Here is a 42,729-nt window from a genome sequence, read left to right as displayed (position 1 = left end):
TTACGTCTGGGAGGCTCGCGCAGATGTCGTTGGAGAGCGAGGCTGGCTCTGCGCAGACGCGCGATTGTGGGCTGGGGAATGATGGCTTGGAGCAGGGAGGCGATGAGCTGACGGAGCAGGCGCCATGCTGCAGGTCTGGTTAGGCGGCTTCGGCCAAGCGGGGAGAGTCCTCGAGTTCGTCGACAAGCGGCTCGAGCAGAAGAATGATCAGCAGGTGAGCGAGGATATGGGGTCTGGCAGACCGCTCGTCAGTTCCTGGAGGTCCTTTCAAGCCAATCAGGCTCTTCAGCCGCTTGAAGCCGAGTTCGATCCGCCATCGCAGCCGGTAAAGGGCAAGCAGATCAGCGGTTGTGAAGTCCTCGGGCTTGAGCGAGGTCACCAGGATCACCCAATCCGCAGCATCAAGCGTTTGCCTGGAGAGACGATGGCCTCCCTTCTGAGCCGTCCTGCGTGCCTTGCGCCGTGCAGCCTGAGCCGCATCTGCAGGTTTCTTGACGGCAACCAAACGCACAGCAAGCGGTGCTCCACCAGACTTGCGTTTTACCCAGATCGGCCGGTCGATGATGCCGCGTGCCGCGGCCTTGCGCAGTTCGGCGACGAGATCGATCAGATTGCCTTTGCGATCCAGCCAACAAGCGCTCTTCCAGCCCGAGCGGATCACGAAGTCCGCACCGGCCTCGACCAGATACGCCATGCGCTCCGGCTGCAGATAGGCGCGGTCGGCAAGACGGATCTCGCCGGCAATCAGCGGGATCCGGTCCAGCGTCTCGCCCGCGCGTTCGTCGGTCAGCTCGAAGTGACCAAAACGTTCTTGCGGAAGATCGAACGCACTGTGGATGCGCCACACCGCATTCTTCTGCCTGCCGCCGGTTCCAGCTTTTGGGACCGTCGTGGCGTCAACGATGCGGATCAGTCGACCGCGGCTTGCCTTCGGCGCACCGCTCGCAAGTGCCCGGCCTATCAGCTGTGCAAGCCAATCCCCGGACTGACGCAGCCGGTATAACAGAGCCACGTTGGAGATATCGACAAGGCCCACCGAAGTCGCCCATGCCGCCGTCAACCGCAGACCTCTCGTGCCCAGGCAATACGCAAGGATCAGCCGCAGCAGATCGACTGCATTGCTGATCTCGCGCGGGCGAACAAACGCCTTCGTCTCCCGCGCGCCAGCCTCCAGAGCCTCAGCTCCGCCCAGCCGCGAAACAACACGCGCCCAGTCTTCGTTCACAAGCGATTCGTTTCTCATCTCTTCTTGGAATCACACGTAAATCCAACGCGCAAATCCTATTTTAGCGCCTATGGGCGCAGGCCGGGACCCATAACCACCGATACCAATTGTTGTGCCACGCCGGAACGACGAGTCCCATTCACAACACCCGCTGCGGAGTATGGGTCCCGGCCTTCGCCGGGACGACGGCGGTGTGTGCAGTAGCACCTTCGCTAACCGCTCACATCGCGCGCGCAAAGCGTCGGAACGATATGCCGTCAGCTCGAACTCGTGGTCGTCGTCCGCACCACGCGCTTGACCTTGTCGGCGGTGTAGGATTGACCGCCGATCGACAGCAACGGGGGCGAGGCCATCAGGTCGACGGAGTCGACCATGCCTTGCACCTCGGTGGAGATCGAGATGCTGTTGCCGCTGGAATCCTTGCCGGTGGCGGTCAGCGTGTAGGTGCCGGGCGGCCACTGGGAGCCGTCATTGCCCTTGCCGTCCCAGACGAAGCTGGCATTGCCCTGGTTCAAGGTGAAGTTGCCGGAATAGGCGGTCTGGCCGGTCGAATTGGTGATCGTGACCGCGGCGTTGGTGCCCTTTGCCGCGGTCAGGTTCCAGGTCGCGGATTTGTCGAACTGGGCCTTGCTGCCGTCGACCGCGACGGTGTTGCCGACATAGATCAGCGCCTGCGTCGACTGCGCGCTCTTTTCGATGTCGACCAGCGATTTGAGCTGGTCGTTCGATTTGAGCTGCTGCTCGACGCCGGCGAACTGCACGAGCTGCTGGGTGAACTGGTTGGTGTCGAGCGGATCGAGTGGATTCTGGTTCTTCAGCTGCGTCGTCAGCAGCGTCAGGAAGGTCTGGAAATTGTCCGCGATGCCTGTTGTCGCCGTCGACGCGCTGCTGCCGGAGCTCGATCCGGTGCCGGTTCCTGGCGCCGAGACAACCGGCGCCGGCATGGTTGCATCGACTGACATCGTGAACTCCCTACACTCTGATATCGACGCCGCCGAGTGCGCTGGCGGTGCGCCCGTAGGAGCGGCCAGCCGCGGCGGCGGGGGTGGCGTCTTCGTCGCTGACGATCAGTTGGTGGCCGTTCGGGTTGGACTGGCCGTTGTTGTTCTGGCCCGATTGCGACTGGTCGCGCAGGCTGAACTGCAATCCGCCATTGCTGGTCGACAGGCCGGCATTGTCGAGCGCGCGCTGCAGCTGATTGGCGTCCTGGCGCAGCATCGACAGCGTTTCAGGCCGCTCGACGGTGAGATGCGAGGTCACCTGGCCATTGCGATCGACATCGATGCGGACGTCGATGCGGCCAAGCTCCGCAGGATCCAGCCGGATTTCGAACCGGCTCTTGCCGCTCTTTGCGGAGGCCGCGATCTCGACTGCAAGGCTGCTCATCGGCACCGCGGCGCTTTGCGAGGCGGTGCTGGCGGTCAATTGCGCCGTCGCAATCGGTGTCGTGGTCGGCTGTTGCAGCGGAATCGCGTTCGCGGCCTGCGCGCTGAGGTCGGGCGTGGTGACCTGGGTCTGCGCGGTCGTGCCGGCATGGCCATTGGTCGCCGGTGCCGGTGTCGCATTGCCGTTGCCGTCGGCCTTGGCGGCATCGGCGACGTCGCTATCGGCCTTCACCTTGCCGGCGACGGCGTCGGGCTGGGTGACACCGGGCACGATGGTCGTCGGCGTGGCGGCGGCGCTCGATCCGGCGCTGCTGTCCTGATCGGCCGGGGTGGCTTTCGCAGTCGGCTGGGCGGCGGGCTGCGCGGTCGTCTTGCCGGCGGGTTTTGCCGTCGCGACCGTGGCGGCGAGCGCCATTCCGGCGGTCGCGCTGCTGGTTACGGTCGCGGCGCCTTGCGCCGTCGCCGCGTCGGTCGCGACCTGCGGTTCGGCTTTCGCGCCGGCCGCCTTGGCGACGTTGGCTGCGTTCGCGGTGGTGGTAACGGCGGTTGCGGTGTCGGTCCCGGCGGGAACGCCGGTGCCGGCGATGGCCGAGCTTGCAGCAATGGCCGCCGCCGCGATCGCCAGCGGAGCTGCGGGCTTGTCGGATGGGGCAGGCGGAGCCGGTGTATTGGTCGGCGCGGGAGCCGCGGCAATCACGGTGGCGACCGCGTTTGCCGCATTGGACGCGTCCTGCCTGGCGTCGGTCTGCGTGGCCGCCTGCGTCGTGTTGTCGGTGGATTGGCTTTTGTCTGCAGAGTTGGAGTCGTCGGATTTCGATTTCGACTTGGTCTTGCGCGAGCCGCTGCTGCTGTCGTCAACCGTGCTGTCGTCGGACGAAGCGCTGGTGTCGCGCGATGATGGGCCTGTCGTTGTCGACGAAGATGTCGACGATGAATCGTCGGTCGGGCGCGGGGGCGGGGGTGGCGTGTTTGACGGGGCGGATGGCCAATAGTCGGTGCTGGCCGTATTGTTGCTGTCGACCAATGCGGCAAAGCCGTCATTCCCCGCCTGCGACGCTTGGTCCTGCCGCGCCGAGCGCTGGGCTGCAGCCTGAAAGGACAGGGTTGCCAATGTTTCCGACGTGACGCTGACCACAGCCAACCCTCGCAATGAGATTTCCGTCCTACAGTCAGCAAGGACTGGGCCAATTGTGGCAAGAATAAAATATGTAATAATTTCAATTATTTATCAGAATGCGACGCTGGTCGAAACGGGTTCCCGGCGGTCTCATTTTTGCCCGGCGGCAAGATTTGCCGTCGCTTCCTCTGATTGCCTCCCCGGAATACGGCCTATATTAGAGTGCAGTCTCCCATGCGTCCCGAACCGACCGATCCGGCCTTGCAAGTGTTCTTGGATCGAGTGTTCTTGGATGCGTTCTTAGGCTCTCTGAATAAAGACGTTTTTCAAATCCCGTCGCGGAGCGCTAAAACCTCGCCGCGACAACGATCGATGACCCCATAAGATGCTCAACAATCTGGATCTCCAAGGCCGCCCTGAGGACACACGGATCGTGGTCGCCATGTCCGGCGGTGTCGATTCCTCTGTCACGGCCGCGCTGTTGAAGTCGCAGGGCTATGACGTGGTCGGGATCACGCTGCAGCTCTACGATCATGGCGCCGCCACCCATCGCAAGGGCGCCTGCTGCGCCGGCCGCGACATCCATGACGCGCGCAACGTCGCCGAGCGGATCGGCATCCCGCATTACGTGCTCGACTATGAAAGCCGCTTCAAGGAATCCGTGATCGACAATTTCGCCGACAGCTACGCGCTCGGCGAGACCCCGGTGCCGTGCATTGAATGCAACCGTTCGGTCAAGTTTCGCGACCTGCTCGCGACTGCGCGCGAGCTCGGCGCGCAGGCGCTCGCCACCGGCCACTACGTCGCGTCGCGTCGCCTTGCGGGCGGATCGCGCACGCTGGTCTGCGCGGCGGATGCCGATCGCGACCAGAGCTATTTCCTGTTCGCGACCACGCGCGAGCAGCTCGACTTCCTGCGCTTCCCGCTCGGCGACATGACCAAGCCGCAGACCCGCGAGCTGGCGCGGCGGTTCGATCTCGAGGTTGCCGACAAGCAGGACAGCCAGGACATCTGCTTCGTGCCGACCGGCCGCTACACCGACATCATCGGCCGCCTGAAGCCGAACGCGATCGCGCCCGGCGACATCGTCGATCTCAATGGCAACGTGATCGGCCTGCACCAGGGCATCGTTCATTTCACGGTCGGCCAGCGCAAGGGTCTCGGCATCGCGGCCAGCGCACCGCTCTATGTGATCAGGCTCGATGCGGCGACGCGCCGTGTCGTGGTCGGACCGCGCGAGGCGTTGCGCATGGATCGCATCGCGCTGCGCGACGTCAACTGGATCGGCGACGGGCCGCTGGATCGCGTGATCGGCGAGGGCATCGAGATGTATGTCCGCGTGCGCTCGACCCGCGCGCCGCAGCCGGCGTGGCTGCGCGCGGTGGCCGGCGGCTACGAGGTCGAACTCGTCGCCGGCGAGGAGGGCGTGTCGCCCGGCCAGGCCTGCGTGTTCTACGATGCGCCGACGGGGCAGGCGCGCGTGCTCGGCGGCGGCTTCATCAAGAGCGCGACCGCAAGCCGTTCGGCGCGAGCTATGACGCGAGACACGATGACGCCGCTCGCAGAAGCGGTTCGTAGCTAGAGGTTTCGGGGCAGGGAATGGCTGGGGACATCGACCGCGAGGGGGTCGAAAAGGCGTATGGCCGCTGGGCACCGATCTACGATCTGGTGTTCGGTAAGGTGTTCGATCAGGGCCGCCAGTCGACGATTGCCGAGGCCGACCGGATCGGCGGACGCGTGCTCGACGTTGGTGTCGGCACCGGACTGTCGCTGTCGGATTATTCGCGCACCACAAAACTCTGCGGCGTCGATATTTCCGAGCCGATGCTGCGGCGGGCGCAGCAGCGCGTGCGCGCGCTGGGCTTGAGCAATGTCGAGACGCTGGCGGTGATGGATGCCAAGAACCTCGCGTTCCCGGATTCGTTCTTCGATGCGGTGGTCGCGCAATATGTCATCACGGCGGTGCCGGACCCGGAGGCGACGCTGGACGATTTCATCCGCGTGTTGAAGCCCGGCGGCGAGCTGATCCTGGTCAATCACATCGGCGCCGAAAGCGGGCCGCGCCGGATCTTCGAACTCGCGTTTGCGCCGCTGGCACGGCGGCTTGGTTGGCGGCCGGAATTCCCGTGGGCGCGGTTGACCGATTGGGCCGCCCGGCACGGCGGTGTCAGCCTCGCGGAACGGCGGCCGATGCCGCCAATGGGCCATTTCTCGCTGATCCGGTTCCGCAAATCGTGAGGTGGCGACGATTTTGATAAGGAACATCGGCGCGCCGTCGCGGTTTTCCTGTCATGAGGATCAATCGAACACTCGCTTTGTCCTGCGCGCTGATAGCCGCGCCCGTCGTGGCCGCCGCGCAAGCGCCGCCTGAGCCGGCAACGCCGCCGGCCCAGACTGCGCCGCCGTCGCCATCGCGTGCCGTCAATTGCGCGCCGATGCAGCAGCCGGCGCATCCCGGCGTAGCGGCACCCGAGGGGACCACCACGGGGCAGCGCGCCGAGCCATTAGGTGACAAACTCGCCAGATCCGACGGTGTGCTGTGCCCACCTGCGGGCGTCGATCCCGAGATGCGTGCGCCGACCCCGGATAGCGGCAACACCCCGGTGATTCCGCCGCCCGGAAGCCCCGGCGGCGACCCGTCGGTCCGGCCGAAATAGCCTCTCTCTCCAATAAGTTGGAGGTCGGGTCCGGTTTGCTTGACAGGCGCGCGCCCCACTCTTTATATGCCGCGCGTTCGCGCCCGCGGCCTGTAGGCCGCCGATAGCGACGTTGTGGCGGGGTAGCTCAGCTGGTTAGAGCACGGGAATCATAATCCTGGGGTCGGGGGTTCGAGTCCCTCTCCCGCTACCACAAGCGCGCATGTCCGGCCCGGACACATCGGTAACAGGTCGTACCTAAGACATGGGTGACAACCTCGTGCCGAACGAGTTGTCGAGGGGTTGCAGGGTTTTCTGCTCCAAGTCGAAGTATCCCAGATCATAGTGCATGAAGCTGACGAGCCAAATGCCGTCGTCGACTTCCTTGATGCCGAGTTTCTGTCCGGCCAGGACGGTAGAGACGTTGATCCGCTTGCGATGCAGGCAGAGCCGTCCGCAGGCGGTGACGAGCACATCGCGGTCGTGGAAGGGATAGGTCAGTTCCGGCAGACCATCATAGGGGCGTATTGAGGCGGTGTAGAGTTCTGCCGGGCACTTCATGTCGAGCGCCTCATGCGGCCGTTCGGCATTGAACTCACGAACGAAGGCATCGAAGCGCTCCTGCTGCTGCAGGCTGTTGAAGCCCGGCGGCCGGGTTGCTTCCTTCTTGAGGGTGAGGTGCATGCGCTCATGCCGACCGTTCTGCTGCGGGTGGCCCGGCTTGATGCGCTCGATGGCGATGCCCAGCCTGAGCCACCAGACCGAGAGCTTTGAGAGATTGAACAGGGCGTTGGGACTAGCGAAGGGCACGCCGTTGTCGGAGCGGATGGCGAGCGGCAAACCGCGCTCACGGAATAGCCGCTCGAAGGCCGTCAAAGCCGTTTCTTCGCGAGTTGAATCCAGGGCTTCACACAGCAGCAGGAAGCGCGAGGCATGGTCGGTCGCGGTCAACGGGTAACAGTACCGCCCATTGCCAAGCTTGAACTCGCCCTTGAAGTCGGCGCACCAGAGGTCATTAGGGGCAGCGCCTTCCGAGAGCGGCGTGCCGCGCGCGCGGTGGCGCGGCCCGCCGCCGCGTCTGACCATGCCGTGGCGGTCGAGCACCGCGTGGATGGTGCTTTTGGCAGGAACCCGGATATCGCCGTCCAGCCGTCTGACCAGCAATTCCCGGATCTTGCGTGCACCCCAGTGCGGCTTCTCGGCCTTCAGCCGGACAATCAGGCCCTCGATCTGCTCCGGCAACTGGTTGGCATAGCGCACCGGCCGCCTCGAGCGATCGCTCAGGGCCTCAAGCCCGTGCTCCTTGTAACGGTCGAAAATCTTGTAGCCGGTCTTGCGGGATACCCCGAATTCCCGGCAGACGTCCGTCATCGCCTCCCCCTCCAGCAGGCGGGCGACAAAGCGCAGGCGCTCTTCCATGACCGAACTCGCTTTCCACGGCATCCACACCTCCCGCCTCGAAAAAAGCGAAAAGTGTAACCCATGTGTCCGGTACGGAATGTCACCTATGTCTCGGGCCGCTCACGCAAGGGTCTGAGTTCATCAAATAAACCTTAGCCACTGCCCGATGCCGGTCGCGCTCTGTCCAACTCGCACGCACGCAATCATGGCGACCGACGGAGTATCGCGCCGGACATTTGCATCGATCGTGTCGATGGTGGGATGCACGTGTGCGGACCTCGCGACGAGTGGTTGGCTTCATCAACTCGAACGCTTCGTTCGCACAAACGAGTCAATCGCAAGAGCTGCGATTTGTCGCCTGATGTAGCAGGCCGCTCGCCACATCTCCGGCAGCCATATCCCGCGCGGGTCAGGCTTCTGCTTGCACTCTGCGCCGCATCGATAACGTCTCGACGAACCGACCCGCGGCGCCGCTGTTGGCGCGATCGTCGAGACGTTATCGATGCGTCGACGTTCGGTGAGATCGAAAATCGTTTGTCCGTAATTGGTGTCCAGCTACGGGCCGCGGTAACCGCGTGCGATGGCGGTCAACGTCGCGGACAGCTGCACAAGGTCAACGCGCGGCGGATCGTGTTACCCACAGGCCTGCCAGTGAAGATGTGGCAATTCCGTCGCAGAGCCCGGCGATCCGCTCGCCCGACCGTACCGCATCGGATACGCGAGTCGGAGGCGTAGAAATCTCTCATGCCGTTGAAATACGGTCGGTTTTTATTGCTGAAGCTGAGTCGCCGAAGTGGGTTTTCGGCTATCGATTCCCGGCCCGCGGTTGGATAGCCCAGCTTTACCCACCGTTCCGCCCAATGCTGCCCAATTTTGAACCGGCCGACGGTAACGGAATTATTATTTAGCAATATCAATATGTTGCTGGGTGGTTTGACCTCACGCGCCCGTGATATTTGTGCAACATCTGCCCGAAAAGAGCCGCAACTGGCCCAAAACCAAGCTGTCTTTTGTTGCGTGATCGGGGGCCTTCTGTCTCTTATGGAACTGCGACGGAGGGGGGCATCCCAAGGTCGTCCCGTTAGGTGGTTCGCTTAAGTCCCTCGCGTTCATGCGGGTGTGTCCGAAGGCGCGAAGCGGCTAAGCGGGTTTAAGGGACAAAGGGAACCAACCTTAGGGTGTTTCACCCAGCGGATCCGGAACCTTCCCTGAGATAACGCAACTTGGAGGTTTAACATGAAGATGGTTAAGAGCCTTATCCTCGGCTCGGCGGCGGCTCTCGTCGCGGTCGGCGGAGCTCAGGCGGCCGATCTTCCCGTCAAGGCCAAAGCGGTCGAGTACGTGAAGGTTTGCTCCCTGTATGGTCCCGGCTTCTACTACATCCCGGGCACCGACACCTGCATCAAGCTGAGCGGCTACCTGCGTGCCGACGTTCTGGCGAACACCAACTCGGACTACTCTGGTCCGTTCGCTGGCGCCGGCGGCGCCCAGAACCGTTTCACCAACGGCTACACCTGGCGTTCTCGTGAAGACTTCGACATCGATACGCGCACGGCGACCGAATACGGCGTGGTCCGCACCTACTTCGATGCGACCTTCAGCTGGACGAACGACAGCTACGGCCCGGGCGCTACCGCGGGCGGCACCATTTACGCACCGCTCGGCACCTCCTCTGCGCCGGGCAACGCGAGCGGCGGTAACATCGCCGGCGGTTCGCTCGGCGTCTACCTGGCCTTCATCCAGTTCGCCGGTTTCACCATCGGTAAGGCGGTCTCGCAGTTCTCGGCTCCTTGGGTCAACTACCCGGGCAACAACTTCGACGGTCTCGTCGGCGGCTCGGGCTTCGTGACTGGCGTGAACCAGTTCAGCTACACCGCGCAGTTCGGCAACGGCGTGTCGCTGACTGTGTCGGCCCAGGATCAGACCCAGTACAGCCAGGGTGGCCTGCAGAACCTCGGCGCTCTCGGTGTCGGCGGTCTCGGCCCCTACGGCACGGGCGACTATGCCGGCTCGATGGCTCCGGACCTGATCGCCATGCTCCGCGTCGACCAGGCCTGGGGTCTGTTCCAGGCGTCGTTCGTGGCGCATGACAACCACGCGGCCTACTATGGCGCCACCGAGTTGACCGGTCATCCGGATGACAAGTGGGGCTGGGCCGGTGCGCTGGCCTTGTCGATCAAGAACATCCCGACCGGACCTGGCGACACCATCAACGTCCAGGGCGTCTACACCAACGGTGCAACCCGATACAACCTCAACGACCTGTCGCAAGCTGCTGCAACCCAGATGTTCGGCGGTACCAACTTGGCGGGCGCCTACCAGAGCGTTGGCATCGGCAGCGCTCCGGATAGCGTGTTCGTGACCGGTGGCTCGCAGCAGCTGGTCTCGACATGGGGTATGCGCGGTGCGTATGTCCACAACTGGAACCCCTACTGGAACACCAGCATCTACGGTGCCTACGCCCAGGTCATGTATAACAGCACGTCCAAGGGTTACATCTGCGGCCCGGGCGGTACTGGCGTGGGTGGTACGTTCGGCATTACCTTCGGTGCCGCCGGCCTGACCTCCTGCAACCCCGACTACGCCATCGCGCAGATCGGTACGCAGACCCAGTGGACCCCGGTCAAGAACCTGACCTTCACGGCAGACTTGATCTACCAGCGCCTGGACCAGAAGTACGCTGGCACGATCACCACCGCGGCCTTCGGCTCGGTCGGCAAGCCGCTTGCTACCTACCAGCTGAAGGATCAGGACGGCGTCAGCCTGCTGCTCCGCGCTCAGCGCAACTGGTAACACCGGTTGATCTGATCACGATCTAACAAAGCCCCCGGCGAGAAATCGCCGGGGGTCTTTTTTTGTCTATAATTGGAATTCCCGATCCAATCTCAGCATTTGTCAGCCAAGGATTTCTCTCGTCTACTTCCGTAAGGATCATCCGCGCGATGCAAGCCCACGTTTCCGGTGGCCCATCGGGCGCGGCAATCGCTTTCGCGGCTGCTGCGGAACATGCTAGATCAGGCGCGAAGCTGCGGCGGACCAGCGCGCCAACCAAAAGCGAGAACCGTGCCCGACCCCAACAAACCGATGAAGCTCAAATTCCGCTGCCCGGCCGAACTCGAGGGCAAGCTGCCGCCGCCGATACCGGCCTCGTTAGGCCTTCCCGGCTGGCTCAAGGCGATGCCGACCCAGGCCTTCAGCGCGCTCAACATGCGTGACGACAATACGGTCAAGCGCTGTCCTCCCTTCGTCGACGCCATGACCAGCGGCTTCCTGATTCCGCTCATGTGCGATCTCCGGTTCGAGAACGGCGAGATCACCTGGGACAACGATATCCCACCTGGCGGCGAACTCGATTTCCCGCGCTCACCAATCGGATTCCATGACTCGAGCCAGGTCACGGGCTCGCCGCTATTCGAGCCCGACCGGTTCGTGATCAAGTTTCACAATCTGTGGAGCATCGAGGCGCCGGAGGGGTATTCGCTGCTGTTCACGCATCCGCTCAACCGCTTCGATCTGCCGTTCACGACGCTGACCGGCCTGGTCGATTGCGACACTTATCGCGACACCTGGATTCATTTCCCGGCGCATTGGCACGATGTGAATTTCAGTGGCACGCTGCCGAAGGGCACGCCGGTTGCGCAATGCGTGCCGGTGAAGCGGGAAGACTGGATCGTAGAGACCGCGCCGTACAGCGCGGAGGAGACGCAACGGGTGCACGAACTGACCAAGACGATCAGCCGCGAAGCCGGAGTCTACCGGCGGCAATTCCGGGCTTAGGCCACCCTCGCCCGCAGGCAGAGGTGACGGGAGCATTGAGCCGTTTCCGTTCCGACGGAATTGGAACGAAACTCCAGACTCTTGCATTGACGCGTTTTCTTCACGCGAACCGGTATCCACTTCGCTCGACAACGCTCTGGCTCAGGCCTTGTCGCGCTGCAGGAATTTCGCAACCGCGCTCGGCCGGAAGAAGAACCGGCCATGCGATGAATTTGCGAGCGCGATGGTGGTTCGACCGAGCATCTGCGGCCCGCTGCTCAACGCCTTACGCAGCTCGGCTTCGCCGGCGTCACGCTCCCCCATTTCCAGAAGGCATGTGGCGAGATCGGCGCGCGTCATCGCATCGTCGGGATGCAGCCTCAGCAGCTGACGGAAGGCGTCGGCGGCGGCGGCATAGTCGCCGTCAAACAGCAGAATGCGCGCCAGCGCTGCCAGGATGTCGGGACGCCCGGGTGCTGCCTGGCTCGCCCGTGAAAGGATCACGCGCGCCGGGCCACGTGCGTTGCGGAGCAGGTGCATCCACGCCAGGTCCAGTTCGAGATCGAGGCTGCCGGGCGCCAACGCGAGCCCGCTTTCGAGGACGGCGATGGCCTCCTCGACGCGTCCGGCCGCGCCAAGCTGCCCGGCCAGTTCCTTGAAGGCCGGAATAAAGGCCGGGCGCCGCGCAACGGTCTGGCGCAATTGTTCGACCGCTTCCGCGTGGCGTCCGGCGCCGGCCAGCGCCGCGCCAAGCAGAGTTTCGATGCCCGCATCGCTACCGCGGCGCGCCGCCTTTTCGAGCGGCGCGATCGCCTCCGCGGCGCGGTTCTGCGCCAGCAGGGCGCGAGCCAGGATCTCGGCGGCGGCGGCGTCGGTGCGGCTCGCACGCAAGACCTCCCCGGCGAGCTGCTCGGCCTCGGCGAAATGCCCCATCCGCAGTGCCAGCGATGCGCGTTCGAGCAACTGGGCGGCACGGGAAGGCTGCGGCCCGCGGCCGGCAGAAGGATATGGATGCTTTGGCACGGGAGCTTGTTACCATATCTCCAGCGAGGCGATAACCACCACGGTGAAGGAAACCTCCAACACCTGTCGCGTCAAGAGCAGGGGCCCGCGGAGCGCACGCGTATGCCGTCGGCTGCGATGATACAGTTGGGAGGGGACCGTGAGGGCGTTCCCTGGAGTCTGACTCAAACAGCGTGCAGCAGTTTCAGGCCCTGGCGAAATGGCGATGGATCTCGTGGTGGTCCCATGCCTTGTCTGACGCCGCCGGAGTAATAGTATCCGGTCGAAACAGGTGCGTGAGGAGCTGGGATTGTTGCCGGGCGTCGAGGGCAAAGGCGAGTTCAACGTCCAGCGCGCAGCATTTGCCGCCACCATCGGCAACATGCTCGAATTCTATGATTTCATCACCTACAGCTTCTTCGCGGTCGAGATCGGGCGCACCTTCTTCCCGGCGCACAGCGCGTATGCCAGCCTGATGCTGTCGCTTGCGACCTTCGGCGCCGGATTCTTGACGCGGCCGATCGGCGGCATCGTGCTCGGCATCTATTCCGATCGCGTCGGCCGGCGGCCGGCCATGTTGCTCAGCTTCGCGCTGATGGGGGTTGCGATCCTCACCATCACGTTCACGCCATCCTATGACACGATCGGCCTGGCGGCCCCGATCATCGTGATCGCAGCAAGGATGGTGCAGGGATTTGCCCTCGGCGGCGAGGTCGGGCCGACCACGGCCTATCTCATCGAGATCGCTTCGCCGCAGCGTCGCGGCCTGGTGGTGGCGTGGCAGCCCGCCAGCCAGGAGATCGCGGCCACCGCAGGTGCCCTGGTCGGCGTCATGCTGAGCAGCACGATGACATCTGACATGCTCGACACCTATGGATGGCGCCTCGCATTCCTGATCGGCGCCGTCTGCCTGCCGTTCGGCCTATGGATGCGCCGAACACTGCCCGAAACGATCTCGCACGATGAGCGCGCGGCCGAAAGCGTCGAGAGCTCGAGCCATGTCATGCAGGCGCGCCGGCATATCCGCGTGATCGTGCTCGCGCTGATGATCCTGGCCAGCGGTACGATCTCGACCTATGTCACCCAGTACATGACGACCTATGCCAAGAACACCTTGCATGTGTCGCCGTCGCTGGCGTTCACCGTGTCGCTGGTCAGCAACGGGCTCCAGATCATAGGCGCGCTATTGGGTGGCTGGCTCGCTGACCGCTTCGGACGCAAGCCGATCATGATCTGGCCCCAACTGGTCGTGCTGGTCCTGACCTATCCGGCCTTCCTGTGGATCGTGCAAGCGCCCGGCGCGTGGTCGCTGCTGTTCGGCTTCGGCATCCTGTCGTTCATCGGATCCTTGCCGTTCACCGCCTTCTATGCGGCTTTCACCGAAGCCCTGCCGCAGAACACTCGCGGCGGCGTGTTCGCCACGATCTACGCGGTTGCGATCGCGACCTTTGGCGGCACCGCGCAGCTGGTGGTCACGTGGTTGCTTCACGTGACGGGCGATCCGCTGGCACCGTCGTGGTACCTTCTGATTGCGGCGACGGTCGGGCTGGTCGCCATGTGCCTGATGCCCGAGACCGCACCGGTCAAGATCGGCGAGACGTGACGCGCAGAAGCCCGCGTTCAATCCATGTCGCGAAAGGCGTGCCCGAACGTCTCCTCTCCATTCGCGTTTGACGGCACAAGCTGGCCGGGCGACCCGATGTCGTTTGCCGTCAGGCCGGCTTCTTCGCCTCCGGCGCGGCAAGCACCACGGAGGCCTCGCTTGTCAGCATCAGGAAGGTGATGGTTTCCTGGAAATAGAGCTGGACCGACTTCGCCGAATGGCTGAGATAGCCGATCGACAGGTCCTGACCGATGCTGAGCTGAAAGTCGCCGCCGCGGGTGGAGAGCACGACGCCGCCTGCTATGGCGGGCGCCCAGATGATCTTTCCATCGACCAGACGCTGGATATGCTGCAGCACCGGATAGCCGTCGTCGGTGGCGCCGCCGATCGCGGTATACGGATCGGTGCCGAGCAACAGCGCATAGGGGCCGTTGACACCCGCCAGCCGCAACTGGCTCACCGCCTGCGCGACCACACCGGGATAGCCTTTCACGTTTGTGGGGAGCGTCAGCACCGGGTTGCTGCTGCCCTGACGAATGCCCTGAATTCCTGCGGCGGCGTATCCATCGAAGACGGCGCGATCTTCGGCAAAGGCGATCTTGCGCGCGGCATCCTTCAGCGGGTCCCAGTCGGAATCGTTGGAGCCGCGCTCCACGTCGTCGATCGCCTGGCGCGTGAGCTCGAACGGAACGCGCAGTTCGACGAGCGCCTTGACGTCGCGTTGTGCGGCTTCGACACCGTCGCCCGGTGTCTGAATTTTCTGCTGATGCCCGGTGCCGACCGCGGAGAAATCCGTGCCTTTCGGGCCGTCGACATCGACCACACGGCGCGCCGCCAGATGGCGCTTCAGCGTGCGGGAGGCTTCCTCTTCGATCTGGGCCCACGCCGCGTCCGAGATGGGGGCTAATCCCCGATGAAGGTTATTCATGTCCAGCGTCTCCTTTGAGCGAGCCGATACCGAGCGAGCCATCGGACGGCGGCATTTTTGGTGTGGGCACAGCGTCGGTCTGATCTTCGTCATCCAGGGATGGCGCTGCGGGCGATGGCGCGGGTGCTTCGCTCGCGGCATCCTCCAGGAACGTCGCCGACGGTATGAAGAATAATGTGCCAGTCACCGCGTGGCTGAAGTCGAGCAGGCGGTCGTAGTTACCCGGAGGGCGGCCGACGAACATGTTCTCCAGCATCTGCTCGATGCGGTGCGGGGACTTGGCATAGCCGATGAAGTAGGTGCCGAACTCACCCTTGCTGATGTTGCCGAATGGCATGTTGTCGCGCACGATATCGAGTTCTTCGCCGTTCTCAACGATGGTGGTCAGGGCGTTGTGCGCGTAGCTCGGCTTCACCGCATCGTCCAGCTCGATGTCGGACAGCTTAGTCCGGCCGATGATCTTCTCCTGCATCTCCACGGGCAGCTCGTTCCACTTCTTCATGTCGTGGAGGTATTTTTGTACGATCACATAGCTGCCGCCGGCAAAGGCCGCATCCTCGTCGCCGATGATGGTGGCATCGCTGGCCGCCTGGTCCTCCGGATTCTCCGTCCCGTCGACAAAGCCGAGCAGGTCGCGCTCGTCGAAATATTTGAAGCCGTGCACCTCATCCGACGAGGCGACCGCATCGCCGAGCCGCGTCATGATTTGTGTCGCGAGCTCAAAGCACAGATCCATCGGCACGGCGCGGATATGAAACAGCAGATCGCCCGGCGTTGCGACGGCGTGATGAACGCCATGGATTTCGCGGAACGGGTGCAGATCCTTCGGCCTCGGCGCGCCAAACAGCCGGTCCCATGCGTCGGAGCCGATCCCCATCACGCAGGACAGCCGGCCCTCGAGATCGCGAAAACCCACGGCACGTACCAGCCCGGCCAGATCGCTGCACAGCGACCGCACCACCGCATCATAGTCCGGATCGGGCTTGATCGTGACGGCAAGGAAAATGGCAGCGCGCGTCAGCTTCGCAGCGACCGGTTGCGGAACGGCTGATGGCACGCATCTCTCCTTACTGAACTACGATTCCACGGCTGCAGAGAGCAAGGCAGAACGCCCAGTGGATGACCAAGTGACAGGGAGAGGAGCATGCAACCGTTATCTTGACAAGAGCGCGAATTGCTAAGCATCCGCGGAAGGATCGACCGGCTTTCCGGACCTCCTCGAGAATCACCGTGACAGCGGCGTCGGGCGATGCTGTCCGGCCTCACACCGATTCGAATTCGTCTGCTGAGGCGGCCTCCGGCCTCTTGCCGTTGAAGGTGAGGCCGGCCTTGGTCGCGGAGATCTTCACTTGCGAGCCGTCGCGCACGTCGCCGGCGAGGATCATTTCGGCGAGCGGATCCTGAACGCTGCGTTGGATCACCCGCTTCAACGGACGGGCGCCATAGGCGGGATCCCAGCCCTTGTCGGCCAACCAATCCCGCGCCTTCGCGTCGAGCGACAGTTCGATCTTGCGATCCTCCAGCAGTTTCTGCAAGCGCGTGAACTGGATCTCGACGATCCGGCCCATCTCGTTCTTCTGCAGCCGGTGGAACAGGATGATCTCGTCGACGCGGTTGAGGAACTCAGGACGGAAGTGGGCGCGCACCATGTTCATCACCGGATCGCGCACCGCGCTGGTGTTCTGGCCTTCCGGCTGGCTGACAAGATATTCCGCGCCGATGTTGGAGGTCATGATGATCAGCGTATTGCGGAAGTCGACGGTGCGGCCCTGGCCGTCGGTCAGGCGTCCGTCGTCGAGCACCTGCAGCAGGACGTTGAAGACGTCCGGGTGCGCCTTCTCGATCTCGTCGAACAGCACGACCTGATAGGGCCGCCGGCGCACCGCCTCGGTCAGCGAACCGCCCTCGTCGTAGCCGACATAGCCGGGAGGCGCGCCGATCAGCCGCGCCACCGAATGCTTCTCCATGTATTCGGACATATCCATGCGGATCATCGCGGTCTCGTCGTCGAACAGATATTCGGCCAGCGCTTTTGCCAATTCGGTCTTGCCGACGCCGGTCGGCCCCAGGAACATGAAGGAGCCGATCGGCCTGTTGGGGTCCTGCAGGCCGGCGCGTGCACGGCGCACCGCGGTCGACACTGCGCGGACGGCCGGCGCCTGGCCGACGACGCGCTTGCCGAGCATCTCCTCCATTTTCAGGAGCTTGTCCTTCTCGCCCTCGAGCATCCTGTCGACCGGCACACCGGTCCAGCGCGACACCACTTGTGCGATGTTGTCGGCGGTCACGGTTTCGCCGGTCGAGGAGGTCGCGCTGGCTTCGACCGCGGCAAGCTTCTTCTCGAGCTCGGGAATGCGGCCATAGGCGAGCTCGCCTGCCTTCTGGAATTCTCCCTTGCGTTGTGCATTGGCAAGCTCAGTGCGCAGCTGCTCGAGTTCGCCCTTCATCTTCTGCGCATCGGAGAGCTTGCCCTTTTCAGCCCGCCATTTCGACGTCATGTCCGCGGACTTCTTTTCGAGGTCGACAAGGTCCTTTTCGAGGGTCTCGAGCCGGCTCCTGGAGCCGCGATCGGTCTCCTTCTTGAGCGCTTCCTGCTCGATCTTGAGCCGGATGATCTCGCGGTCGAGCGAGTCGAGTTCTTCCGGCTTGGAGTCGACCTGCATCTTCAGCCGCGCCGCCGCCTCGTCCATCAGGTCGATCGCCTTGTCGGGCAGGAAGCGGTCGGTGATGTAGCGGTTCGACAGCGTGGCGGCCGCGACCAGCGCCGAGTCTGCGATGCGGACGCCGTGATGCTGCTCGTATTTGTCCTTGAGGCCGCGCAGGATCGAGATCGTATCCTCGACCGTCGGTTCCGACACGAACACCGGCTGGAAGCGCCGCGCCAGCGCGGCATCCTTTTCGACATGCTTGCGGTACTCGTCGAGCGTGGTCGCGCCGATGCAGTGCAGTTCGCCGCGGGCGAGCGCCGGCTTCAGGAGATTAGACGCGTCCATGGCGCCATCGGCCTTGCCGGCGCCGATCAGCGTGTGCATCTCGTCGATGAACAGGATGATGCCGCCTTCGGCTGATGTCACCTCCTGCAGCACCGCCTTGAGCCGTTCCTCAAACTCGCCGCGATACTTTGCGCCGGCAATCAGCGCGCCGAGGTCGAGCGCGAGCAGCGCCTTGTCCTGCAGGCTTTCCGGCACGTCGCCATTGATGATACGCAGCGCAAGCCCTTCGACGATCGCGGTCTTGCCGACGCCGGGCTCACCGATCAGCACGGGGTTGTTCTTGGTCCGGCGCGACAGCACCTGGATGGTGCGCCGGATTTCCTCGTCGCGACCGATCACGGGATCGAGCTTGCCGTCGCGTGCGGCTTGCGTGAGATCGCGGGAGTATTTCTTGAGCGCGTCATAGGCATTCTCGGCCGATGCGCTGTCGGCCGTGCGGCCCTTGCGCAGCGCGTTGATGGCCGCGTTCAGGTTCTGCGCGTTGACGCCGCCCTTGGCGAGCAGCTTGCCGGCCTCGCTGTCCTTGTCGGCTGCGAGCGCCTGCAGCAGGCGTTCGACGCTGACGAAGCTGTCGCCGGCCTTGTCCGCCGCCTGCTCCGCCGCGGTGAAGGCACGCGCGGTCTCAGGCGCAAGATAGATCTGTCCCGAGCCGGCGCCGCTGACCTTCGGCAGCTTCGCCAGCGCATCCTCGGTCGCCTTCAGGATCGCGCGCGAATTGCCGCCGGAGCGATCGATCAGGCCGCCGGCAAGACCTTCGCCGTCGTCGAGCAGAACTTTCAGGATGTGAAGCGGCGAGAATTGCTGATGCCCCTCCCGCATTGCGAGCGATTGAGCCGACTGGATGAAGCCCCGCAGGCGATCGGTGTATTTTTCTACGTTCATCGTGGCACCTCAAGGCAACACATGTTCGTCGAGGATCTTGCATGCCACGGCGTTCACGCCGGCGACAGATGGCAGAACGATGACAAACATCATGTGACGGTCAGACTATCGATAATACCGAACTCAACAATATCGCCAACAAGACGCCGATATGAAAATCGATGCGGCGGAACCAGATTGTGGCTTCGGCAGGGCTGCTCCGCGCAGCAGTGAGACCGGCGTCGCAGGCCGGGCGAATTCAGTCTGGTGTAAGGTCAAGGAGGTAGCGGTGACGCGCGCCGGTTGTTCGCTGGCGCGCCCGGGAACTTTTGTTCCGATTTGCCGTTCAACCCTTCCCAAGAGAAGAGGCTCCCTACAAATGACAATTCGTCTCCCTTCACCGGTGTCGCGTGCAACGATGGCAGCGGCGTTGATCAGCGCGGCCTGCGCGATATCAGTGCCCGCGGTCGCGCAGGACGCGGCTTGCGCGCCCGTCAACGCCGTCGAGACCGCGCCGCCGCCGCTGCCGACCTATGATCAGCCGCCGCTGCCTGGACCCGGCTATCTCTGGTCGCCGGGTAATTGGTCGTGGGACGAGGATCAGGGCGACTATTATTGGGTGCCGGGCACCTGGGTTCAGCCGCCGCGGGCCGGACTGTTGTGGACCCCAGGCTACTGGGGCGGGTTTGGCGGCGGCTATCTTTTCCATCCCGGCTATTGGGGTGAACGAGTCGGCTTCTATGGCGGCATCAATTACGGCTTCGGCTATGGCGGCGCGGGCTACGAGGGCGGGCGCTGGGACCACGGCAACTTCTTCTACAATCGCACCGTGAACAATTTGCAGGGCGCGCGGATCACCAACGTCTACGAGAAGAACGTCACCATCAATCAGACGGTCAACAACATCAGCTATAACGGCGGCAAGGGTGGCATCGAACTGCGGCCGACTGCTGGTGATCGGGCGATTGCCAAGGAGCAGCACTTCGCTCCCACGCCATTGCAGCGCAAGCAGGTCGAGGCGGCAAGCCAGGATCCGAGCCTGTTCAAGCGAACCAACAACGGCGTGCCGGCGATTGGCGCAACCGCGCGTCCCGGCGAGCTGAAGGGGCCGGGCGTGGTCCGCGCGCGGCCGGCCGTCGAGGTCTTGCCTGCGAATGGCGCAAGGCCGGTCGAGGAGCTGAAGCGGTCGGGGCCCGCACCTGCGGAGCAGTCCCACGCACTCCCGGTCCCGGGGAAGGAGCTTCCTGCGCCTGCTCAACCGAACAGACCCGCCATCGAGGAGAAGCGTGCGGCGCCTGCTCCCGAGACGAGGATTGAGCCGAGGCCGGCAGCCGAGCCGGCGCGGCCAGCCGTCCAGGAGAACAGGCCGGCGGTGGAAGAGAAGAGGCCTGCAGAGGTGCGTAGGGAGGAGCTGACGGCGCGGCCTGAGCCTGCGGCCAGGCCCGAAGCGCGACCCGAGCCCGCGGCACGGCCCGAAGCGCGGCCGGAGCAGATCGCCCGGCCCGAAGTGCGGCCCGCTGCGCCGGCGCCGAAAGTTCAGGCGGCTCCTCCGCGTCCGCCGGCTGGTCATCCGGCTGAAGAGAAGCGGCCCGAGCAACGCTAGCGTGATATCCGCGCTCCGCCGGCTTCCGGCGGGGCGCGGCATTTTCCGAACGGCCTGTTCGCAGGAGATCATCCACAGGAGGTTAGTGATGGCACAAAGTCACGGCGGCGACGGACAACTCGACGACGGAAAGCCGCGCTTGAGCGAAGACGACATGCAGCGAGCCTTGCTCGGTCCGAGAGGCGTGCCGGGCAAGCCGGACACCGCCAAAATGACGCCGCAGCAGGAAAAGAACATGCCGAAAAATCTGGACCCCGGACATACGGCATAGTGCGACCCGCGACGCGGGTGCTGGCAGTTGATGGGCAAAGCCGTGAGCGGTCTTGCAAATCGTCTGGTTTTGCGCCCTCATGATTTCGCGCGAACTCATTGTCTTGCGGGGTAGATCGTGAGAAATCCGTACGAGGTTCTCGGCGTTGACCCGACGACGTCGTCAGCCGAGATCCAGAAAGCCTACCGGAAGCTGGCGAAGAAGCTGCATCCGGATCTCAATCCCGGCGACAAGGCGGCCGAAGAGAAGTTCAAGGAAGTCGCCGGCGCGTATGATTTGCTCAGCGATGCCGACAAGCGCAAGCGCTTCGACGCCGGCGAGATCGATGCGAGTGGTGCCGAGCGACCGCAGCAGCATTTCTATCGGGATTTTGCCACGTCGGATGAAGGCCATCCCTATGCCGACAGTTCCGGCTACGCCGACTACATGGATTCGGACGATGCATTCGCCGAGCTGCTGAGGCGGAGCGAGCAGGCGCGCGCGAACCGGCGTGGACGCGATCTGCATTACAGCCTGGCGATCGATTTTGCCGAATCGATCACCGGTGCAGGCAAGCGTCTGACATTGCCCGACGGCGGCACGCTCGATGTGACAATCCCGCCGGGCCTCGTCGACGGGCAGATGATCCGTCTGCGCGGCAAGGGCGCACCCGGCACCGGCAAGGGCGGCGCCGGCGACGCGCTGATCGAGGTCGAGGTCCGCCCCGATCCGCGCTTCACCCGCGAGGGTGACGACATCGCGCTCGAATTGCCGATCTCGTTGTCCGAAGCGGTGCTCGGCGGAAAAATTCGCGTTCCGACGCCGACCGGCGATGTGACCATGACGGTCCCGAAGGGATCGAACACCGGCACGACGATGCGGCTGAGAGGCAAGGGTGCGCCCCGTCACGGCGGCGGCCATGGGGACGAATTCGTCAAGCTCAAGGTGGTCTTGCCCAAAGGGGCGGATCCCGAACTCGAGGCGTTCGTTTCGAACTGGGGTGGAAAAGGATTCAACCCGCGCGAGGATGGCGCATCATGATCTTGACCAAGCAGCAATTCCTTTCAAATGCGGGTCTCGAGGTGCACACCCTGGAGGTCTGGATCGAGCAGCAGTGGCTCATTCCGGATCGGACCTCTGAAGAAGTGACCTTTTCCGACACCGACGTGGCGCGGGCCCATCTGATCCGGGACCTGAAAAGAGATTTCGGGGTCAACGACGAGGGCGTCGACGTTATCCTGCATCTCGTCGATCAGCTTCATGGCCTGCGCCGCGCATTCGAGCAATTGCACGATGACATCAAGCGACCCGCCGGCGAATAACGAGGCTCAACGATCCGGGAGACGATCATGGTCGAAAAGGCGATGCCGCTTGCACATGGCGAAATCGATGTTCTCATTCTGCAGGCCCTGGTGCGCAAGCTTGTTGCGAAGGGCGTACTCACGCCGGACGACGTCCGGGCACTGCTGTTTGAAGCAGCAAAAGGTCTCGATCCGGTTGGTGGCGAGCTGACGTCGGAAGCAGCCCAGATCATCGTGCAGGAAGACCTGGCGCCGGCATTTCTTGGTGGTTGATGCCGACCTCAGCGGTTGGCGGTGAGCTGCTGCCGGTAATGCTCGGCATCCCAGTTCAGCAGCGCCTGCTCGCTGACTTGCGACAGATAGATGATGTCGGCGGCGAGCGGAATGCGGCCGGTCACCAAAGCAAGGCAGCTCAACATGGCTTCGGCACCGGCGCTGACACCGTTGCGGATCACGGCGCCTGTGCCGGGTACCAGATACGCGACCGGTGGCGGCAAGCCGCCGGCCGTGATGCGTGCGGTTTCGGCCGCCAGATTTGCATTTTCAGTCAAGACCGGCATCGCGGGGCCGAGAAAGACAACGTGATCCGGATAGAGCGAACCCCGTGTTGCGATCGAGAAGCTGTGCGGGTCGGTGGCAGTGCTATGGCTGAGCGGATCGTTGGGTAAGCGATAGTCAGTACCAGCGCAGGTTCGCTGAAGCGCATCCTGATCCGCGATGGCAGCATTGCGCGGCGCCAACGCCAGGCGCCTCTCCACGTCGGCGACCAGTGCTTCCGCCTCGGCACAGGTCGCAGCACCGACGACGAGGCCGTGATTGCCGAGGATCAGCACGTCGAAATTACCTTGCGCGATCGCCTTGTGCACGGCCTGCGCCAGCGGCAGGCCCGGATGATGATAGCCGAGGCGGCACCACGACAATCCCTGTAATCTCGCGGCGAATTCCTCGCCGGCGTCGGTTCGCACCGCCCATGCGATGGTGTTGACCGAGTGGACGTGCAGCACGACGGGGTGCGGCATCAGCGCATGCAGCGCGGTCTCGATCGAGGCGCGCAGCGTCGTCTGCGCTCCTGGCGCCAGCGGCGCCCGTTCGTCGCCCGCGGCCAGCGCCGCACGCGCCGCAGCCAGCGCGACCGGCACGAAGATGTTCTTCTCCTCGGCATCGGCTAGCCAGGTGCCGGACGCCTTCACCCACAGCACGTCGCCGTCCTTGACCGATGAATTGCCGCCGGCGCCTTGCACCAGCAGGATGTTCCGGCCGACGCGCGCCGACATGCGGCGAAGTTCGTTCAGGATCTGGGGCTGTTGCATCGCCGTTTTTCTCACCAGGCCAGATGTTGCATCGTCCAGTGTGGCATCCGCGGCTCCGCGCCGGCTGCATCTCCGGTCGCGTTTCGCGCGTCGTCCGATTGCGCCAGGGTCTCGCGGTGGACACCCGAACCGATCAGCAGGGTCAACATCCCTGCGGCGCGCCCGCCGGCGATATCGTGATCGAGGGAGTCGCCGATGACAAGGACCCGTTCCGGTCGCGGGCGCTCCAATCGTTCGAGCGCGGCCGCAAACATCGGCGCATGTGGCTTGCCGACGAACATCACGGTGCCGCCGAGCTGTCGATAGAAGGCCGCGAGCGCGCCCGGCGCGGGCACCAGTCCGGTGACGCCGAACATGACGAGATCGGGATTGGCGCACAGCATCGGCAGCTTGCGCGCGGCGGCCTCTGTCAAACAGTCGCGCCATTGCTCGGGATCGGCGGCGCTGTCGTCCAGCCCGGCCAGCAAGACGAAATCGGCGTCGCTGACATCGGCAACGACCGCAAGGTCTAATCCATCGACGATCGAGCGGTCGCTGTCGCGCGAGATCAGGAAGCAGGCGCTGCCGAGGCCCGCGAAGGGGCCGTGCTCGCGCGCCTGCAGGCCGCGCCAGGTGACTTCGCCCGACGACAGCACACCGTCGTAGATGTCAGGCGACAGGCCGAGCGCGGCGAGGCGGCGCTGATTGCTGTCGGCGCGCTTGCCGGAGTTGGAGAGGATCAGGATGCGCTTGCCGGCTGCGTGCAGTTGCGCCACGCAGTCATGGGCTGCGGGAAACACCGCCATGCCTTCGTGCAGCGTGCCCCATTGGTCGAGCAGCACATGATCGAAGCGGTCGGCGATGGCGCGAAGGCCTGATATCGCGGTGGCAGCGGCCTTCATGGTGGAGCGCCATTCAGGGCAAGCAGCGCGGCGCCGTAGCTTGCTTCGGTCTGTTCGGCGACGGTGACAGGGACGCCGAGAGTGCGGTGCCTGATCCTGGTCCATGCCTCGTTCTTCGCGCCGCCGCCGATCCCGATGACGCGACGCAAGCGTGGTGCGCCGAGCCCTGCCAATTGACGGTAGGCGAGCGCTTCGACCGAGGCGATGCCCTCGAGCAGGCCCTGGAAGAAGCGGTGATCTTCTGCCGGACGCGGCGTAATCCGTGCGGCGAGCGCCGGATCGGCGATCGGGAAGCGTTCGCCGGGCTTGGGCAGTGGATAATAGTCGAGCCCGGTCGGCTGATCCGGCTCGACCTGCGGTGTCAGTCGCTCCATCTCGTCGGCGGTGAAATGCATCAACAGCGCGGCGCCGCCGGAGTTGGAGGCGCCGCCGGCCAACCAGCGATCGCCGAGCCGATGTGAATAGACGCCCTGATCGGCCGCGAAGATCGGCTGCGTCGCGAGCTGCTTCACCACCAGCGTGGTGCCAAGCGAGGTGACGGCATCTCCCGGCTGGTCGGCGCGGGTTGCGATGAAGGCGGCGACGCCATCGGTGGTGCCTGCGGCGATTTGCGCGGATGGCGGCAGACCGAGCGTCCGCGCGAGTGCCGGGTCGATCTCGGCGAAGGGCGTTCCCGGCACCAGCACCTGCGGAAGCAAATCGCGCCGAACGCCGAGCTGGTCGAGCCAGGCCGGCCAGCTGCGCGCGACCGGGTCGTAGCCGAGCTTCAACGCATTGTTCTCGTCACTGATGCCGTAACGGCCCGCGAGCCGGCCGGCGATCCAATCCGCCTGGTGAACCGCGTGGCTGATGTCGCCGCTGCTGCCGTGGTCCAGCAGATAGAGCAGCTTGGCGAGCGCGCTGCTCGCGCCATGCGCGCCGCTTTCGGCCGGGGCGATCGCGGCGACGCGTGCGGCCTGATGCGTCGCGCGGGCATCGTTGTACATCAGCCCCGGCGTGCAGGGGCGGCCGGCTGCATCGGTCAGCAGCAGCGTTCCCGATGTGCCATCGACGACGATGCGTGTGATCTCGCCGAGATCGACGGTCTTGCCGAGCTTGCCAATCGTGTCGACCGTCGCCTGCCACCAAAGCTCCGGCGTCTGGTCGATAGCATTGCCGTCGACGCGCGGTGCGGGCAGTGCGGTCGACGCGAAGCCGCGAATGCCGGCCTGCGCATCGATGGTGCAGGCGCGGACTCCTCCAGTTCCGACATCGATGCCGAGGAACAAGCCTCCCATGTGACTCCACCGTGATCTGGTGCCCGCACTCCGCCGCTTCGGGAGCGTTCGGTTGCGCTGCAGCACGTTTAGGGGGTTGACGCCCCGCCCGGCCTCTGCAATTTTTTGCAGGCCGTGAAGAAATTTGCAAGTGGGACTTTTCCAGGAATGGCTCCCCCGACCGACAGGCCGCCGGTGATCGATGGCGAAGCGTCGCTCGCGACGCGCGCGGCGTGGCTGTATTTCGCGGCGGGGTTGACCCAGTCGGAGGTCGCCGATCGCCTCAACATCCAGAGCACCAAGGCACACCGGCTGATCGCGCGCGCCAGCCGCGAGGGCATGATCCGCGTGTTCGTCGAGGGGCCGGTTGCCGAATGCGTCGCGCTGGAGAACGAACTCGTGCGGCGCTTTGGCCTGTCATTCTGCCGCGTCGCGCCGGATCTGGGCGAAGGCGAGTTGCCGTTGAAGGCACTGGCGCTGGAAGGCGCGAGTTTCCTCCGACAGACCCTGGAGCGCGGCGACGACAAGGTGATCGGCGTCGGCCACGGCCGCACGCTTGCGGCTGTCGTCGAGCAGATGCCGCAGACGCCGGCGCGCGATGTGCAATTCGTGTCGCTGCTCGGCGGCCTGACCCGGAAATTCGCCGCCAATCCGTTCGACGTGATCCATCGGCTGGCGGAGCGCACCGGCGCGGAGGCCTATCTGCTGCCGGTGCCGGTGTTCGCCAATTCGGTCGCCGACCGCGCCGTGCTGATGCAGCAATTCGGTATTGCCGAGGTGTTCGCGCTGGCCCGCAAGGCCTCGCTGCTGTTCGTCGGCATCGGCCAGATCAGCCGCGAGGGCTTCCTGGTGTCGAGCGGCATGATCAAGCCCGATGAAGTGACCGAGCTGAAGCGCGTCGGTGCCTGCGCCGACCTGCTCGGACATTTCTTCAGTGCCGACGGAGCGGTGCTGGACACCGATCTCTCGGCGCGTGCGACCTCGATGAGCGTGCCCGATCTCAGGAAGCATCGCATCGTCGCGATCGCCGGCGGCACGGCCAAGGTGACGGCACTGCGCGGCGTGCTGCGCAGCGGCGTGCTGCATGGTTTCATCACCGACGAAGTGACCGCGAAAGCACTCGCCACCGACAAGCCGGAGACCACATCCGGCAGGACGAGAAGCAAGACCCGGAAGGAAACGTAACAAGCGTCAACAAGGAGAGGAAATACATGTTCGATCGCGAGAAGAATCTGTTCGACTCCTACGCCGCCAAACGCATCAGCCGCCGCGACCTGCTCGACGGTGCCGCCAAGCTCGGCATTGCGGGCATCGCCGCGAACGCCGCCTTCGCGTCGTCGACGTCGAAGGCGATGGCCGCGGACTTCAACTGGAAGGCGCAGAGTGGCAAGTCCATCAAGCTGCTGCTGAACAAGCATCCCTATGTCGATGCGATGATCGGCGATATCGAGGCATTCAAGGCCCTGACCGGCATGAACATCACCTACGATATTTTCCCGGAAGACGTCTATTTCGACAAGGTGACCGCGGCGCTGTCGTCGAAGTCGGATCAGTACGACGCCTTCATGACCGGCGCCTACATGACCTGGACCTACGGTCCGGCCGGCTGGATCGAGGACCTCAACACCTACATCAAGGATCCGGCGAAGACCAATCCGGCCTTCGCCTGGGACGACGTGCTGCCGGGCCTGCGCGCCTCGACGGCATGGGACGGCGTCGCCGGCTCCGAGCTCGGCTCCGGCAAGGCCAAGCAGTGGTGCATTCCTTGGGGCTATGAGCTCAACAACATCACCTACAACCGCAACATCTTCGACAAGGTCGGCGTCAAGCCGCCGCGGAATCTCGACGAGATGCTCGAGGTCTCGGCCAAGATCACCAAGGACGCCGGCGGTCCCTACGGCATCGGCGTGCGCGGCTCGCGCTCCTGGGCGAGCATCCATCCCGGTTTCCTGTCGGCCTATTCGAACTTCGGCCAGAAGGACTTTGTGATGGAGGGCGGCAAGCTGAAGGCCGCGATGAACACCAAGGCGTCGAAGGATTTCCACGAGAAGTGGGTCAAGATGATCCAGGGCTCCGGCCCGAAGAACTGGTCGACCTATACCTGGTACCAGGTCGGCACCGACGTCGGCGCCGGCGCCTCCGGCATGATCTTCGACGCCGACATCCTCGGCTACTTCATGAATGGCGGCGACAACAAGGAGCAGGGGCATCTCGGCTACGCGCCGTTTGCCGCCAACCCGGCCGCCAAGGCGCCGACCCCGAATGTCTGGATCTGGTCGCTCGCGATGTCGACCTTCTCCAAGCAGAAGGACGCGGCGTGGCTGTTCATGCAGTGGGCGGCGTCGACCGAGCACGATCTGTTCGGCGCCCGCAAGATGGACTTCGTCAACCCGGTGCGGGCCTCGGTGTGGAAGGACAGCGAGTTCCGCGACCGCATCGCGAAGTCGTATCCCGGCTATCTCGAGCAGCATGACGTCTCGGCGCCCGGTGCCAAAATCTACTTCACCGCGCAGCCGCTGTTCTTCGACCTGACGACCGAATGGGCCGCCTCGCTGCAGAAGATGGTGGCGAAGGAGGTCACCGTCGACGAAGGGCTCGACAAGCTCGCCGACAGCATCAACCGCCAGCTCAAACAGGCTGGTCTCGGCTGATCCATCCATCGCGTGGTGCCGATTCCTCCGCACCACGCCAACCCCGCCGGCTCGGACCCTGGCCCCATTCCGAGCCGGCGGCTTTGCCTCCCGCAAGCGATCCCTTATCGTCATGAGCATGGTCCAACTTCTTCAGACGAACGCGCAGGCCGCGCCGGCAAGACCAAAGCCGCGCGTCCGCTGGCTGCCCTATCTCCTGAGCCTGCCGGCGCTATTGATCTGCGTCGCGATCCTGGTGCCGTTCGTGACCGCGGCGATCTATTCGCTGCAGCGCTACCGGTTGAACCTGCCGTATCTGCGCGGCTTCATCGGCCTCGACAATTATATCGACTTCCTCTCGGATCCTGCGTTCTGGAACACGCTCCGCATCTCGATCACCTATACCGTGCTGACGGTCGTGCTCGAACTGCTGCTCGGCCTTGCGATCGCGCTGTTGCTGCGCCGGCCGACCCGATTCCACAACGCGGTGTCGATCATGCTGCTGTTGCCGCTGATGACCGCGCCGGCGATTGCGGCCCTGATGTGGAAGCTGATGACCAATCCGAGCTTCGGCATCCTGTCCTATCTGGTCAGCCTGTTCGGCGTCACCGATTTCAAATGGGCCTCGGATCCGTCGACGGCGCTGTTCACGGTCGTGCTGGTCGATATCTGGGTCTACACGCCGTTCATCATGATCCTGCTGCTCGCCGGGCTGCGCTCGCTGCCGCGCCAGCCATTCGAGGCGGCGGCCCTCGACGGCGTGCCGGCGACCTTCGTGTTCTTCCGCATCACGCTTCCGATGCTCACGCCCTACATCATCACCGCGTCGCTGTTTCGTCTGCTCGATTCGATCCAGCAATTCGACATCATCTACGCGATGACGCAAGGCGGCCCCGGCGACCGGCTGATGGTGTTCCAGGTGCAGGCCTATCTCGAATTCTTCCAGTACACCAATGTCGGCCGCTCGGCGGCGCTGCTGATGGTCCTCTGGCTCATCACCAACATCCTGTCGAACATCTTCATCAAGAACTGGCTTCGCCTGCGCGCGCGTGCGCACGGCCACGCGTGACGCCGGGAGGATTGTGATGGAACATTCCAGCCTTGCCGGCCTCATCTTCCGGGGCGTGGCGCTCACGCTCATCGTGCTGTTCTTCATGTTTCCGATCGTCTGGATCTTCATGATGTCGTTCCAGAACAACGACCAGATATTGCGGATTCCGCCGCGCATCTTGTTCGAGCCGACGCTGTCGAACTACAAGGCGCTGATCTCGGGCCAGTTGCACACCGCGGCGGGCAATCTGCAGATTACGTTCATGCGCAACCTCTTCAACAGCGTCGTGCTGTCGAGCGCAGCCGTGGCGCTCGCGTTGCTGCTCGGCGTGCCGGCGGCCTATGCCTTCGCCCGCTTCAAGTTTCGGCTCGGCGAGACAATTGCCTTCACGCTGCTGTCGTTCCGCTTCGCGCCGCCGCTGCTCGTGCTGCTGCCGCTGTCGCTCTACTATCAGGAGCTCGGTCTCAACGATACCTACTTCGGCATCGTCTGGGTCTACCAGCTGATCGCGCTGCCGCTGATCCTGTGGATCGTGCGCGGCTATTTCGAGGACATCAGTCCCGACATCGAGCACGCCTATCGGCTGGCCGGGCATTCCTGGTGGGAGGCGTTCACCCGCATCGCGGTGCCGCTGGCGGGACCGGGCATCGCCGCAGCCGGGTTGCTGTCGTTCATCTTCTGCTGGAACAATTTCGTCTTCGCCCTGATCCTGGCGTCGGCTGACAAGCAACCGGTGACGGTGGGCGCGCTCGCCTTCGTCACCGCCTCCGGCATCCAGTACGGCCAGATCGCCGCCGCGATCGTGCTGTCGGTGACGCCGACGCTGCTGCTGGCGCTCTACGCGCAGCGCTATCTGGTCGAGGGCCTGTCGCTCGGCGCGGTGAAAGGCTGATCCGATGGCGCGTCTCGATATCAATTCGGTCAGCAAGGCATTCGGCGCAACGCGACCGGCTGACGGCCTGTCACTGACGGTCGAGTCCGGCGAGATCGTCGCCGTGTTCGGTCCGTCCGGCAGCGGCAAGACCGTGTTGCTGCGCATGATCGCCGGCATGTTCGAGCCCGACGACGGCGACATCCAGGTCGGTGGCCGCTCGATCGTGGGTGCTGCGCCCGAGCGGCGCGGCATCGGCATGGCGTTCCAGAACTTTGCGCTGTTTCCGCACATGACCGCGCGCGACAACATCGCAAGCGGCCTGCGGGCCAAGGCCGGCGAAGTCACGGCCCGCGTCGCCGCGATCAGCAAACTGCTCAAGATCGAGCACGTGCTCGGCCACACGCCGCGCGAATTGTCGAACGGACAGAAACAACGCACCGCGCTCGCCCGTGCGCTGATCGGCAATCCCGACGTGCTGCTGCTCGACGATCCCCTGCGCAACGTCGACGCCAAGCTGCGTTACGAGATGCGGCTGGAGTTGCCGAGCCTGCTGCGGCGCGGCTCGGCTGCCGTGCTCTATGTGACGCAGGACTATCGCGAGGCGATGGCGATCGCCGACCGGATTGCTGTGCTGATCGACGGCCGTTTCGCGCAGATTGGGACGCCGGACGACATCTACGCGCAGCCGGCCTCCGTTGCAGTCGCGCGGCTGTTCGGCGACCCCACCATCAATCTTGCCGAGGTCACACCCGTCGCCGAGCACGGCGCGCTGTCGGTTGTTGTCGCAGGTGCGAGGACGTGGCTCGGTTCGGGCGTCGGCGTCGCGCCCGATGGTCCGTGCTGGCTTGGCGTCCGGCCGGACGATCTTGTGATTTCGTCCACACCTGGCGACGACGCCATCCCCGCGCGCATCCTCGCGGTTACACCGATGTACGAGAAGGCAGTGCTGCTGCTCCGTCTCGCCGATGGAACGGAGTGGCTGGCGGCACTGCCGCACGACGCGCCACTGGGCGCTGCCGATGATGCCGTCTTCGTCCGCTTCGCGCCTGACGCTGCGATGCTGTTCGATCGCGCGACCGGGCTTTGGATCGGCCTGTCGCATCGCCGCCAGGCGGCATAGGGAGCGGATGGCCATGGACATGCTCGAACTCAGGGGCATCGACAAAGTCTACCACAGCCGTGGCAAGCCGCCGGTCCAGGCCGTGTGCGCGCTCGACATGGTGGTCGAGAAGGGCGAGATCGTGGCGCTGTTGGGCTCGTCGGGCTGCGGCAAGACCTCGACCTTGCGCATGATCGCAGGCTTCGAGGATGTCTCGGCCGGATCGATCGCGCTGCACGGGCGGCAGATCCACGAATTGCCGCCGGCGCGGCGGAAGGTGGCGATGGCCTTTGAAGGCTATTCGCTCTATCCGCCGCTGACGGTCCGCGAGAACATCGCGTTCGCGCTGAAATCCACACAATTGTCGCGAGCTGATGCTTCGCGCCGCGTCGACGAGATCGCCCGTCTGATTGAGATCGACGACATCCTCGACAGCTATCCTCGCGCGATTTCCGGCGGCCAGCAGCAGCGCGTCTCGCTGGCGCGGGCGCTGGTGCGCGATGCCGATCTCTATCTGCTCGACGAGCCGATGGGACAGCTCGAGCCGCAGCTGCGCGCCGTGCTGCGCGGGCGGATCAAGAGCCTGCTCGCCGAACGCGGCATGACGGCGATCTTCGTCACCCATGATCAGACCGAGGCGAGCGCGCTGGCCGATCGTATTGCGGTGATGGAGGGCGGCCTGCTGCAACAATTCGCCAGCGAAAAGGAGCTAAAGAACCGGCCCGCAAACCTGTTCGTCGCGAGCTTCATCGGCGAGCCACCGATGAACCTGCTCGACGCGGACGTTATCAGGTCGGATGGCGGCTTCCGCCTGTCGATCGGTTCAGGCATGACCTTCGATATCGGCGCGTCCGCGCTAAGCCGCGAGGCGGCGAGGACGCTTGGCGAGACGACCAAAGTACGGATCGGCATCCGGCCGCAGAAAGTCGCGGTCGGCACGGGGAATGTCCCGGTCAAGGTCGTTTCCAACCAATGGCTCGGCGATCAGTCGCATGTCGCCGGCGACTGCGGCGGCCGCATGCTGATTGCGGTGACGCAAGGCCGCGTCGCGGCGCGGCCGGGCGAGATGGTGCCGTTCGCGCTGGAGCCGCGTCATTTTCATCTCTTCGGGGTGGACGGGACCTGCATTCGACACGCGGAGGTGTCCTGACGATGGTCGCTTCCGTGAGCCGCGACGTCATCATCGGTATCGATGCCGGCACATCGCTGATCAAGGCGGTGGCGTTCACGCTGGCCGGCGAGCAGCTCGCCGATGTCTCGCTGCCGAATGCCTACAACACCCTGGGCGGCGGCCATGTCGAGCAGGACATGGCGCGGACCTGGCGCGATACCGTGGCGGTGATTCACGGACTCGCGAGCGCCGTACCTGAACTGTCTTCACGCGTGGCGGCGATCGCGGTGACCGGGCAGGGTGACGGTACCTGGTTGATCGATGACGATGGCCGGCCGGTTGGACCCGGGCTGCTCTGGCTCGACTCCCGCGCCGGCCCGCTGGTCGAGGAGATCCGTGCGAGCGAGCACAACGCGCCGCTCTATCGGCGCACAGGTTCGGGGCTCAGCGCCTGCCAGCGGGGGCCGCAACTGGCGTGGCTGCAGGCGCATGCGCCGGACACGATCGCAAGGGCTGCGACCGCCTTTCATTGCAAGGACTGGCTCTATTTCCTGCTCACCGGCGAGCGCGCGACCGATCCGTCGGAAGCGACCTTCACCTGCGGCGATTTCCGCAAGCGGAATTTTGACGCGGAAGCCGCGCGATTGATCGGCATCGCCGACCTAATGCGGCTGTTTCCACCAGTTGTCGACGGATCTGCGGTGACGCATCCGCTGACCGCGGCGGCCGCGATCGAGACGGGCCTGCCGGAGGGCGTTCCGGTCTGTCTCGGCTATGTGGACGTGCTCTGTAACGCGCTTGGTGCGGGTCTCTACGATCCGGCGCCCGATGTCGGCTGCACCATCCTCGGTTCGACCGGCATGCATATGCGTCTCGTCAGGAGCGCGGACGCGGTGACGCTGAACCCCGAAGCGACTGGCTATACGATGCCGTTCCCGGTCCCGGGGCACTATGCCCAGATGCAGTCGAATATGGCGGCGACGCTGAATATCGACTGGATGCTGGACCTGGCGCGCGATGTGCTGGCGGCCGAAGGTGTGACGCGCACGCGCGCGGATCTGATCCGCCGGCTCGACGATCAGGTGCTGGAGGCAAAACCTGGTGAGGTGCTGTTCCATCCGTTCATCTCGGATGCCGGGGAGCGCGGCCCGTTCGTCTCGCATGAGGCCAGCGCGCAATTCTTCGGCCTGCGCTCGCGCCATCGCTATGGAGACCTGATGCGCGGTGTCATCGAGGGGCTCGCCTTTGCCGCGCGCGATTGCTACGCCGCGATGGGCCCGCTGCCGCGTGATGTCAGGATCACGGGCGGTGCGTCGCGCAGCCGTGCGCTTGGCGCCATTCTCGGGGCCGCGCTGGACTGCAATATCCGCGTCTGCAGCCGCGCTGAGGCCGGCGCAGCGGGCGTTGCGATGATCGCGGCTGTTGCGATCGATGCCTATCCCGACATGACCGCGTGCGCGGAGCGCTGGGTCGCACCGCATCTCAGCGCCCCGCAGCCGCCTGACGCTGATCTGGCGAGGCGCTACGCCAGGATGTTCCCGACCTACCGTGATGCGAGGCTGGCGTCGCGGCCGGTCTGGAAGCAACTTGCCGCGCTGCGTGCCGGAGATGACCATGTCTAGATCCATTGCCATCATCGGCGACCGCTTCATGCTGCCGTCGATGTTCGCCGAACGCATCAATTCCGCCTGTGGCAATGGCGTCGATATCCGCACCCTGGAGCAGCCCTGGCCGGACGAGCCGATGGAGCACGGCTATGCCGGATCGAAGCTCGACGGGCTGAAGGAATTCATGGGACAGCCGGACGAGATCATCTCTTTCATCGGCGACGCCGGCTTGCTCGTCACCCATCTGGCGCCGATCTCGCGATCGATGCTGGAGCACCTGCCGAACCTGAAATTCATCGCGGTCTCGCGCGGCGGTCCCGTCAATATCGACCTGGAGGCCGCGCGTGATCACAACGTGCTGGTCGTCAACACGCCCGGCCGCAACGCCAGCGCGGTGGCGGAGTTCACCATCGGTGCCATCCTGGCCGAAACCCGCCTGATCCGCAGCGGTCATGAGGCGTTACGCGCCGGCGAGTGGCGCGGCGATCTCTATCGTGCCGACCGCACCGGACGCGAGCTTGGCGAGATGACCGTCGGCATCGTCGGCTACGGCGCCATCGGCAGCCGCGTCGTGAAGCTGCTCAAGGCATTCGGCTGCAGGATCCTGGTCGCCGATCCCTATGTCCAGATCAGCGCCCAGGATCGCAATGACGGCGTCGAGCACGTCGCGCTCGGCGAATTGCTCGCGCGCGCCGATGTCGTCACGCTGCACGCGCGGGTCACGCCCGAGACCACCGGATTCATCGGGCGGGATGCGCTGGCGCAGGTCAAGCAGGGTGCGCTCCTGATCAATACCGCGCGCGGTCCGCTGGTGGACTATGCGGCGCTTCACGATGCGCTGGCCTCGGGACATCTCGGCGGCGCCATGCTCGATACATTCGCCGTCGAGCCGGTGCCGGCGGACTGGCCGCTGTTGCAACTGCCCAACGTCACCCTGACGCCGCACATCGCGGGCGCCTCCGTGCGCACCGTCACCGTCGCCGCCGAGCAGGCGGCCGAAGAGGTTCGCCGCTTCCTGGCGGGCGAACCGCCACTCCATCCGTGCTGAAGAGGAAAGGCAGTCTGCATGACCCGTGACGAACGACAATTGCGCGAGGCAATCATCGCCAAGTGCCGATGGATGAACGCGTCGGGTCTCAATCAGGGCACATCGGGGAATATCTCCGCCCGCTACAAGGACCGGATGCTGATCACGCCGTCGGCGACGCCCTATGATGCGATGAAGCCCGAGATGATCGCGTCGATGCCGCTCGAAGGCGCCTATGGCGACTGGGACGGCCCGTTGCAGCCGTCCACCGAGTGGCGCTTCCATCTCGACATCATGCGCGCCCGGCCCGACGTCGGCGGCATCGTCCATACCCATTCCACCTATGCGACTGTGCTCGCGATCGCGCGCAAACCAATCCCCGCCTGCCACTACATGATCGCGGCGTTCGGCGGCGCCGATATCCGTTGCGCGGGCTATGCCCGCTACGGCACCAAGGAATTATCGGAGCACGCGATATCAGCGCTCGAGGGCCGCAACGGTTGCCTGCTCGCCAATCACGGCATGATTGCGCTCGGCGCCAATCTCGACAAGGCGATGTGGCTCGCGGTCGAACTCGAGACCATCGCACGGCAGTATTATCTCTCGCTCGCGCTCGACTCGCGGGTTGTCCTGTCCGACGAGGAGATCGCCGAGACGGCGCAAGGGTTCTCCAGCTACGGCCTGCAGACGCCGAAGCCGAGACCGAAGGCGCGCGCAACGGCGAAGGCGGCGCCACGCCGCGCCGAGAAGAAGCGTAGCAGCAAGCGATGAATGGCACTGCGCCGGCCGCAGGCAGGGATCACGGGCTGGTCGATATCGCCGTCATCGGCGGCGGCATCAACGGCGCCGGCATCGCGCGTGACGCCGCGGGCCGCGGGCTGAAGGTGCTGCTCTGCGAGAAGGATGATTTCGCCGAAGGCACCTCGTCGCGCTCGGGCAAGCTCATCCATGGCGGCCTGCGCTATCTCGAATATTACGAGTTTCGCCTGGTGCGCGAGGCGCTGATCGAGCGGGAAGTGCTGCTGGCCTCCGCGCCGCACATCATCTGGCCGATGCGTTTCGTGCTGCCGCATTCGCCGGAGCAGCGTCCGGCCTGGCTGGTCCGCACTGGCCTGTTCCTCTACGACCATCTCGGTGGCCGCAAGCGACTGCCGTCGAGCCGCAGCCTTGATCTGTCGCGCGCACCAGAGGGCGCGCCGTTGCGTCCCGAATTCCGCCGCGCCTTCGAATACTCCGACTGCTGGGTGGATGACGCGCGGTTGGTCATCCTCAATTTGATCGATGCCGCCGGCCACGGCGCCGTGATCCTGCCGCGCACCCGCGCCGTCGGCGCGCGCCGGGAGGGGGATCGGTGGCGGCTGGAGATGCGGCGCGGGGACGGCACCACTGAAGTCGTGCGTGCGCGTGCGCTGGTCAACGCAGCCGGGCCGTGGGTGCAGGACGTCGTGCAGGGGGTCGCCGGCCTGAACTCCGGGCACAATGTGCGGCTGGTCAAGGGCAGCCATTTGGTGGTCCCGAAATTCTGGAGCGGGCCGCAGGCCTATCTGCTGCAGAACGATGATCGCCGCGTCATCTTCGTCAATCCCTACGAGAACGATCTCGCTCTGATCGGCACCACCGACATTCCCTACGAGGGACGCGCCGACCAGGTCGCGATCGATCAATCCGAGACCGCCTACCTGTTGCAGGTGCTGCAGCGTTACTTCAAGAACGCGCCGCAACAATCCGACATCGTGCACGCCTTCTCGGGCTTGCGGCCGCTCTATGACGACAATGCCGAGAATCCGTCGGCGGTAACACGGGACTATGTGTTCGAGGTCGACGGCGCGACCGATATTGCGCCGCTGCTGTCGATCTTCGGCGGCAAGATCACCACCTATCGGCGGCTCGCCGAACACGCGCTGCAGCGCCTCGAACCGTGGTTTCCGAAGCTGTCGCCGGCATGGACATCCGGACAATCGCTGCCGGGCGGCGACATCGGTGACTTCGACTTATTCGCGGGCGAACTGGCCCGCGACTATCCCGATCTGCCGCGCGAGCTGGTGCAGCATTATGCGCGGCTCTACGGCACCCGGGGGCGCGCGCTGCTCGGGCCGGCCCGTAGCTGTGCCGATCTTGGACGCCATTTCGGCGGCCAGCTCTACGAGCGCGAGGTCGCCTATCTGCGGGAAACCGAATGGGCGACGACATCAGCGGATATTCTGGAGCGCCGAACCAAGCACGGCCTGCATCTGACGTCGGCGCAGCGCGATGCCTTCGAAAGTTACATTGCGGGCCATTAGAGCAACGGCAAGCCGTTCGCGGGTGCCGGAGCAATGTGTCACATAGCCTGATCTATTGCTCATCGTCTGAGCATATGATCTCATGGCGGGATGGACTCCCGGCTGCCCGAGACCGATCTCGTCATCTTCGACTGCGACGGCGTCCTCGTCGACAGCGAGGAGTTGAGCTGCCGCTGCCTGTCCGACGCGCTCGGGCAAATCGGCGTAGAGATGAGCACGGAGCAGGCGCTCAAACTGTTCCTCGGCCGCAGCACGGCGGCCGTGATGGAATATTGCCGATCCGCCGGACGGTCCGTACCCGAAAACTTCCTGACCGATCTGGCCGGACGGGTCCGCGAAACCTTCCGATCCCAGCTCAAGCCGATACAAGGCGTCGGAGCGGTGCTGGCGGAGTTGTCGTTGCCGCATTGCGTCGCGTCATCGAGCGACCTCGAGCGCGTCAGGTTTTCGCTGGAGTTGACCGGCCTTGCGGCGTATTTCGGGCAACGGCTCTACACCTCCCAGATGGTCAGGCGCGGCAAGCCGGCGCCGGATCTGTTTCTGCATGCGGCAGGCGAGATGGGATGCGAGCCGCGCCGGACGCTGGTGATCGAGGACAGCGTCAGCGGCGCGATGGCGGCGAAGGCGGCGGGTATGAAAGTGTGGGGATTTGTCGGTGGCGCCCACTATCGCGCGCGCGACGGCAATAGTCTGTTGCGGGAAGCCGGAGCGAGTCGGATATTCGCTTCGATGACGGAATTCTGGACGGAAAGCTGACGCACGATCATGGCGACGTCCGACAACGAAAAGTCCCGCCTCGACGATGCGGCGCGCGCCGGCTGGCTCTATTTCATCGCCGGCCACACCCAGGATGAAATCGCGAAAATGCTGCAGGTGTCGCGCGCCTCGGCGCAGCGCCTGGTGTCGCTCTGTCTCGCCGAGCGGCTGATCACCTTTCGTCTCGAGCATCCCATTGCGGCCTGCATGGAATTGGCCTCCAAGCTGAAGGATCGTTTCGACCTGGCGCATTGCGACGTGGTGCCGACCGATCCGTCGGCGCCGTTGTCGACTGCCGGGATCGCAGAGCGCTGCGCGAATGTTCTGGAGACGACGCTGCGTTCGGAAACGCCCGTCATTGTCGCGCTCGGCACCGGCCGCGCCGTGCGCGCCGCGGTCGAGCGCGTCTCGCCGATCGAGCGGCCCGATCACCAGATCGTCTCGCTGGTCGGCAACATCTCCGCCGACGGCTCGGCGAGCTTCTACGACACCGTAGGGCGGCTGGCCGACCGCACCGGCGCGCGGCATTATCCGATGCCGCTGCCGTTCCTGATGTCGAGCGAGGACGAACGCAATCGCATGGTCCGCATCGAGCCGATCGCGCGGGTGAAGGCGGTCGCGGCCAGGGCCGATCTCAGGCTGATCGGCATCGGCCAGATGGATCAGAAGGCGCAGATCCATGTCGACGGCTTCGTCACCCGCGAAGAGCTGCTGGAGATGATGCGGCTCGGCGCGGTCGGCGAGGTGACGGGCTGGGCCTATGACGCCAAGGGAAAGCTGATCAAGGGCGGCACCAACAAGCGGCTGACCAGCATTCCACCGCAGATTCCCGCCCAATCCGCCACGATTGCCGCAGCGGTCGGCACTGGCAAGGTGCCGGCCATCAAGGCCGCGCTGGCAGGCCGGGTCATCAACGGCCTGATCACCGACGAGGCCACCGCAAGGGCGATCCTCGATCGCTGAGCGCGCCGAGGGGGCCGTGCTTCCTTCGCACCTGCAATAACTCCCCTTCAAGCTGTGACGACGTCAACAATCGCGCGCCACGGTGCATTCGCGCGCTTGACAAAATTCGGCGGCAGGGTGAACATACGCTCAACACGTGGGCATATGCTCAACGTGGCTATGGGAGGTTACCTTGAAAAACGTCCTTTGCGCCGTTGCGGGCGCCGCTACTCTTTTGATATCCGCTCCCTCGCTTGCCCAGACCACGTTGACGATCGCGACCGTCAACAACAGCGACATGATCCGCATGCAGGGGCTCACCAGCGAATTCACCGCCAAGAACCCCGACATCACCGTGAAATGGGTGACGCTCGAGGAGAACGTGCTGCGTCAGCGCGTCACCACCGACATCGCCACCAAGGGCGGTCAGTTCGACGTGCTGACCATCGGCACCTATGAAGTGCCGATCTGGGCCAAGAAGAACTGGCTGGTGCCGCTCGACAAGCTCGGTGCCGATTATGACGTTGGCGACTTGCTGCCGAAGATCCGCGACGCCGTCTCGGTCGACGGCAAGCTCTACGCCGCGCCGTTCTATGGCGAGAGCTCGATGGTGATGTATCGCACCGATTTGTTCGACAAGGCCGGCCTGAAGATGCCGGACAGCCCGACCTGGGACTTCGTGGTCGATGCCGCCAAGAAGCTGACCGACAAGGCGGGCGGCACCTACGGCATCTGCCTGCGCGGCAAGGCCGGCTGGGGCGAGAACATGGCCTTCCTGACCGCGATGTCGAATTCGTTCGGCGCGCGCTGGTTTGACGAGAAGTGGGAGCCGCAGTTCAATTCGCCGGAATGGAAGAAGACGCTTGAGACCTATGTCGACCTGATGAAGCAGGCCGGCCCTCCCGGCGCCTCTTCGAATGGCTTCAACGAGAACCTCGCTTTGTTTAGCGCCGGCAAGTGCGCAATGTGGATCGATGCCACCGTGGCGGCGTCCATGGTGACCAACCCGAAGGATTCCAAGGTTGCCGACAAGGTCGGCTTCGCGCTGGCGCCCAACACCGGGCTCGGCAAGAACGCCAACTGGCTGTGGGCGTGGAGCCTCGCGGTCCCCGCCGGCTCGAAGAAGGTCGACGCGGCCCAAAAGTTCATCGCCTGGGCGACCAGCAAGGATTACTCCAAGCTCGTCGCGGACAAGGAAGGCTGGGCCTCCGCACCTCCCGGAACGCGCATCTCGCTCTACAAGAACCCCGACTATCTGAAGGTGGCACCGTTCGCCAAGATGACGCTGGCCTCGATCGATGCGGCTGATCCGAGCCACCCGACCGTGAAGCCGGTGCCTTATGTCGGCGTGCAATACGCGGCGATCCCTGAATTCCAGGGCATCGGCACCTCGGTGGGCCAGCAGTTCGCGGCAGCACTGTCCGGCAACACCTCCGTCGACGCCGCACTCGCGGCGGCGCAGACCTCGACCGAGCGGGAAATGAAGCGGGCGGGCTACATCAAGTAGCGCAAACGAAAAGCCAAGACGCAATGCGGACTAGCGCCTTGGCCTTCTGACCAGCTCAATCCTCCCGAGCTGGGCCACTCGCGACCATCCTGTCCCGCAACGGGATGGTCGCACTTTCCCAAAAGGAGGCGGAGATGGCGACCCGGCAGACCCAACTGCTCGCGCGAACACTGCTCACTCCTGCCGTGGCGCTGTTGTTCATCTGGATGATCGTGCCGCTCGCACTCACGATCTATTTCTCGACGCTGCGTTACAACCTGCTCGATCCCGGCTCCGAAGCGTTCGTCGGCCTCGAGAACTTCCGCTACTTCCTGACCGATCCGGCGTTCCTCGCCTCGCTGCAGAACACACTGGTGCTGGTCGGCTCGGTGCTCGCGATCACGATCCTGCTCGGCGTGCCGCTGGGCCTCTTGCTCAATCAACACGTGGTCGGGCTCGGCATTGTCAGGCTGATGGTGATCGCGCCGTTCTTCGTGATGCCGACTGTCAGCGCGCTGGTGTGGAAGAACCTGCTGATGCATCCGGTGTCGGGGCTGTTCGCCTGGATCGCCAAATTGTTCGGCGCGACCCCGATCGACTGGTTCACCGACGCGCCGCTGCTTGCGGTCATCCTGATCGTCTCCTGGCAATGGCTGCCGTTCGCCACCCTGATCCTGCTGACCGCCCTGCAGTCACTCGATGAGGAGCAGAAGGAGGCCGCCGAGATGGACGGGGCGAGGGCGATGTCGACCTTCATCTACATCACGCTGCCGCATCTGGCGCGCCCCATCACGGTCGTGATCCTGATCGAGACTATCTTCCTGCTGACGGTGTTCGCGGAGATCTTCGTCACCACCGGCGGCGGCCCCGGCCTGCAAACCACCAACATCGCCTTCCTGATCTACTCACAGGCATTGATCCAGTACGATATCGGCAGCGCTTCGGCGGGCGGCCTTGTTGCCGTGGTGATCGCCAACATCGTCGCCTTCTTCCTCGTTCGTATCGTCGGCCGGAATCTGGAGGCGTAACGTCATGGCACGAATGGTCACGACACAGAACAAGGTGATCTCGACGGCGGCGGCCTGGCTGGTCGGCTTCCTGATCTTCTTCCCGATCCTCTGGATGGTGCTGACGAGCTTCAAGACCGAACTTGATGCCTTCTCGATCCCGCCGTCGTTCCTGTTCTTTCACTGGACGACCGAAAATTACGTCACGGTGCAGGAGCGCAGCGACTATCTCCACCACGCGCTCAACTCGATCATCATTGCCGGCGGATCCACATTGATCGCGATGGTCATCGCGGTCCCGGCGGCGTGGTCGATGGCGTTCTCGCCGACCAAGCGGACCAAGGACATCCTGCTGTGGATGCTGTCGACCAAGATGATGCCGCCGGTCGGCGTGCTGGTGCCGATCTACCTGATCTACCGCAATTTTGGTCTGCTCGACACCCGCGCCGGGCTGGTCTTCATCCTGTGCCTCGGCAATCTGCCGATCGTGATCTGGATGCTGTTCACCTATTTCAAGGAGATCCCGAAGGACATCCTTGAAGCCGCGCGAATGGACGGTGCCACCATCGGACGCGAGCTGATCTATGTGCTGACGCCGATGGCGATACCGGGGCTCGCCTCGACCATGCTGCTCAATTTGATCCTGGCCTGGAACGAGGCATTCTGGACGCTGAATCTATCGACGCTCGATGCAGCGCCGCTCACCGTGTTCATCGCATCCTATTCGAGTCCGGAAGGGTTGTTCTGGGCCAAACTGTCCGCGGCGTCGACGCTCGCGATCGCGCCCATCCTCGTGCTCGGCTGGTTCAGTCAGCGGCAACTCGTCCGCGGTCTGACCTTCGGCGCGGTCAAGTAGCAGAAAGGCTTTTGCCATGGGTCAGATTACGCTGCAGGGTGTGCAAAAATCGTTCGGGCCGGTCCACATCATCAAGGGGGCCGACCTCGACATCGCCGACGGCTCCTTTGTCGTCTTCGTCGGACCGTCCGGCTGCGGCAAGACCACGCTCTTGCGGCTGATCGCGGGGCTGGAGGACGTCACGGGCGGCGCCATCCTGATCGACGGGCACAACGTGGTCAATGTGCCGCCGGCCAAGCGCGGGCTGTCGATGGTGTTCCAGTCCTACGCGCTCTATCCGCATATGAGCGTGCGCGGCAACATCGCTTTCGGCCTCAAGATGGCCGGCTTGCCGAAGGACGAGATCAATCGCAAGGTCGAGGGCGCCGCGTCAACGCTCAATCTGACGCCCTATCTCGATCGCAAGCCGCGCGAATTGTCCGGCGGCCAGCGGCAGCGTGTCGCGATTGGCCGCGCCATCGTGCGCGAGCCGAAGGCGTTCCTGTTCGACGAG

At 64.4% G+C, this 42,729-nt stretch carries 38 protein-coding genes and 1 tRNA gene; 28 read left to right on the top strand and 11 right to left on the bottom strand.

The window, feature by feature from the left end:
• Positions 1 to 139: 139 nt before the first annotated feature.
• The 3 genes from UP09_RS23785 to UP09_RS23775 form a co-directional block, all read right to left on the bottom strand.
• On the bottom strand, positions 140 to 1,243 hold the full coding sequence (locus UP09_RS23785; protein WP_044535962.1) for an IS4 family transposase: 1,104 nt from the start codon (positions 1,241 to 1,243) through the stop codon (positions 140 to 142).
• A gap of 239 nt (positions 1,244 to 1,482) precedes the next feature.
• Positions 1,483 to 2,187: a flagellar hook assembly protein FlgD gene (locus tag UP09_RS23780; RefSeq protein ID WP_044540708.1), complete on the bottom strand. Its 705-nt coding sequence runs from the start codon at positions 2,185 to 2,187 to the stop codon at positions 1,483 to 1,485.
• Between the two features lie 10 nt (positions 2,188 to 2,197).
• On the bottom strand, positions 2,198 to 3,760 hold the full coding sequence (locus tag UP09_RS23775) for a flagellar hook-length control protein FliK (protein ID WP_156164745.1): 1,563 nt from the start codon (positions 3,758 to 3,760) through the stop codon (positions 2,198 to 2,200).
• A gap of 352 nt (positions 3,761 to 4,112) precedes the next feature.
• Here UP09_RS23775 and mnmA point away from each other — a divergent pair, with 352 nt between their 5' ends.
• The 4 genes from mnmA to UP09_RS23755 all read left to right on the top strand — a co-directional run bounded on the left by mnmA (position 4,113) and on the right by UP09_RS23755 (position 6,577).
• Positions 4,113 to 5,309, top strand: a complete 1,197-nt coding sequence (gene mnmA / locus UP09_RS23770) for a tRNA 2-thiouridine(34) synthase MnmA (protein WP_044540706.1) — start codon at positions 4,113 to 4,115, stop codon at positions 5,307 to 5,309.
• Between the two features lie 17 nt (positions 5,310 to 5,326).
• Positions 5,327 to 5,965 carry a class I SAM-dependent methyltransferase gene (locus tag UP09_RS23765; RefSeq protein WP_044540705.1) on the top strand — a complete coding sequence of 213 codons (639 nt, stop codon included), beginning with the start codon at positions 5,327 to 5,329 and terminating at the stop codon, positions 5,963 to 5,965.
• Positions 5,966 to 6,018: 53 nt separating this feature from the next.
• Positions 6,019 to 6,384 (top strand): hypothetical protein, encoded by a 366-nt coding sequence (locus UP09_RS23760; RefSeq protein ID WP_044540704.1) that lies wholly within the window; start codon positions 6,019 to 6,021, stop codon positions 6,382 to 6,384.
• 116 nt (positions 6,385 to 6,500) lie between these two features.
• Positions 6,501 to 6,577, top strand: a tRNA-Met gene (locus tag UP09_RS23755).
• 44 nt (positions 6,578 to 6,621) lie between these two features.
• Here the strand turns inward: UP09_RS23755 and UP09_RS23750 are convergent.
• On the bottom strand, positions 6,622 to 7,806 hold the full coding sequence (locus tag UP09_RS23750) for an IS481 family transposase (RefSeq protein ID WP_044540739.1): 1,185 nt from the start codon (positions 7,804 to 7,806) through the stop codon (positions 6,622 to 6,624).
• Positions 7,807 to 9,000: 1,194 nt separating this feature from the next.
• Here UP09_RS23750 and UP09_RS23745 point away from each other — a divergent pair.
• Both UP09_RS23745 and UP09_RS23740 read left to right on the top strand, forming a co-directional pair.
• Positions 9,001 to 10,557 carry a porin gene (locus tag UP09_RS23745; protein WP_044540703.1) on the top strand — a complete coding sequence of 519 codons (1,557 nt, stop codon included), beginning with the start codon at positions 9,001 to 9,003 and terminating at the stop codon, positions 10,555 to 10,557.
• A 291-nt stretch (positions 10,558 to 10,848) separates the two neighbouring features.
• On the top strand, positions 10,849 to 11,541 hold the full coding sequence (locus UP09_RS23740; RefSeq protein WP_044540702.1) for a hypothetical protein: 693 nt from the start codon (positions 10,849 to 10,851) through the stop codon (positions 11,539 to 11,541).
• A gap of 141 nt (positions 11,542 to 11,682) precedes the next feature.
• Here UP09_RS23740 and UP09_RS23735 read toward each other — a convergent pair whose 3' ends face one another.
• The gene (locus tag UP09_RS23735) at positions 11,683 to 12,483 is read right to left on the bottom strand and encodes a tetratricopeptide repeat protein (RefSeq protein ID WP_283806015.1); all 801 of its coding nucleotides are present in this window, start codon (positions 12,481 to 12,483) and stop codon (positions 11,683 to 11,685) included.
• A 421-nt stretch (positions 12,484 to 12,904) separates the two neighbouring features.
• Here UP09_RS23735 and UP09_RS23730 point away from each other — a divergent pair, with 421 nt between their 5' ends.
• Entirely contained in the window at positions 12,905 to 14,125 is a 1,221-nt protein-coding gene (locus tag UP09_RS23730; protein WP_156164748.1) for an MFS transporter, read from the top strand.
• Positions 14,126 to 14,234: 109 nt separating this feature from the next.
• On the opposite strand, the gene UP09_RS23725 is transcribed toward UP09_RS23730, so the two are convergent.
• From UP09_RS23725 to clpB, 3 genes are all read right to left on the bottom strand, one after another.
• Positions 14,235 to 15,053, bottom strand: coding sequence for a family 1 encapsulin nanocompartment shell protein (locus tag UP09_RS23725; protein ID WP_044540699.1), 819 nt, complete (start codon positions 15,051 to 15,053; stop codon positions 14,235 to 14,237).
• The gene (locus tag UP09_RS23720) at positions 15,046 to 16,110 is read right to left on the bottom strand and encodes a Dyp-type peroxidase (protein WP_044540697.1); all 1,065 of its coding nucleotides are present in this window, start codon (positions 16,108 to 16,110) and stop codon (positions 15,046 to 15,048) included. Before UP09_RS23720 ends, UP09_RS23725 begins: the two co-directional genes overlap by 8 nt.
• Before the next feature lie 205 nt (positions 16,111 to 16,315).
• Entirely contained in the window at positions 16,316 to 18,928 is a 2,613-nt protein-coding gene (gene clpB, locus UP09_RS23715; protein ID WP_044540696.1) for an ATP-dependent chaperone ClpB, read from the bottom strand.
• A 358-nt stretch (positions 18,929 to 19,286) separates the two neighbouring features.
• Between clpB and UP09_RS36415 the strand changes: the two genes are divergently transcribed.
• The 5 genes from UP09_RS36415 to UP09_RS23690 all read left to right on the top strand — a co-directional run bounded on the left by UP09_RS36415 (position 19,287) and on the right by UP09_RS23690 (position 22,334).
• Positions 19,287 to 20,510, top strand: a complete 1,224-nt coding sequence (locus UP09_RS36415) for a YXWGXW repeat-containing protein (RefSeq protein WP_197082724.1) — start codon at positions 19,287 to 19,289, stop codon at positions 20,508 to 20,510.
• A gap of 88 nt (positions 20,511 to 20,598) precedes the next feature.
• Positions 20,599 to 20,781 (top strand): hypothetical protein, encoded by a 183-nt coding sequence (locus UP09_RS23705; RefSeq protein ID WP_044540737.1) that lies wholly within the window; start codon positions 20,599 to 20,601, stop codon positions 20,779 to 20,781.
• A 117-nt stretch (positions 20,782 to 20,898) separates the two neighbouring features.
• Positions 20,899 to 21,801 (top strand): DnaJ C-terminal domain-containing protein, encoded by a 903-nt coding sequence (locus tag UP09_RS23700; protein ID WP_044540695.1) that lies wholly within the window; start codon positions 20,899 to 20,901, stop codon positions 21,799 to 21,801.
• Between the two features lie 2 nt (positions 21,802 to 21,803).
• Positions 21,804 to 22,082: a chaperone modulator CbpM gene (locus UP09_RS23695; RefSeq protein ID WP_044540736.1), complete on the top strand. Its 279-nt coding sequence runs from the start codon at positions 21,804 to 21,806 to the stop codon at positions 22,080 to 22,082.
• Positions 22,083 to 22,109: 27 nt separating this feature from the next.
• A complete protein-coding gene (locus UP09_RS23690; protein ID WP_044540694.1) occupies positions 22,110 to 22,334 on the top strand; it encodes a hypothetical protein in 225 nt (74 codons plus the stop codon).
• A gap of 8 nt (positions 22,335 to 22,342) precedes the next feature.
• On the opposite strand, the gene UP09_RS23685 is transcribed toward UP09_RS23690, so the two are convergent.
• From UP09_RS23685 to UP09_RS23675, 3 genes are read right to left on the bottom strand one after another with little or no spacing between them, the layout of a single operon-like run.
• The gene (locus UP09_RS23685; RefSeq protein WP_044540693.1) at positions 22,343 to 23,371 is read right to left on the bottom strand and encodes a class II aldolase/adducin family protein; all 1,029 of its coding nucleotides are present in this window, start codon (positions 23,369 to 23,371) and stop codon (positions 22,343 to 22,345) included.
• Between the two features lie 11 nt (positions 23,372 to 23,382).
• A complete protein-coding gene (locus tag UP09_RS23680) occupies positions 23,383 to 24,252 on the bottom strand; it encodes a TIGR01459 family HAD-type hydrolase (protein ID WP_044540692.1) in 870 nt (289 codons plus the stop codon).
• Complete coding sequence (locus UP09_RS23675; protein ID WP_044540691.1) at positions 24,249 to 25,529, bottom strand: FGGY-family carbohydrate kinase; 1,281 nt, start codon at positions 25,527 to 25,529, stop codon at positions 24,249 to 24,251. Before UP09_RS23675 ends, UP09_RS23680 begins: the two co-directional genes overlap by 4 nt.
• A gap of 147 nt (positions 25,530 to 25,676) precedes the next feature.
• Here UP09_RS23675 and UP09_RS23670 point away from each other — a divergent pair, with 147 nt between their 5' ends.
• The 16 genes from UP09_RS23670 to UP09_RS38615 form a co-directional block, all read left to right on the top strand.
• A complete protein-coding gene (locus UP09_RS23670) occupies positions 25,677 to 26,693 on the top strand; it encodes a sugar-binding transcriptional regulator (RefSeq protein WP_044540690.1) in 1,017 nt (338 codons plus the stop codon).
• 26 nt (positions 26,694 to 26,719) lie between these two features.
• Positions 26,720 to 28,159, top strand: a complete 1,440-nt coding sequence (locus UP09_RS23665) for an extracellular solute-binding protein (protein ID WP_044540689.1) — start codon at positions 26,720 to 26,722, stop codon at positions 28,157 to 28,159.
• Between the two features lie 118 nt (positions 28,160 to 28,277).
• A complete protein-coding gene (locus UP09_RS23660) occupies positions 28,278 to 29,207 on the top strand; it encodes a carbohydrate ABC transporter permease (protein ID WP_197082729.1) in 930 nt (309 codons plus the stop codon).
• 16 nt (positions 29,208 to 29,223) lie between these two features.
• The gene (locus tag UP09_RS23655) at positions 29,224 to 30,081 is read left to right on the top strand and encodes a carbohydrate ABC transporter permease (protein WP_044540687.1); all 858 of its coding nucleotides are present in this window, start codon (positions 29,224 to 29,226) and stop codon (positions 30,079 to 30,081) included.
• Between the two features lie 4 nt (positions 30,082 to 30,085).
• On the top strand, positions 30,086 to 31,183 hold the full coding sequence (locus UP09_RS23650) for an ABC transporter ATP-binding protein (RefSeq protein WP_044540686.1): 1,098 nt from the start codon (positions 30,086 to 30,088) through the stop codon (positions 31,181 to 31,183).
• A gap of 13 nt (positions 31,184 to 31,196) precedes the next feature.
• On the top strand, positions 31,197 to 32,312 hold the full coding sequence (locus UP09_RS23645; RefSeq protein WP_502689073.1) for an ABC transporter ATP-binding protein: 1,116 nt from the start codon (positions 31,197 to 31,199) through the stop codon (positions 32,310 to 32,312).
• 2 nt (positions 32,313 to 32,314) lie between these two features.
• Positions 32,315 to 33,895, top strand: coding sequence for an FGGY-family carbohydrate kinase (locus tag UP09_RS23640; protein WP_044540685.1), 1,581 nt, complete (start codon positions 32,315 to 32,317; stop codon positions 33,893 to 33,895).
• Positions 33,888 to 34,928, top strand: coding sequence for a 2-hydroxyacid dehydrogenase (locus UP09_RS23635; RefSeq protein ID WP_044540734.1), 1,041 nt, complete (start codon positions 33,888 to 33,890; stop codon positions 34,926 to 34,928). Before UP09_RS23640 ends, UP09_RS23635 begins: the two co-directional genes overlap by 8 nt.
• An 18-nt stretch (positions 34,929 to 34,946) precedes the next feature.
• Entirely contained in the window at positions 34,947 to 35,678 is a 732-nt protein-coding gene (locus tag UP09_RS23630; RefSeq protein WP_044540683.1) for a class II aldolase/adducin family protein, read from the top strand.
• Entirely contained in the window at positions 35,675 to 37,189 is a 1,515-nt protein-coding gene (locus UP09_RS23625; RefSeq protein WP_044540682.1) for a glycerol-3-phosphate dehydrogenase, read from the top strand. The genes UP09_RS23630 and UP09_RS23625 overlap by 4 nt, the downstream gene beginning before the upstream one ends.
• Positions 37,190 to 37,279: 90 nt before the next feature.
• A complete protein-coding gene (locus UP09_RS23620) occupies positions 37,280 to 37,945 on the top strand; it encodes an HAD family hydrolase (protein WP_044540681.1) in 666 nt (221 codons plus the stop codon).
• 9 nt (positions 37,946 to 37,954) lie between these two features.
• Positions 37,955 to 38,908 carry a sugar-binding transcriptional regulator gene (locus tag UP09_RS23615; protein ID WP_044540680.1) on the top strand — a complete coding sequence of 318 codons (954 nt, stop codon included), beginning with the start codon at positions 37,955 to 37,957 and terminating at the stop codon, positions 38,906 to 38,908.
• A 172-nt stretch (positions 38,909 to 39,080) separates the two neighbouring features.
• Complete coding sequence (locus tag UP09_RS23610) at positions 39,081 to 40,394, top strand: ABC transporter substrate-binding protein (protein ID WP_044540679.1); 1,314 nt, start codon at positions 39,081 to 39,083, stop codon at positions 40,392 to 40,394.
• Positions 40,395 to 40,528: 134 nt separating this feature from the next.
• Positions 40,529 to 41,401, top strand: a complete 873-nt coding sequence (locus UP09_RS23605; protein ID WP_044540733.1) for a carbohydrate ABC transporter permease — start codon at positions 40,529 to 40,531, stop codon at positions 41,399 to 41,401.
• A 4-nt stretch (positions 41,402 to 41,405) separates the two neighbouring features.
• Positions 41,406 to 42,236, top strand: a complete 831-nt coding sequence (locus UP09_RS23600; RefSeq protein WP_044540678.1) for a carbohydrate ABC transporter permease — start codon at positions 41,406 to 41,408, stop codon at positions 42,234 to 42,236.
• A gap of 16 nt (positions 42,237 to 42,252) precedes the next feature.
• Positions 42,253 to 42,729, top strand: a 477-nt coding sequence (locus UP09_RS38615) for an ABC transporter ATP-binding protein (protein WP_044540677.1), incomplete at its 3' end; no start/stop codon positions are given.

Source organism: Bradyrhizobium sp. LTSP885 (assembly GCF_000938305.1).
Taxonomy (GTDB): Bacteria; Pseudomonadota; Alphaproteobacteria; order Rhizobiales; family Xanthobacteraceae; genus Bradyrhizobium.
This window is presented reverse-complemented; position numbering and strand designations above follow the sequence as displayed.

Coding starts and splice junctions, on each gene's coding strand:
- UP09_RS23785 (WP_044535962.1), bottom strand. CDS start 1,243: ATGAGAAACGAATCGCTTGTGAACGAAGACTGGGCGCGTGTTGTTTCG.
- UP09_RS23620 (WP_044540681.1), top strand. CDS start 37,280: ATGGACTCCCGGCTGCCCGAGACCGATCTCGTCATCTTCGACTGCGAC.
- UP09_RS23625 (WP_044540682.1), top strand. CDS start 35,675: ATGAATGGCACTGCGCCGGCCGCAGGCAGGGATCACGGGCTGGTCGAT.
- UP09_RS23740 (WP_044540702.1), top strand. CDS start 10,849: ATGAAGCTCAAATTCCGCTGCCCGGCCGAACTCGAGGGCAAGCTGCCG.
- UP09_RS23780 (WP_044540708.1), bottom strand. CDS start 2,187: ATGTCAGTCGATGCAACCATGCCGGCGCCGGTTGTCTCGGCGCCAGGA.
- UP09_RS23730 (WP_156164748.1), top strand. CDS start 12,905: ATGCTCGAATTCTATGATTTCATCACCTACAGCTTCTTCGCGGTCGAG.
- UP09_RS23635 (WP_044540734.1), top strand. CDS start 33,888: ATGTCTAGATCCATTGCCATCATCGGCGACCGCTTCATGCTGCCGTCG.
- UP09_RS23670 (WP_044540690.1), top strand. CDS start 25,677: ATGGCTCCCCCGACCGACAGGCCGCCGGTGATCGATGGCGAAGCGTCG.
- UP09_RS23615 (WP_044540680.1), top strand. CDS start 37,955: ATGGCGACGTCCGACAACGAAAAGTCCCGCCTCGACGATGCGGCGCGC.
- UP09_RS23750 (WP_044540739.1), bottom strand. CDS start 7,806: ATGCCGTGGAAAGCGAGTTCGGTCATGGAAGAGCGCCTGCGCTTTGTC.
- UP09_RS23640 (WP_044540685.1), top strand. CDS start 32,315: ATGGTCGCTTCCGTGAGCCGCGACGTCATCATCGGTATCGATGCCGGC.
- clpB (WP_044540696.1), bottom strand. CDS start 18,928: ATGAACGTAGAAAAATACACCGATCGCCTGCGGGGCTTCATCCAGTCG.
- UP09_RS23655 (WP_044540687.1), top strand. CDS start 29,224: ATGGAACATTCCAGCCTTGCCGGCCTCATCTTCCGGGGCGTGGCGCTC.
- UP09_RS23605 (WP_044540733.1), top strand. CDS start 40,529: ATGGCGACCCGGCAGACCCAACTGCTCGCGCGAACACTGCTCACTCCT.
- UP09_RS23745 (WP_044540703.1), top strand. CDS start 9,001: ATGAAGATGGTTAAGAGCCTTATCCTCGGCTCGGCGGCGGCTCTCGTC.
- UP09_RS23630 (WP_044540683.1), top strand. CDS start 34,947: ATGACCCGTGACGAACGACAATTGCGCGAGGCAATCATCGCCAAGTGC.
- UP09_RS23765 (WP_044540705.1), top strand. CDS start 5,327: ATGGCTGGGGACATCGACCGCGAGGGGGTCGAAAAGGCGTATGGCCGC.
- UP09_RS23725 (WP_044540699.1), bottom strand. CDS start 15,053: ATGAATAACCTTCATCGGGGATTAGCCCCCATCTCGGACGCGGCGTGG.
- UP09_RS36415 (WP_197082724.1), top strand. CDS start 19,287: ATGACAATTCGTCTCCCTTCACCGGTGTCGCGTGCAACGATGGCAGCG.
- UP09_RS23660 (WP_197082729.1), top strand. CDS start 28,278: ATGGTCCAACTTCTTCAGACGAACGCGCAGGCCGCGCCGGCAAGACCA.
- UP09_RS23675 (WP_044540691.1), bottom strand. CDS start 25,529: ATGGGAGGCTTGTTCCTCGGCATCGATGTCGGAACTGGAGGAGTCCGC.
- UP09_RS23685 (WP_044540693.1), bottom strand. CDS start 23,371: ATGCAACAGCCCCAGATCCTGAACGAACTTCGCCGCATGTCGGCGCGC.
- UP09_RS23690 (WP_044540694.1), top strand. CDS start 22,110: ATGGTCGAAAAGGCGATGCCGCTTGCACATGGCGAAATCGATGTTCTC.
- UP09_RS23705 (WP_044540737.1), top strand. CDS start 20,599: ATGGCACAAAGTCACGGCGGCGACGGACAACTCGACGACGGAAAGCCG.
- UP09_RS23600 (WP_044540678.1), top strand. CDS start 41,406: ATGGCACGAATGGTCACGACACAGAACAAGGTGATCTCGACGGCGGCG.
- mnmA (WP_044540706.1), top strand. CDS start 4,113: ATGCTCAACAATCTGGATCTCCAAGGCCGCCCTGAGGACACACGGATC.
- UP09_RS23680 (WP_044540692.1), bottom strand. CDS start 24,252: ATGAAGGCCGCTGCCACCGCGATATCAGGCCTTCGCGCCATCGCCGAC.
- UP09_RS23665 (WP_044540689.1), top strand. CDS start 26,720: ATGTTCGATCGCGAGAAGAATCTGTTCGACTCCTACGCCGCCAAACGC.
- UP09_RS23645 (WP_502689073.1), top strand. CDS start 31,197: ATGGACATGCTCGAACTCAGGGGCATCGACAAAGTCTACCACAGCCGT.
- UP09_RS23760 (WP_044540704.1), top strand. CDS start 6,019: ATGAGGATCAATCGAACACTCGCTTTGTCCTGCGCGCTGATAGCCGCG.
- UP09_RS23650 (WP_044540686.1), top strand. CDS start 30,086: ATGGCGCGTCTCGATATCAATTCGGTCAGCAAGGCATTCGGCGCAACG.